Origin of the sequence: Pigmentiphaga sp. CHJ604 (assembly GCF_036972535.1) — a bacterium.
Classification (GTDB): domain Bacteria; phylum Pseudomonadota; class Gammaproteobacteria; order Burkholderiales; family Burkholderiaceae_B; genus Pigmentiphaga; species Pigmentiphaga daeguensis.
On the sequence record NZ_CP136998.1, the window covers coordinates 3,091,506 to 3,148,467 of the forward strand.

A 56,962-nucleotide genomic window follows, 5' to 3' on the forward strand; every position below is an offset into this window, starting at 1 on the left:
CGCACGATCAGCGGCATCGCGACGTTGTCCAGCGCCGAGAACTCGGCCAGCAGATGATGAAACTGGTAGACGAAGCCCAGGCTGCGGTTGCGCGCCAGGCTGCGCTGCTTTTCATTGAAGCTGGCCGCCGCCTGGCCGTCCAGCAGGACCTCGCCGGCGCTGGGCTGGTCCAGCAGCCCCAGCACGTGCAGCAGCGTGCTCTTGCCCGAGCCCGAGGCCCCCACCAGGGCCACCATCTCGCCCTGGCGCACCCGCAGGTCCACGCCGCGCAGCACGGTGACGCGTTCGCCGCCCTCGGCATAGACCTTGGATATGCCCCGCCCTTCCAGCACCACGCGGCGATCAGTCATGGCGCAGCACCTCCGCCGGTTGCAGGCGCGAGGCGCGCCAGCTGGGATACAGGGTGGCCAGGAACGACAGCACCAGCGACGTCACGCCTATGGTGACGATGTCGGACAGGCGCGGGTCGGACGGCAGCTCGGTGATCAGGTAGATGTCGCGCGGCAGGAACTGGATGCCCAGCGCATGTTCGATGGCGGGCACGATGACGTCGATGTTGTAGGCGATCAGCGTGCCGCCCGCCACGCCCAGCAGCGTACCGATGACGCCGATCAGCGCCCCCTGCACCACGAAGATGCGGGCGATCTCGGCCGGGGTGGCGCCCAGCGTGCGCAGGATGGCGATGTCCGCCTGCTTGTCGTTGACCGCCATGACCAGCGAGGACAGCAGGTTGAAGGCCGCCACGGCGATGATCAGCGCCAGGATCAGGAACATCATGCGTTTTTCGGTCTGCACCGCGGCGAACCAGGTGCGGTTGTTGCGCGACCAGTCCGCGGCGGCGATGTTCGGCGGCAGCAGTTGCGCCAGGTCGCGGGCCACCTGCGGCGCCTTCTGCATGTCGGCGATGCGCAGCCGCACCCCGCCTATGCCGCTGTCGCGGAACAGCCGCGCCGCGTCGTCCACGTTCACGAACGCCAGGCTGGAGTCGTATTCGTAGTGGCCGGCCTCGAACACGCCCACCACGGTGAACTGCCGCATGCGGGGCGTGAAACCGGCGGGCGTGACCGAGCCCTGCGGGGCCAGCATCAGGATCGGATCGCCCAGCCCCACGCCCAGGCCCTGCGCCAGCGCGCGCCCCAGCACCACGCCGTAGCTGCCGGGCTTCAAGTCGTCCAGCGAACCGGCCACCATGTTCTTGGCCACGTCGGACACGTCGCGCTCGGCCTCGGGGTCGATGCCGCGCACCTGCACGCCGCGCAGCACCTGGTCGCGGGCGATCATGGCCTGGGCCGCCACGTAGGGCGCCCCCGCCTGCACTTCGGGATTCTTCCTGGCCAGCGCCGTCAGTTCGCGCCAGTTGGCCAGCGCCGCGCCGCGCTCGCCCCCCACCGGATAGAGTTCGATGTGCGGCAGCACCGACAGCATGCGGTCGCGCACCTCCTTCTGGAAGCCGTTCATGACGGACAGCACGATGATCAGCGCCGCCACGCCCAGGCCTATGCCCGCCATGGAACTGGCGGCAATGAAGGAAATGAAGCGATCGCGTCGCCGCCCGCGGCCGGCGCGCGTATAGCGCCAGCCTATCCAGAATTCGTAGGGTATCTTGAGCACGCGCGTATTATGGCAGAAGGCGGCGGCCGGCACCGCCTCCGCCCCACCCCCTACAATACCGGCCATTCGGCCCGCCGCCCGCGGGCCCTCGTACCCGGATCCTGCCGCCGTGCCCGCCTTGCCGTCCGCCCTGACCCTGCTGCTTCCCGGCCTGCTGACCGACGCCGCCATCGCGCCCGAACTGGCGCGCCAGCTCGCGGACCAGCCCGCCGTGCGCACGCTGGTCTCGTGGCTGGGCGCGGCGCGGCCCGTCCAGCAGGGCTTCGACCCCTTCGAGGCGGGCTGCACCTCGCGCGAGTACTGGTGGCTGCATCGCGCGGGCCACCGGCCCGCGGACGGCAGGATCGGCGCGGGGCTCGCGCCCTTGCTGGTGGACGATGCCCGAGACGGCCGGCCCGTCTGGCTGGCGGACCTGGCCCACGTGCAGGTCGGCCGCGACGGCCTGGTCCTGACCGACTCCACCGAACTGGGCACGACGCAGGCCGAGAGCGACGCGCTGCTGGCCGCGGCGCAGCCCGCGCTGGAGGCGCATGGCGCGGCGGCCCGCGCCGTCGATCCGCGCCGCTGGCGCCTGGACCTGCCCCAGGGCGCGGCCCGGCACACCGGCACGCCGGATGCCGTGACGGGCGCCGCGCTGGATGCCTGGTGGCCGCGCACGCCCGAGGCCCGGCCCTGGCGCAAGCTGGTCAACGAAATCCAGATGCACTGGCACGAGTCGCCGGTCAACGTCGCCCGCGAAGCGCGGGGGCAGGTCCCGGTCAACACCCTGTGGCTGCACGGAGGCGCGGTGCCATGGCAACCGGACTGGCCCGCCGGCCGGCCCGCGCTGGTGGCCGGCAGCGCGCCCTGGCTGCGCGCGCTGGCCGAACGCGGCGGCCTGCCCTGGCAGCGCCCTGCCGATGCGGCCTCGGCGATCCGGCCCGGCGCGCTGGTGGAACTGGACGACCTGGCCCTGCCCGAGCGCACCGACGACTGGCGCAGCTGGCTGGACGCCGCCGCGCGGCTGGAGCGCGACTGGTTCGTCCCGGCCGACGCGGCGCTGCGCGCCGGCGCCCTGCGGCACCTGATACTGGTGCTGCCGGCGCGCGAACGGCTGGTCACCCTGACCCTGGAACGCCGGCCCGCCCTGCTGCGCTGGCTGCCCTCCTCCCGACACGATTGGAAACGCTGGTGGTTGCCCCAAGAATCCTGACCCGTCAGCCCGACCCGGCGGCCCGGCGCCGCCTGGAACAGGCCGGCATCCATCCCCTCCTGGCCCGCCTGTGGGCGGCGCGCGGCGTGGCCGCGCCGCAGGAAACCGCGCCCGACTGGCAGGCCATGCTGGCCCCCTCGCTGCTGACCCACGCCGGCCGCGCCGCCGCGCTGCTGGCCGATGCCATCGCCGCGCGCAAGCGGCTGCTGATCGTGGCCGACTACGACTGCGACGGCGCCACCGCCTGCGCCGTCGGCCTGCGCGGCCTGCGCGCCATGGGCGCCGTGGTGGACTTCCTGGTGCCCAACCGCTTCGAGACCGGCTACGGCCTGTCGCCCGCGGTGGTCGACCTGGCCTGCGCCCACCCGGGCGGCAAGCCCGACATCCTGATCACCGTCGACAACGGCATCGCCAGCATCGACGGCGTGGCGGCGGCCCGCGACGCCGGCATGCAGGTGTTGATCACCGACCACCACCTGCCCGGCGACGTCCTGCCCGAGGCCCTGGCCATCGTCAACCCCAACCAGCCCGGCTGCGGCTTCCCGTCCAAGCATCTGGCGGGGGTCGGCGTCATCTTCTACCTGCTGCTGGCGCTGCGCGCGGAATTGCGCCAGCGCGGCGCCTTCGGTGGCGACAGCGGCCCCAGGCTGGATGCCCTGACCGACCTCGTGGCCCTGGGCACCGTGGCCGACGTGGTCCGGCTGGACGCCAACAACCGCCTGCTGGTGGCGCAGGGCCTGAAGCGCATACGCGCCGGCCGCATGCAGCCGGGCCTGCGCGCGTTGTTCGCGGTAAGCGGCCGCCAGGCCCGCGAGGCCAGCACCTTCGACCTGGGCTTCGCCCTGGGCCCCCGCATCAATGCCGCCGGCCGCCTGGCCGACATGAGCCTGGGCATACGCTGCCTGGTCACCGACGACGAGGACGAAGCCCTGAAACTGGCGCGCGAGCTGGACGCCATGAACCGCGAGCGCCGCGAGATCGAGGCCGGCATGCGCGACCAGGCGCTGGCCTCGCTGGACGCGCTGCCCGCGGCCTCGGCCGCCAGCCTGTGCGTGTTCGATGCCTCGTGGCACCAGGGCGTGGTGGGCCTGGTGGCGTCGCGCCTGAAGGACCGTTTCTGGTGCCCGACGCTGGCCTTCGCTCCCGCGGGCGACGGCGAACTGCGCGGCTCGGGCCGGTCGGTGCCCGACGTGCACCTGCGCGACGCGCTGGATCTCGTCTCCAAGCGCTACCCCAGCCTGATCCGCAAGTTCGGCGGCCATGCCATGGCCGCCGGCCTGACCCTGCACGAGGCCGACTTCGCGGCATTCGCGCCGGCCTTCGACGCCGCCGTGCGCGAACTGACGGGCCGCAGCCGTTTCGAGCCGGCGCTGGAAACCGACGGTTCGCTGGAGGCCGACTACGCCAATGCCGAGGTCGCCACCCTGCTCGACCAGCAGGTCTGGGGCTCCGGGTTCCCGGCGCCCGTCTTCGTCGACGCCTTCATCGTCCGCAACCAGCGGGTGGTGGGCGAGAAGCACCTGAAGCTGGCGCTGGAACGCGGTGGCCAGCGCTTCGACGCGATCTGGTTCGGCCACGCCGACGCCCTGCCGCCCGCCGTGGACCTGGCCTACCGCCTGGCGCTGAACAACTGGAACGGCATGGTGTCCGTGCAACTGGTGATCGAGCACGGCCAGGACACGGCGCGCTGAACGCCGGGCGCACCCCGCCGAAGGGCGTCCGGCCTACGCTAAAATAGCGGGTTACGCGAAAAATCACCTGGAATTCAGCATGGAAGCAGAACGCCTCAACCAACTCGAAGCCCAACTGCAGGACCTGGCTGCGCGCACCCAGGATCTACGGAGGTATCTTTGACTACGATGTCAAGGATGAACGCCTGCAGGTCGTGAACGCCGAGCTGGAAAACCCCGACGTCTGGAACGACCCCAAGCACGCCCAGGACCTGGGCCGCGAGAAGAAGGCCCTGGAAACGGTCGTATTGACCATCAACGAGATCGATTCGGGCCTGCGCGACGCCACCGAGCTGTTCGAGATGGCCGCCGCCGACAACGACGACGCCACGCTGGAATCCATCATCGGCGATGCCCAGGGCCTGGAGGAAAAAGTGGGCGGGCTGGAATTCCGCCGCATGTTCGCCAACCCGGCCGATCCGCTCAACTGCTTCCTGGACATCCAGGCCGGCGCCGGCGGCACCGAGGCGCAGGACTGGGCCTCCATGCTGCTGCGGCAGTACCTGAAGTACGCCGAGCGCAAGGGCTTCAAGGCCGAGCTCATGGAAGAGTCCGAGGGTGAAGTGGCCGGCATCAAGTCCGCCACCATCAAGATCGAGGGCGAATACGCCTTCGGCTACCTGCGCACCGAAACCGGCGTGCACCGCCTGGTCCGCAAGAGCCCCTTCGATTCGTCCGGCGGCCGCCACACCTCGTTCGCCAGCGTGTTCGTCTACCCGGAAGTCGACGATTCCTTCGAGGTCGAGGTCAATCCGGCCGACATCCGCGTGGACACCTTCCGCGCCTCCGGCGCGGGTGGCCAGCACATCAACAAGACCGACTCCGCGGTGCGGATGACCCACATCCCCACGGGCATCGTCGTGCAGTGCCAGAACGATCGTTCGCAGCACCGCAACCGCGCCGAGGCGATGCAGATGCTGAAGTCCAAGCTGTTCGAACTGGAAATGCGCAAGCGCATGGCCGAGCAGCAGAAGCTGGAGGACTCCAAGACCGACGTGGGCTGGGGCCACCAGATCCGTTCGTACGTGCTGGACCAGAGCCGCATCAAGGACCTGCGCACCAACGTCGAAATCTCCAACACCCAGAAGGTGCTGGACGGCGATCTCGATCCCTTCATCGAAGCCAGCCTGAAACAGGGCGTCTGAGCGGCGCCGGAACGCGACATGAGCGATGCCATCGTGATACTGAGCGGTGCCTCGCGCGGCCTGGGGGCCGCGCTGGCCCTGGCCGCCTGCCGGCCGGGCACGCTGCTGGTCACGCTGTCGCGCGGCGCGCATCCGTTGCTGGCGCAGCAGGCGCGCCGCAGCGGATGCCAGCACCGGCACTATGCGGTGGACCTGTCCGATCCGGCACAGACGGAAACCGTGGCCCGGGGCCTGTTCGCCGACCTGCCGGCGGGCGCCGCCCGCTACCGGCTGATCAACAACGCCGGCACGGTCGAACCCATCGCCCAGGCCGCCACGCTGGACGCCGCATCGGTCGCGCATGCGCTGCATGTGAACGTGGCCGCCGCCATGCTGCTGACGGCGGCCTTCCTGGCGGCCGCGCCCGCGCAGGCGGACCGCCGCGTGCTGAACATCTCGTCCGGCGCGGGGCAGCGGCCCATGCCGGGCTGGAGCGTGTACTGCGCCACCAAGGCCGCGCTGGACATGTACACGCGCACGGTGAAGCTGGAACAGCGGGGCTCGGGACTGCGCATCGCCGCGCTGGCCCCCGGCGTGATCGACACGCCCATGCAGGCCCGCATCCGCGCCACGCTGCCCGACGCCTTCCCCGCCGTGGAAGACTTCAAGGAACTCCACCGCGGCGGCCGCCTGGCCGCCCCCGCCGACGTGGCGGCCCGCATCCTCGACTACCTGGAACGCGACGACTTCGGCCACGCCGACATCGACGACATCCGACATTACTGACCCGATAGCCATCATGACCGACAACCGGCCCACCGCCAACGAACCCGCGCAAGACGAAAACCAGATCATCGCCGAACGGCGCGCCAAGCTCGCCCGCCTGCGCGAAGCCGGGCCGGCCTTCCCCAACGACTTCGTGCCCGCCGACCGCGCCGCCGCGCTGCACGCGGCGCACGACGGCACCGAGAAGGAAGCGCTGGACGCGGCCGACATTCCCGCCAGCGTCGCCGGCCGCATGATGCTCAAGCGCGTGATGGGCAAGGCCAGCTTCGCCACCCTGCAGGACTCGACCGGCCGCATCCAGATCTACCTGAGCAAGGAACTGGTCGGCGACCAGGTCTACGACGCCTTCAAGCACTGGGACATCGGCGACATCCTGGGCGTGCGCGGCAAGGTCTTCAAGACCAACAAGGGCGAACTGTCGATCCAGGCCACCGAGGTGCGGCTGCTGACCAAGTCGCTGCGCCCCCTGCCCGACAAGTTCCACGGCATCTCCGACCAGGAGATGCGCTATCGCCAGCGCTACGTCGATCTCGTCATGACCGAGTCGACCCGCAACACCTTCGTGGCACGCAGCCGCGCCATCGCCTCCATTCGCCGCCTGATGACCGAAGCCGGTTTCCTGGAAGTGGAAACCCCCATGCTGCACGCCATCCCGGGCGGCGCCGCGGCCAAGCCCTTCACGACCCACCACAATGCGCTGGACATGCCCATGTACCTGCGCATCGCGCCCGAGCTCTACCTGAAGCGCCTGATCGTGGGCGGCTTCGAGCGCGTGTTCGAGCTGAACCGCAACTTCCGCAACGAAGGCGTCAGCCCCCGGCACAATCCCGAATTCACCATGATGGAGTTCTACGCGGCCTACGGCGACTACCGCTGGCTGATGGACTTCACCGAGCAGCTCATCCGCCAGGCCGCCATCGACGCCACGGGCAGCGCCAAGGTGACCTACCAGGGCCGCGAGGTGGACCTGTCCAGGCCCTTCGACCGGCTGACCATCACCGAGGCCATCCACAAGTACGCCGATCCCGGCTACACCGACGAGCAACTGAACGACGAAGCCTTCGTGCGCGCCGAACTCAAGCGGCTGGGTGCCCACGTGGACGGCCCGCAACTGGCGCGCGCCGGCCTGGGCGCGCTGCAACTGGCGCTGTTCGAGGAAACGGCGGAAGCCAAGCTGTGGCAGCCGACCTACATCATCGACTACCCGGTGGAAGTGTCGCCCCTGGCGCGCGGCTCGGACACGCGCCCCGGCATCACCGAACGCTTCGAGCTGTTCATGGTCGGCCGCGAGATCGCCAACGGATTCTCCGAGCTGAACGACGCCGAGGACCAGGCGGAGCGGTTCCGCAAGCAGGTCGAAGCCAAGGATGCCGGCGACGAGGAAGCCATGTACTACGACGCGGACTACATCCGCGCGCTGGAGTACGGCATGCCTCCGACCGCCGGCTGCGGCATCGGGATCGACCGCCTGGTGATGCTGCTGACCGACAGCCCCAGCATCCGCGACGTGATCCTGTTCCCGCACCTGCGGCCCGAGGACTGATCCCCCCGATCCATCGAGCAGGGATGCGCCGCAAAGCGGAAGGATCGCCGGAAGAGGCGCTTGAACGTACCGCAAGGAGTATCCATGGTCCCCGCGCAGCGTCACCTGGCCTTTCTCCTGTCGGTGTTCCTGGCCGGCGCCACATTCGCGGCTGCACCCCAGGACCCCGCCGGCTATCCCGACGCCGATGCCAGCGATCCCGCCAGACTCGGCTGGATGGTCGGCTCTCCGCCGCCACCGGACCGCATCCTGCGGTTCGACGACGGCTCGTACTTTCGCTTCCCCGCGATGCGCTGGAGCGTCTCCCACTTCCGCCAGCTGATGCCCACGGTGAACGTCTCGCGCGGTCTGGGCGCCGCCGCCCCTCTGCCGCGCGCGCTGCGCGACGACATCGACGGCCTGGTCTTCCAGCCTCTGGGGTCGGACCGGACCATGACCTGGCAGGCCTCGCTGAAGGCCAACTATACCGACGGCATCGTCGTGCTGCACAAGGGGCGCATCGTCTACGAACGCTACTTCGGCGTGCTCGACCAGCAAGGCCAGCACGGCGCGATGTCGGTGACCAAGTCCTTCATCGGCACGCTGGCCGCCATGCTGGCGGCCGAAGGCACGCTGGATCCGTCGCGCAGGGTGGCCGAGTACGTGCCGGAACTCGCATCGTCCGCCTTCGGCGATGCGACGGTGCGCCAGGTCATGGACATGACGACCGGCATCCGCTTCAGCGAAGACTATGCCGATCCCGACGCCGAGGTCTGGGCCCACGCGGCCGCCGGCAATCCGCTGCCCAAGCCCGGTGACTACACCGGGCCGCGCAGCTACTACGAATTCCTGCAAACGGTGAAGCCGGAAGGCAAGCACGGCGAGGCCTTCCATTACCGCACGGCCAACACCGACGCGCTGGGCTGGGTGCTGGCCCGTGCCAGCGGCAAGCCGGTGGCGCAACTGCTGTCCGAACGCATATGGAGCCGGCTGGGCGCCGAGCAGGATGCCTACATGACGGTCGACTCGACCGGCACGCCGTTCGCCGGCGGAGGCCTGAACACGGGCCTGCGCGACCTGGCTCGCTTCGGCGAGATGATCCGGAACGATGGCTTCTTCAACGGCCGGCAGATCCTGCCGCCCGCCGCGGTAGCCGACATCCGGCGCGGCGGCGACCCGGCGGACTTCGCCCGCGCCGGCTACGCGCTGCTGGCGGGCTGGACCTACCGCGACATGTGGTGGGTCACGCACAACGCGCACGGCGCCTTCACCGCGCGCGGCGTGCATGGCCAGGCGATATATGTCGACCCCAAGGCGGAAATGGTGATCGCGCGCTTCGCCTCGCATCCGGTGGCGAGCAACGCCGCCAACGACCCGACCTCGCTGCCCGCCTACCATGCGCTGGCGCTGCACCTGATGGGTTCGCGCTGACCGGGGCGTGGGTCCGAGGGCCCGCCGGCGCCTGGGGTCTGTTCACGCTAAAAGGAGGGGTTCAGTCCGGGATTTCCGGTTCGACCAGCTTGGCCAGCTGGAGCAGCGACTCCTGCCAGCCGAGATAGCACATCTCCGTCGGAATGACCTCGGGAATGCCGGCCTGTTCGATGTCCAGGTCGGTGCCGCAGGCCACCTGCCTGAGCACGACCGTGACCGCCATTTCGCCCGGCAGGTTGGGATCGTCGAACTTGTCGGTGTAGCGGATCTTCTGGAACGGGACCAATTCCTGGTACTCGCCGCCGAAGGAGTGCGCGTTGCCGGTCGTGAAGTTGCGGAAGGACATCTTGAAGGTCCCGCCCACCTTCGCTTCCAGGTGATGGACCTGGCAGGTGAAGCCATACGGCGGCAGCCACTTCGCCAGCGCGTCGGGCTCGACGAAGGCGCGATAGACGCGCTCGGGGGTGGCGCGCAGGACGCGGTGGAGTCGAACGGTTCCGGTAGCCATGGTGAATCTCCTTTCGTCAGGGTGGTTACATGCCTACGACGAGCGGGAAACCGGGAAATCGACAGAACGACCCATCAGTGAAAACCCTAGGCATCACACCCTGTCATTCCCAGACGTTGGCCGACCGCTCGAACCCGTCCCGGTAGGGCTTGCCCACGCAGAACCGGTGTCCGCTGGGCGCCTGCATGACCACCCAGGCCTCCTTGCGCGACACGAGGACGGCGCCGAGTCGTTCCAGGCGCGCCACCTCCGCCTCGATCGCATCGGTCTCGATGTCGAGATGGGCGCGCCTCGTGCTCGACCTTCTGGATGATGACCTGAACTTCCCCCGGCCTGGTCACGAGCTGGATGAAACGGCCATCCGGATCGATTTCCCCGGGCAAGGGATACCCCAGCGCCGCGCTCCAGAAGCGCGCTTCCGACAGCAGATCGCCGGTCTTGCAGTCGATGACGATGTTTCCCAATCGGCTCTTGTGCATCACAGCTCCCGAACGACAACGGCCACTACTTCCGCGCGTGCTCCCGCAGATAGTCCAGCACCGCGCGCTGGTCTCCCGTGAACACGATACGTGCCGCCTTCAGCTTGCGCTGGTAGACGTACATGGGATCGTAGTAGCCGGTCAGCAGTTCCTCGATCCAGGCCCGGTGCGGTTCGACACTTCCCCCTCGCGCCTGCTCGGCCAGGGCGGCGTCCATGACCGCCGCCAGGCGCTGATGGCGTTCGCCGCCCAGCCGCTTGCGGATATTGTCCAGGCTTGCACGCAGCCGCTGGCCGAAAAGCGCCCTGCCCGCTTCTTCGCCATGAAGGACGACGAACTCGGCGCACAGATCCACCACGTAGTCGCGCAGGATACGCTCCACACGGTTCTGCAGGCTGTCCTCCAGCCAGACCACAGGATATTCCTGCATGCCCTGGAAAAGGCTGAACGGCACGCTGCAACTGCCTATCGCATGGCTTTCGTCCTCCAGCACGAAACGGGCATGGCCGGCTTCCCGCTTCCTGAGCACGTCGATCGCCAAGCCGTTCTCGAAGCCAATCTGCGGCGGCTGCCCGGTGGCATGCTTGCCGAAGCTCGATCCGCGGTGATGGGCGTGCCCCTCCAGGTCCAGGGCATGGTCCAGCGCCCGCAGCACATCGGTCTTGCCCGTTCCCGTCATGCCGCCCAGCACGATGAAGCCGCACTCGGCCACGGCCCGTTCCAGCGTGTCCATCAGGAAACCGCGCATGGCCTTGTAGCCGCCCACCACGCGCGGATAGGCGATGCCCGCCTCGTCCCGCAGCCACTGCTGGACGATTTGCGAACGAAGGCCGCCGCGGAAGCAATACAGGCTGCCCTCGGGATGCACGCGGGCGAAGGCCGCCCAGGCCTCGATCCGTTCAGCCTTGGTGCGGCCCCGGACCAGTTGGTGGCCCAGCGCGATCGCGGCCTCCTGGCCCTGCTGCTTGTAGCAGGTGCCGACCTTCTGCCGCTCGATGTCGGTCATCAGCGGCAGGTTGACGGCCCCGGGAAAGGCGCCCTTGCGGAATTCGATGGGCGCGCGCGTATCCATCAGGGGCGTGCCCCGCAGGAACAGCGCGCGGTAGTCGTCGATATCGCCGCGCATCACACCACTTCGACCGCGTAGTCCCGCCGCTCGACCAGTTCCCCGATGGGCTCGAGCGCCAGTCCGGATTCGGCGGCCGCCGCCAGGAACTCCTCCTCGCCATCGGGCGCGACCGCCACCAGCAGGCCGCCGCTGGTCTGCGGATCGCACAACAGGTCGATGCGATCCTGGCCCAGCGGCGCGATGCGCTGGCCATAGCTGTCGAAATTGCGGCCCGTGCCGCCCGGTACGCAGCCTTCGGCCAGATAGTGCTCCACGCCCGGCAGGCGCGGCACCTTGGCGAACTCGACCCGGGCGCTGACGCCGCTGCCGTCGGCCATTTCCACCAGATGGCCCAGCAGCCCGAAACCGGTGACGTCGGTCATGGCCTTGACGCCGGCCAGCCGGCCGAAACGGCTGCCGGGCCGGTTCAGCGTGCACATCCAGTCCCGCGCCAGGTTCACATCTTCGGGGCGCAGCTTGGCCTTCTTCTCGGCCGTGGTCAGGATGCCGATGCCCAGCGGCTTCGTCAGGTACAGCTTGCAGCCCACCGTGGCGGTGTCGTTGCGCTTGAGCCGGGCCTTGTCCACCACGCCGGTCACGGCCAGCCCGAAGATGGGCTCGGGAGCGTCGATCGAATGCCCGCCCGCCAGCGGAATACCCGCGGCGTCGCAAGCCGCCCGGCCGCCGCGCACCACCTCGCGCGCCACTTCGGGCGGCAACAGATTGACCGGCCAGCCCAGGATGGCGATGGCCAGCAACGGATCGCCGCCCATCGCATAGATGTCGCTGATGGCGTTGGTGGCGGCGATGCGGCCGAAATCGAAGGGGTCGTCGACGATGGGCATGAAGAAATCCGTGGTCGACACCACGCCGCGCTCGTCATCCAGCGCGTAGACCGCCGCATCGTCGCGCGAGGCGTTGCCCACCCACAAACGGGGGTCGAGATTCTGCGCGCCGCTGCCGGCCAGGATCACGTCCAGGACCTTGGGCGATATCTTGCAGCCGCAGCCGGCCCCGTGGCTGTACTGCGTCAGGCGTATGGGAGTGCTCATGGATCGTTCGCAATGGCTTGATGGAAGCCATTCTAGAACACCCGTCCGGGCGGCCCTGCCGCCCGGCGCCCATTACTTCCCTTCCGGCATCGCCGACGAGTGATGGCTGGTGATCAGCCATTGCCGCCCGTCCCAGCGATAGGTATAGGTGTAGCGCGCCTTGACCGCGGCCCCCGTCCGGGCGAAGGTGAAGGTGTACAGCCCCGAGTCGACCGCGGTATTGCATCCCAGCGCGATGCGGCGCTCGTCGATCCGGCCCGCCGGGCGGTCTTCCAGGAAATGATGGAAGTAGTCTTCCTTGGCCTCTGCGCCATAGCGCGGCTGGTTGGACAGGGTGGGCAGCAGCACCGAATCCGGTGCGTAGTTCGCCACCACCCGATGCGGATCGCCGGTCTGCAGCGAGCGGTTCCACCGGTCGAACAAGCCGGCGATCTCCTGCTCGCTGACGCCCTTGCAATTTTCCAGGTGCGGCGCCAGCGCACCCCCGGACACCCTAGGATTCGTGGCACAGCCTGCCAGCGCGCCGGCCAGAATCACCATTCCCAGACGTTTCATGAACTTCCCCCTTCATTATTGTTGTGGAAGTGAATGCTCAAGCATAGCGGAGAGCGGCCTCGGTGCAGGCCTGCTTGCGGCCCCCGGCCGCCTCAAGAACCAAACCTCCACCGGTAGTCCAAATCATCACTTGCATTTTTATGTCTTATATCTTATATAAGACATAGGACCTACCCTTATAGAAAGTCATCCTCCCCTACATCGCAACGACGCAACATAAGTGGTAGATTTAACCGGTTTTCCTTCGGAGCCCATCATGCCGCACAACACGTTCAAAACCCTGAAAGAGTTCAAGATCGGCAGCAAAACCGGCCAGTACTATTCGCTCCCGGCGCTCGGCAAGGCCCTGGGCGTGGCGGTAGAACGATTGCCCGTCTCCCTGCGCATCGTGCTCGAATCCGTCCTGCGCAACTGCGACGGCAAGAAAGTCACCGAAGAACACATCAAGCAACTGGCCCACTGGAAACCCAACGCCAAGCGCGAAGAGGAAATTCCCTTCGTCGTCGCCCGCGTCGTGCTCCAGGACTTCACCGGCGTCCCCCTGCTGGCCGACCTGGCCGCCATGCGCAACGTCGCCGCCAAGCTCGACAAGAATCCCAAGGCCATCGAACCCCTGGTTCCGGTGGACCTCGTCGTCGACCACTCCGTCATGATCGACGCCTACGGCACCAAGAACGCCCTGGACATCAACATGAAGCTGGAATTCAAGCGCAACCACGAGCGCTACCAGTTCATGAAATGGGGCATGCAGGCCTTCGACACCTTCGGCGTGGTGCCCCCGGGCTTCGGCATCGTCCACCAGGTGAACCTGGAATACCTGGCGCGCGGCGTGCACAAGCGCGACAAGGTCTACTACCCTGACTCGCTGGTGGGCACCGACAGCCACACCACCATGATCAACGGCATCGGCGTGGTCGGCTGGGGCGTGGGCGGCATCGAGGCCGAGGCCGCCATGCTGGGCCAGCCCGTCTACATCCTGACCCCCGACGTCGTCGGCGTCGAACTCAAGGGCAAGCTGCGCGAAGGCGTCACCGCCACCGACCTGGTCCTGACCATCACCGAGATGCTGCGCCGCGAGAAGGTCGTGGGCAAGTTCGTCGAGTTCTGTGGCCCCGGCACCGCCAGCCTGACCGTGTCCGAGCGCGCCACCATCGGCAACATGGCGCCCGAATACGGCGCCACCATGGGCTTCTTCCCGGTGGACGAGCGCACCATCGACTTCTTCAAGGGCACCGGCCGCACCAAGGAAGAAATCGAAGCCTTCGAGGCCTATTACCGCGCCCAGAAGATGTTCGGCGTCCCCAACGCCAAGGACATCGACTACACCAAGCTGCTCACGCTGGACCTGTCCACGGTCGCGCCCTCGCTGGCCGGCCCCAAGCGTCCGCAGGACCGCATCGAGATCGGCGACGTCAAGACCACCTTCAGCGACCTGTTCAGCAAGCCGGTGGCCGAGAACGGCTTCTCGCAGCCCGCGGAAAAACTCGACCAGGTCTTCACGACCGACAACGGCATCCCTATCCAGAACGGCGACATCCTGATCGCCGCCATCACCTCCTGCACCAACACGTCCAACCCCAGCGTGCTGCTGGCAGCGGGCCTGCTGGCCAAGAAGGCGGTGAAGGCCGGGCTCAAGGTCAAGCCGCACATCAAGACCTCGCTCGCCCCGGGATCGCGCGTCGTCACCGAATACCTCCAGAAGACCGACCTGCTGCCCTACTTGGAACAGCTGGGCTTCGACGTGGCGGCCTACGGCTGCACCACCTGCATCGGCAACGCCGGCGACCTCGCCCCCGAACTGAACGACCTCATCACCAAGAACGACCTGGTGTGCGCGGCCGTCCTGTCGGGCAACCGCAACTTCGAGGCCCGCATCCACCCGAACATCAAGGCCAACTTCCTGGCCTCGCCGCCCCTGGTCGTGGCCTATGCCATCGCCGGCACCATGAAGCGGGACCTGATGACCGAGCCCGTGGGCCGCGGCACCAAGGGCGACGTCTACCTGGGCGACATCTGGCCGACCCAGGCCGAGGTCGAGAAGCTGATGAAGTACGCCCTGGACCCCAAGGCGTTCAAGAACAACTACGCCCAGGTCAAGACCAATCCCGGCAAGCTGTGGCAGGACATCCAGGGCGTATCCGGACAGATCTACGACTGGCCCAAGTCGACCTACATCGCCGAACCCCCGTTCTTCGAGGATTTCACGATGGAACCCGGCGCGGCCAACGCCGTGGTCAAGGGAGCCCGGGCGCTGGGCCTGTTCGGCGACTCCATCACCACCGACCACATCTCGCCGGCCGGCTCGATCAAGGAAAGCTCGCCCGCGGGCAAGTACCTGCAGGCCAACGGCGTGATGAAGGCCGACTTCAACAGCTACGGCTCGCGCCGGGGCAATCACGAGGTCATGATGCGCGGCACCTTCGCCAACGTGCGCATCAAGAACCTGATGATCCCGCCCAATGCCGACGGCACGCGCGTGGAAGGCGGCATCACGCTGCACCAGCCCAGCGGCGAACAGCTGTCGATCTACGACGCAGCCATGAAGTACATCGCCGAGGGCACGCCCACGGTGATCTTCGGCGGCGAGGAATACGGCACGGGTTCGTCGCGCGACTGGGCCGCCAAGGGCACGCAACTCCTGGGCGTGAAGGCAGTCATCGCGCGCAGCTTCGAGCGCATCCACCGCAGCAACCTGGTGGGCATGGGCGTGCTGCCCCTGCAGTTCAAGGCTGGCGACAGCATCCAGTCCCTGGACATCACGGGCCGCGAGACCTATGACATCACCGGGCTGGAGAACGGCATCAAGCCTCAGCAGGACGTGACGCTGACCATCCACTACGAGAACGGCACCAGCAAGCAGGTTCCGCTGCTGCTGCGCATCGACACGCCCATCGAGGTGGACTACTACAACCACGGCGGCATCCTGCCCTTCGTGCTGCGCCAGTTGCTGGCGGCCTGAAGCCGGCCGGCCCCGGCGGCCGCCTCCAAGGCCTGCGCTTGCGGTGCCCCCGGCATCTGGCGCAGGCCTTGCCACATCCGCGGAGCCCACGCTTGATCAACCTTTCGCGCTTCGACCTGGTGACGCTGTCGCTATTCGTGGCCGTCGCCCGCCACGGCAGCATCTCGGCCGGCGCCCGCCAGGCCCGGCTGGCCGTGGGCGCGGCCAGCCGGCGCATCGCCGACCTGGAAGACGCGGTCCGCACGCCCTTGCTGTACCGGCGGGCCTCGGGCGTCGAACTGACCGAGGCCGGACGGGCCTGCCTGCGGCATGCGCTGCGCATCCTGCAGGACGTGGAGCAACTGGCCGGCCGTATGTCCGACTACGCCAGCGGCGCCGTGGGCCAGGTCCGCATCGCCGCCAACACCTCGTCCATCACGCAGTTCCTGCCGGAAGACCTGTCGGCATTCATGGCCGGCCATCCCGGCATCCGCATCGAGCTGGAGGAGCAGAACAGCGCGGACATCGTGGCCGCGGTGAACGAGAACCGCGCCGACATCGGCGTGTTCGCCGACCGCACGCCCGCCCAGGGCCTGACGACCTACCGCTACCGCGAGGACGAGCTGGTGCTGATCGCGCCGCGCGCGCACGCCCTGGCGTCCCGGCGCGCGGTGGCCTTTCGCGACACGCTGGACTGCGACTACGTCAGCCTGCCGGATGCGACCTCGCTCGCCAGCCGGATAAGGGAGGAAAGCAGCCGGCTGGACCGCCCCATCCGGCTGCGCATCCAGGTGCGCAGCTTCGATGCCATCTGCAGGATGGTCTCGACCGGCATGGGCGTGGGGATACTGCCGCGCCTCGCGGCGGCTCCGCACGCGAAATCCATGCACCTGAAGCTGGTCGCGCTGGAAGACGACTGGGCCAGGCGCAGCCTGCTGCTGGGCGTGCGCGCGCCCGATGCGCTGGCGGCGCCGGCGCGGCTGCTGGTGTCGCACCTGCGGGCCGCCGCCACGCCGGCCTGACGCCACCGGCCGGCTTTCGCGTTCCGGCAAACCCCGCTTGCCCGATCGCCCATTTCCTCCGTTGCGGGTTTCGGGTCACACTGTCGCCAAGATATTTCCCCGCGAGACTCCCATGCCACGGCAAATCCTCGAAGGCATCCGCATCCTGGAACTGGGCCAGCTGATCGCCGGCCCGTTCGCCGCCAAGACCCTGGCCGATTTCGGCGCCGAAATCATCAAGATCGAACCGCCCGGCCAGGGCGATCCGCTGCGCAAGTGGCGCATGCTCCACGAGGGCACCTCGGTCTGGTGGGAAGCCCAGTCGCGCAACAAGCAATCAGTATGCGTGGACCTGCGCCAGCCCGACGGGCAGGAACTGGTGCGCAAGCTGGCCGCGCAAGCCGACGTGCTGATCGAGAACTTCCGCCCCGGCGCCATGGAAAAATGGGGCCTGTCCTGGGAAGCCCTGCACGCCTTGAATCCCCGCCTGATCATGCTGCGCGTCTCGGGCTACGGGCAGACCGGCACCAAGCGCGACGAACCGGGTTTCGCCGCGATAGGCGAAGCCATGGCGGGCCTGCGCTACCTGACCGGCGAGCCTGGCCGCCCGCCGGTACGCGCGGGCCTGTCGCTGGGCGACACCATCGCAGGCCTGCACGGCGCGATGGGCGTGCTGCTGGCGCTGTACGACCGCGACGCGCGCGGCGGCCAGGGACAGATGATCGACACCGCGTTGTACGAAAGCGTGTTCAACCTGAGCGAAAGCCTGCTGCCCGAGTATTCGGTGTTCGGTGCCGTGCGCCAGCCGGCCGGCGGCGCCCTGCCCGGCATCGCGCCCTCGAACGCCTATCCGTGCGCCGACGGCGAATACGTGCTGATCGCCGGCAACGGCGACGGTATTTTCGTGCGCCTGATGCGGCGCATGGGACGCGACGACCTGGCCGACGATCCCGGCCTCGCCCGCAACGACGGCCGCGCGCAGCGCGCGGAGGAACTGGACGAAGCCATCGGCGCCTGGACCCGCACGCTGGACAGCGGCGCCGTGCTGGCGGCCCTGCGCGAGGCCGACGTGCCCGCCGGGCGCATCTACAACGCTCGCGACATCGCCCAGGACCCTCACTACCGCGCCCGCGACATGATCCACGAGGTCACCTCGGCCAACGGCCTGAAGGTCGAGATGCCCGGCATCGTGCCCAAGCTGTCCACGAATCCGGGCGCCATCCGCCACCGCGCGCCGACCCTGGGCGAACACACCGACGCGGTGCTGCGCGGCGTGGGCCTGGACGACGAGACGCTGCGGACGCTGCGCGGCAAGGGAGTGATCGCATGATCGAGATCAACGAGGTCGGGCCGCGCGACGGGCTGCAGATCGAACCGGCCTTCGTCGCCACCGACGACAAGGTGGCGCTGGTCGATGCGCTGTCGGACTGTGGCTTCGCCCGCATCGAAGTCACCAGCTTCACCTCGGCCCGTGCCATTCCGGCGCTGGCCGACGCCGAGGCGGTCATGCAGCGCATCCGCCGCCGGCCCGGGGTGGTCTACACCTGCCTGGTGCCCAACCTGCGCGGCATGGAGCGCGCGCTGGACAGCGGCGCCGACGAGCTGAACCTGGTGATGTCGGTCAGCGAGACCCACAACCAGGCCAACCTGCGCATGACGCGCGAGCAATCCACGGCCCAGCTCCTGGCCATGCTCGAGCGCGCGGGCCAGGCCGGCGTGCCCTGCAACGTCTCGCTGTCCACCACCTTCGGCTGTCCGTTCGAAGGCGACATCGCGCCATCCGAGGTCGAGCGGCTGGCACGGCTTTTCGCCGGGGCCGGCGCCGCCGGCATCACGCTGTGCGACACCACCGGCATGGCCTACCCCACGCAGGTGGCCGACCTGTCCGCATCACTGGCCGCCGCCCTGCCCACCTCGGCCCCGTTGACCCTGCACCTGCACAACACCCGCGGCATGGCCCTGGCCAACGCGCTGGCGGCCTGGCAGGCGGGCATGCGGCGCTTCGACGCCGCCGTGGGCGGCCTGGGCGGCTGCCCCTACGCGCCCGGCGCCAGCGGCAACGTCAGTACCGAGGAACTCGTCCACATGTTCGATTGCATGGGCGTGGACACCGGCGTCTCGCTGGCACCCCTGATGGACATCGTGGCCACCCTGCCCCGCCTGGTGGCGCGCGAGGTACCCAGCCAATTGCTGGCCGCGGGACCGCGTCTGCGTACCCACCCGGCGCCAGGGAGATAAACTAGCGGACTCGAACAATCATTCCGTCAGCCGCGACCCCTCCATGCCCCGTTCCCGCAGCACCTCCTCGTCCCGCCTCAATCGCGATGCCGAAAAACTCGTTTCGCTGTCCCTGTCGCTCAACGGCTCGGGCAGCCGGGTCGAGGACCGCTACTGGGAAGGAGAACTGGGCGCGCTGTTGGAAAAGCTCATGCATGGCGGCCAGGACGCGACCATCGAGGCCGCGCTCGAGGTCCTGTACCAGCGCAACGCCGGCGCCTACGAGATCCTGGTCGAGCAGGCCGAGACCCTGTCGGAATCGCTGACGCTGCAGAAGGAAGGCGTGGACCACGACGTGCTGCTGGTGGTCGCGCCGGTGGTGGCCTGGACCCGTTTCAGCATCCCCTACGGGCCGATACGCATCGGCCTGCTGGACGCGCTGAAAGCCCAGCTGCATGGCCACATCCTGGCGGCCGACGCGCGCCTGGCGCTGGCCCCGGAGCTCTACAGCGTGGACCAGATGCCGCGTTCGTTCAGCGCCACCCGGCTGTGGCTGAGCCGCCTGGGCGCCCAGGCGCTGGGGCTGACGCTGCCGCGCATGCCCGCCACCGACACCGAAGTCGCGAACCTGCTGGCCGACACGCGCTACGTGGTCGCGGCCGTAGCCGTGCCGCGCGGCGCGCCGGTATTCCGCTGGCAGGAGAACCCCGGCAAGCCCGAGCACACGCGCGAAAGCTGCCTGGCGCAATGGGAGGCGCAGGCCGCGCCGCTGTTCGCCGACCTGCTGCCCGGGTGCGGTTTCGAATGCCTGCTGCCCGACGCCTATTACGTCAACAACCGCGAGGCCGACCGCCGGGTGCGGCCGCTGTCGCTGCGCGCCTCGGTCGCCTGGCTGGAGGCCACGCTGGGCGTCGCGCCCGACCAGTTGCGCGCGGTCATCGCCGCCTGCGGCGAGACCGAGGTCGAGGAATACCGGATCGGCTTCACCCAGCGCCAGAGCAACGACGTCATCTATGGCTCGGCCTGGCCCCTGTTCGGACGCGAGGACGACAATCCCGACATGCCGGCCATGGACGTGATCGCCGACCAGTTGCGGGAACTGGGCGTGACCGACCTGCGCAAGCTGCAGGGGCTGCTGCCCATGGAATTCTGCGACGACTGCGGCGCACCCTACTTCCCCAATCCCCTGGGTGAAATGGTGCACGCCGAGCCGCCCGACGACGCCGACGCCGGCCCCGCCCATTTCCACTGAGCGGGACGCCGCCGGCGCTCAGGCCGCGCGCGGGCTGGCTTCGGGCGCTTCCTCGGGACGGTTGGCGTAGCGGCGCGCCAGCACCGCGCACACCATCAGCTGCATCTGATGGAAGATCATCAGCGGCAGCACGATGGCGCCCGCCGCGCTGCTGGACAGCAGCACCTTGGCCATGGGAATGCCCGTCGCCAGGCTTTTCTTGGAACCGCAGAAGACGATGGTGATCTCGTCCTCTTTCGAGAAGCCCAGCGCCCGGCTGATGTAGGTCGTGGCCAGCAGCGCCGCGGCCAGGATCACCGCGCACGCCACCAGCACGCCGGCCAGCGTCGCGGTGGAGGTCTGGTGCCAGAGGCCGCCCACCACGGCCTCGCTGAAGGCCGAGTAGACCACCAGCAGGATCGAGCCCTGGTCGACGTACTTGAGCACGGCGCGATGGCGCGTGACCCAGCCGCCTATCCAGCGGCGCATCACCTGCCCCACCACGAAGGGCAGCAGCAGTTGCACCAGGATCTTGCCCACCGCGTCGAACGAGAACGCCGCCTCGCCGGCCGTGCTCATCATCAGCTTGACCAGCACGGGCGTCAGGAAGATGCCCAGCAGGCTGGAGGCGGAGGCGCTGCAGATGGCCGCCGGGATGTTGCCGCGCGCGATGGACGTGAGCGCGATGGCCGACTGCACCGTGGCCGGCAGCGCGCAGAGGAACAGGATGCCCAGGTAAAGGTCGGGGGTGACCAGCGGCGCCAGGAGCGGCTTGAACGCCATCCCCAGGATGGGGAACATGACGAAGGTGAAGGCGAAGATCAGCAGATGCAGCCGCCAGTGGGTGGCGCCCGCGACGATGGCCTCGCGCGACAGCTTGGCGCCGTGCAGGAAGAACAGCAGGCCGATGGCGATATTGGTGACCCAGTCGAATACCACGGCCGTCTGCCCGGAACATGGCAGGAAGCTGGCAAGGGTGACGACGACGATCAGGCTGAGTGTGAAATTGTCGGGCAGGAAACGCGGACGAGTCATGGAATGGGCCGAAAGACAAAGGAAAACTGCGCCTGGCACCGGGCGCGAGGCCACGCGGCGCCTCCGGACGAACCGGTCGCTGGTCCCGCCGCAGCGGACGTTGCGCGCTGGCGGCCAGCGGCCGGAAGGCGGATCCGGCCAAGGGTAAACACGGATTATCTTCCTTTGTCGGCCCCCTGCCCAGCCCGCATTCGTTGCATCTGCTGTGCTCCCAGGTCAAAGATCGCCGCCCGTATCCCTGCCGCAAGGGAGGCCTATCGGCCACGAGCGATGGTCTTTGTCGCATAATCGCATCGAACTCGACCTCTTTCCGGAGTCCCGCATGACCGACAAGATCGCCAAGCCGGCCCAGCAGCCCATCCAGGTCTATTCCTGGCCGACGCCCAATGGCCACAAAGTGCACATCATGCTCGAGGAGTGCAAGCTTCCGTACGAGGTGACGGGCATCAACATCGGGGCTGGCGACCAGTTCAAGGAAGAGTTCCTGGCCATCAGCCCCAACAACAAGATTCCCGCCATCGTCGATCCCGAGGGGCCCGACGGCAAGCCGATCTCGCTGTTCGAGTCGGGCGCCATCCTGGTCTACCTGGCCGGCAAGACCGGCAAGTTCCTGGGCAAGACCGACCGCGAGCGCTACAACACGCTGCAATGGCTGATGTTCCAGATGGGCGGCGTCGGCCCGATGTTCGGCCAGGCCCACCATTTCCGCCTGTACGCGCCCGAACGCATCGAATACGCCACCAACCGCTACACCAACGAAGCCCGGCGGCTTTACGGCGTCATGGACAAGCAGTTGTCCCGCCAGGCCTTCCTGGCGGGCCGCGCCTACACCATCGCCGACATGGCCACCTGGCCCTGGACGCGCTCGCATGCCAACCAGGGCGTGGACCTGGCGGACTTCCCCAACGTCAAGCGCTGGTTCGACGAGATCCACGCGCGTCCGGCCGTGCAGCGCGGCATCCAGGTCCTGGCCGACCAGCGCAAGCCGCAGGACGCCACCGCGAAGGAAAACCTGTTCGGCGCCACCCAGTACCAGCGGCGCTGACACCCGGGCGGCGGCGCCTTGCCGGCGCGCCGCGGTCCTCAGGCCAGCCAGGCCCCCAGCACCGGCGCCAGCAGCACCATCGACAGGCCGCTGAATATCATCAGCAGGCTCGCCATGACACCCGCCTCCTCCCCCAATTCCCGCGCCTTGGCCGTGCCCAGCGCGTGGGCCGCCGCGCCGTAGGACGCACCGCTGGCCAGCCCGGAGCGGCGCGGCATCAAGGCCAGGATCAGTTCCCCGGTCAGCATGCCGGCCAGTCCGGTGAAGACCACGAACATCGCGGCCAGGTCGGCGTTGCCGCCGAAGCGGTCGGCCGTGGCCATGGCGAATGGCGTGGACACCGAGCGCACCAGCAGGCTGCGCGCGACCTCGGGCGCCAGGTGGAAGGCCCGCGCCAGCCACCACGAGCTGGCCACCGCCGCCGTCACGCCCGCCACCGTGCCTACGGCCAGCGCCGGCCACAACTCCCGTATCAGGCGCCGGTACTGGTAGATCGGCACCGCGAACGCGACCGTGGCCGGGCCCAGGAACCACAGCAGCACGCGCGTGTCGGCCGTGTATTCGTCCAGCGAGATGCCGGTGGCCAGCAGCAGTGCCAGCAGCGCCAGCGGGGTCAGCAGGATGGGATGCGTCCACAGCCGCGGATGGCAGGCATAGAGCAGCTTGTTCAGGTAATACAGGGCGACCGTGGCCACCACGCACAGGGCGATGATCATGATGCCGCCTTCGCCGGCACGCGGGCGCGGCGTCGCCGGGCGATCCATTCCACGGTCATGGCGGTGGTCAGCATCACGCAGGCGTTGCCGAGCACGATGACGGCCGCCAGCTTCAATCCCTCGCTCCTGAGCAGGTCCTGGTAGCGCACCATCGCGACCACCGCGGGAATGAAGAACACCAGCATGTCCGCCAGCAGCCATTGCGCGCCCTGGTCAATGCGATGAAGCGGCAGGCGGCCGCTCAGCAGCAGCGCGAGCACGGCGAACAGCCCCACCACCCCGCCGGGTATGGGCAGGCCGGTCCAGCGCACGGCGGTATCGGCGGCCCACCAGACGGCGACCAGGGCCAGGACTTGCAGGATGCGGGCGGCGAAGGAAGGAACGGGACGATGCTGCATGATGGCGAACCAAGGGTATACCCGTAATTTTAGGCAACTTCCATACATTTATAAAATGAATAAAATCCATATTTGGAATTCCATATTGGAATGAAATGGATTTGCGCGCCCTGCGGTACTTCGTCGAAGTCGTCCAGCGCCAGAGCTATACCGCGGCGGCGCGGGCGCTGTTCGTCACCCAGCCCACGGTCAGCAAGATGATCCGGCAACTGGAGGACGAACTGGGCACGCCGGTGCTGCGCAAGTTCGGCCGGCGCATCGAACCGACCGACACCGGCCGCATCGTGCTGGAACGCGGCCGGCAACTGCTGGCCCTGCACGCCCAGTTGCAGGCCGAACTGTCCGACGTGCGCCAGGCCGCCCGGGGCGAGCTGGTCGTCGGCACGCCGCCGCTGGCGCACCACCTGCTGGCCCCGTTGCTCGCGCGCTTCCACCAGGACTACCCGGGTATAGAGCTGCGGCTGTTCGAGCGGGGCTCGCGCTCGGTCGAGGACGAACTGAAATCGGGCACCCTCGAGATCGGTGCCATGCTGCTGCCGACGGACGAGAACGAATACGAGACCCTGCCCATCTGCAATTTCCCGCTGCGCCTGATTGCGCCCGCCTCGTCCGGCTGGGCAGGGCGGGAACGGGTCCGGCTGGACGAGCTGGCCGCCGAATCCTTCATCTTCTACGGCGAAGGCTTCGTGCTGAACGAGGTGGTCCACGCCGCCTGCGTCCAGGCCGGCTTTACGCCGAAGATCGCCGGCCGCAGCAGCCAATGGGACTTCATGGCCTCCATGGTGGCCGCCGGCGTGGGGCTCGCCCTGCTGCCCGAGCTGTTCAGCCGCCAACTGGACCGCTCCCGGCTGGCCGTGGTCCCGCTCGACGATCCGCAGCTGTGGTGGCACATGGCCTTCGCCTGGCGCCGCGGCCGCTATCTGTCGTTCGCCGCCCGCGCCTGGCTGGACCTGGCCCGGCGCACATTGCCCGGGGATGGCCGGGCCGCGGGCGATAATGGCGTCCTTTGGGAAGAGGGAAACCGCTGATGCGCGCCGACATATTCTGCCGGGTGATCGACAACTACGGCGACATCGGCGTGTGCTGGCGCCTGGCCCGCCAGTTGGCCCGGGAACACGGCTGGCGGGTGCGCCTGTGGGTGGACGACCTGTCCGTGATGACGCGCCTCGCGCCGCAGGTGGATCCCAAGGCGGCCTCGCAGCGGGCGGATGGCGTGGACATCGTCCATTGGACACGCCCGGCGCCGCCGCTGGCCCCGGGCGACGTGGTCATCGAAGCATTCGCGTGCGATCCTCCCGTCGAATTCGTCCAGCGCATGCGGGACCAGGTCCGCCCGCCCGTCTGGGTCAACCTGGAATACCTGAGCGCCGAGCCCTGGGTCGAGACCTGCCATGCCCTGCCCTCGCCCCAGCCTGGCGGCCTGCGCAAGTACTTCTTCTTTCCCGGGTTCACGGCCGCGACGGGCGGGCTGCTGCGCGAGCGCGGCCTGCTGGCCGAACGCGATGCCCTGCAGGGCGACCCCGCTGCCCGGGCCGCCTTCCTGCGCGGCGCCGGCCTGCCCGAGCCGCTGGCCGGCGAACGCCTCGTCACCCTGTTCTGCTATCCCGACGCCCCCGCGTCCGCGCTGGCCGACGTGCTGGCGGGCGGCGACACGCCCACGCTGCTGGCCATCCCGCCCGGTGTCGCGCCCTACCTGGCCGCCGGTACGCGGGGCCGCCTGCGCATCGCCCGGGCGCCCTTCCTGCCCCAGGCCGACTACGACCGCCTGCTGTGGAGCGCCGACCTGAATTTCGTCCGGGGCGAGGACTCCTTCGTCCGCGCCCAGTGGGCCGCCCGCCCCATGGTCTGGCACATCTACCCCCAGGCCGAGGCCGCCCATGTCGACAAGCTGGAGGCCTGGCTGCGGCGCTATCCCGCCCCCGCGCCCGCTTCCGCGCTGCAGACCGCCTGGAACGGCGACGCCGGCGCCGCCCGTTTTCCGGGGCTGCTGGCCGAGGCCTTGTCGCCGGCGGTATTCGGACCTTGGCGGGAAGCCGCCCGCGCCTGGAGCGGCAGCCTGGCCGCACAGCCCGACCTGGCCACCCAATTGACCGGTTTCTGCCGGGCACGACAGGAAAACCACGCCTGATGCCGGCACTAGCCGGAGTGCCCCGTCCCAGGCTATACTGATTGGCTGCACAGGCCGTATGGCCGTCTTTTGGGCATCGCGGTTGCTTACGCGCCGGCTGTCCAGCGTTCCCTCCCCTAAGGTTGCTCCAGCATGAAAATCGCTCAGGAACTGCGCGTCGGCAACGTCGTCATGGTCGGCAAGGATCCCCTGGTCGTCCAGAAGGCCGAATACAACAAGTCCGGCCGCAACGCCGCCGTCGTCAAGATGAAGTTCAAGAACCTGCTGACCGGTTCGGGCACGGAATCCGTCTACAAGGCCGACGAGAAGTTCGAAGTCCTGGTGCTCGAGCGCCGCGAGTGCACCTACTCGTACTTCGCCGATCCCATGTACGTCTTCATGGACGCCGAGTACAACCAGTACGAAGTCGAAGCCGAGAGCATGGGCGACGCCCTGCACTACCTCGAAGAAGGCATGCCCGTCGAGGTGGTCTTCTACGAAGGCCGCGCGATCTCGGTGGAAATGCCCACCATCGTCGTGCGCGAGATCATCTACACCGAACCCGCCGTGCGTGGCGACACCTCGGGCAAGGTCATGAAGCCCGCCAAGATCAACACCGGCTACGAACTGCCGGTGCCGCTGTTCTGCGAAATCGGCGACAAGATCGAAATCGACACCCGCACGGGCGAATACCGTAGCAGGGTGAAATAACCCCCCCCCCCTACGCGCTTACGCGCGCCCAGCAGGTGAGCCCCCAGCCGCTACGCGGCAGCCCCCCGAGGGGGCCGGGGCCCGCCTTGGGGCGGCCCGGCGCCGGGCCCCGTGGGGCGTCGAAGTGGACCGGCGAAGCCGGATCCACTTCGCCTCGTCTTTCTTGGGGGCCTTTGGCCCCCTTTCCCCCATAGTTTCGTCTATTGGTTGGCTTGCGCTTTTTTGACGCAGGGCAGGCGCAGGTTCGCCCCGCTTTGCGGGACGAACAAACGTCCTTATTGCAGGCGGTCGTCGTCCAGCAGGGCGGGGATGGGGGCTACGGCTATGCCTTCTTCGGCCAGGGATTGACGTTCTTCCTGGGTGGCCACGCCGCGGATGGGACGCTCGGGGGCGTCGCCGTGGTGGATGCGGCGGGCTTCGGTGGCGAAGCGTTCACCGACGTTTTCGGTCCTGCGCAGGAGTTCGCGCAGTTGCTGCAGCATGGCGGCCTGCATGTCGGGAGACATGGGCGCGCTGCCGGACTCGCGGGCAGCGGGAACGGCGGGCGCCTTGCTGCCGGATACGTTCAACATGGGCGCCGACAGTTTCTTGTCGATGGACTTGCTGTCGCACAGCGGGCAGCTGATCAGGCCGCGTTCGCGTTGCGTGTCGAAATCGGAGTGCGAGCTGAACCAGCCTTCGAATACGTGGCCGTGCTCGCATTGCAGATCGAAAACCTTGAATGCCATGGATGATGCGCCTGTCGCCCCGGGGGACGCCTGGCGCGGTCTGTACTTGTAGATAACCCTATCGTACCCCAAGCCAGGGGCTTGCAGCCGCCCGGGTGTCGGCGTTCATACCGAACGCGACATCGACCCCTGCTGCGGCTCGTACACGCAAGTGCGGTTGCGCCCCTGCCGCTTGGCGGCGTAGAGCGCGGCGTCGGCCTGGCGCACCAGCAGCGCCGCCGTCGTGCCGTGGCCCGGCACCATGGCATCGACGCCTATGCTGACCGTCATCACGCCCTGCTCGCTCTTCAGGTGGGGAATCCGCGCGTCCAGCGTGGCCTTGCGGATGTTCTCGGCGATCAGGTAGGCGCCGTCGATGTCCGTCTTGGGCAGCAGCACCGCGAATTCCTCGCCGCCGTAGCGCGCCGCCATGTCGGCCGGACGCCGGATGTTGGCCTGGATCACCTGGGCGATGGTGCGCAGATACTGGTCGCCATGCTGATGGCCGTAATGGTCGTTCAGGGCCTTGAAATGGTCGGCGTCGATCAGCAATAGCGCCAGCGAGCTTTCCTCGCGCGCGGCCCGCCGCCATTCGCGCTCCAGCGCCTCGTCGAAGCGACGGCGATTCGACAGGTTGGTCAGGCCGTCGGTGGCCGCCATGGCCAGCAGTTGGGCGTTCTCGGCCTCCAGCGCCTCTTCCGCCTTCTTGCGGCGCGACACGTCGCGGATGTTCAGGATGCAGCGTTCGTCGCCCATCTCGGGCGGCAGCCGCTTGACGCTGGCCTCCAGCCAGCTCCACGAGGAATCCCGATGCCGCGCCGGGAAGGTCAGCATGCGCGGCCAGGACTGCTCGTCGCCGGAAAAGAGCGGCACATAGTCCGCGCGCACGAAATCGTCGATGTTGCGCCCCTCGATGTCTCCCGGCACCCATCCCAGCACGTCCTTGATCGCCGGCGAGATATAGGTGACGGTGCCGTCGGCCCGGCACAGCGCGATGATGTCGGCGGAGTTCTCGGCCAGCACCCGGTAGCGCGCCTCGCTGCGCAGCGCGCTGCGCTCGGCCGCCAGGCGCAGCGCGAATTCCCGGCGCAGCATCCAGACCAGCACCATGGTGCCCATGCACAGCAGCAGCGTAAGGATGGCGATGATCCCGGCCTTGTTGCGCCAGGCCGCGTAGATGTCGCTGTCGGCCATGCCCACGAGCACGATCAGCGGCAGAGGAGGCTCGACAGCCGTGAAGGAATAAAGCCGGGTCACTCCGTCCGTGGCCGACACGGCCTCGTACGAGCCGCTATCGGACGCCGGGTAGCGCTTGAACAGTTCGAGGTCGGTCAATTGCTTGCCCAGCAAGCCCTGCACCGCCGGAAAACGCGCCATGACCGAACCGTCGGCGCGCAGCAGCATGATGGAACCGTTCTGGCGCAGGTCCAGCTGGCGGAACTGGTTTTCCAGGTGGGAGATGCGCAGCGTGCTGACCACCACGCCGCCGAAACTGCCATCGGACCGGGTGACCCGGCGGCTGATGGCGATGGACCACATATTGGTCAGCCGGGAGAAGAAAGGCCGGCTCACGAAAAGGCCGACGTCGGAAGCCTCCTTGTGCACGCGGAAATAGTCGCGCTGCGAAAACTCGACCCCGCGCGGCTGTACCGACTTGGAGTCGGTCAGCATCCGGCCCTCGGTATCCAGCACCACCATGGTTCCCACCCCGCGCATCTGCGGCAGGCTGCCGAACAACAGTTGGTGGCGGCGATAGGGGTCCAGGCCCTCGGCTTCGGCAAGCCGCAGGCCATTCAGCATGGATTGCAGAGAAAGGTCGACCAGCTCGATGTCGCGGCCGATGCCGTCGGCGACCACCCGGCCCAGGTTCACCGTGGCTTCCCTGGCCGCTCGCTTGGCATCCTGGCGGGTGTCGTATAGCGCGGCCGCGCATACCAGGCCGAAACACGCGACCACCAAGGTGGCCCATAACGTTAGCCAGCGCATGGACCGAACGATATAGGTTACAAAAATTAACCGGGACTATACATCCATTGGGTGGCCGGCGGTACGCGTCTTAACGGTGATTTGCATTCTCCGGGCCGGAAGCGGGCCCCGTCCGGCCGCGCGCCGCCCTCTCCGCCATCGCGTGGTAGCGTTCGCTCAGCCGGCGCAGATGCTCTTCATCCATGGTCTCGATGGCGACCAGCTTGCTGTTGGCGCCTTCCAGCGCCCCGAGCAACTCGTCCAGCTTCAGGTGCAGCGCCTCGCTGTCCTTGTTCTGGCTGCGCTGGATCACGAACACCATCAGGAAGGTCACGATGGTGGTCCCGGTATTGACCACCAGTTGCCAGGTTTCGGAAAAATGGAATATCGGCCCGAGCACGGCCCAGAGCAGGATGGCCGCGCATGCCACGCTGAACGCCGGCGGCGATCCCGTGCTGCGGGTGACCGCCGTCGCGAAACGGTCGAACAGTCGCCCCCGGCCGTTTCTCCGCGTGCTGGCTTGGTTCATCGTCGTCTCCCGTGGATGAGGACGACATGGCCCAGCAAGCGGCGTACCCGCGATTCGGAGGAAGGAGAAATGGTGCGCCCGGCCGGAATCGAACCGGCACGCCTTGCGGCGGCGGATTTTCTTACCCGCTACTGCTCGCGCAGCCGGATTGCACGGGGCAACGCCGTTTGGGGTCTGGACTCTGCCTTGACCATCGCGTCGCGCGGCGGAATCGCCGCGCCCAGCCTTAGGTCCCCGCCGTCGAGTCTCTACACACGCCCGGCGGCCTACATCGGCCGCCTGCTTGGCTCGGCGTTCCCGTGCCAGGGGTTCGCCGAATTTGACGGGTTCTACTCCCGGACTTTCGTCCAGGGCACTCCACTCTTACGGAAGTCCGCTACGTCTACCAGTTTCGTCACGGGCGCACGGGCGGTATTGTAGCCGATGCGCCCCGCCCTCCTGCCCCGCCGCCCGCCGAATCAGGAATAAGCCTGGCGCAGCACGTTCTTCTGGACCTTGCCCATGGTGTTGCGGGGCAGCTCGGGCACCACGTGGACGCGCTTGGGCACCTTGAAGTTGGCGATCCTGGCCTTGAGCTCGGCGATCATGGCCGCCTCGTCCAGGCTGGCGCCCGGCTTGGGCACGACCACGGCCACCACGGCCTCGCCGAAATCGGGGTGCGGCACGCCGATGACGGCGCTTTCCTCCACCCCCGGCATGTCGTCCAGGAAGCTCTCGATTTCCTTGGGGTAGACGTTGAATCCGCCCGAGATGATGAGGTCCTTGCTGCGTCCGACGATGGACAGATAGTCGTCCGGCACCCTGGCGCCGCCCGATTCGCCGCCCCAGCGCCCGACGTCGCCGGTCTTGAACCAGCCGTCCTGGGTGAATTCCTCCCTGGTCTTCTCGGGCATGCGCCAATAGCCCTTGAACACGTTGGGTCCCTTGACCTGGATGTTGCCGATCTCGCCCGGGGGGCACGGCACGCCGGCATCGTCCACCACCCGCGCCGATACGCCCGGCAGCGGCTTGCCGACGGTACCGCCCAGGCGCTCGCCCTGGGCCGGGTCGTAGGGATTGGAAACCAGCATGACGGTCTCGCTCATGCCATAGCGCTCGAGAATGGTGTGGCCCGTGCGTTCGCGGAAGGCGTTGAAGGTTTCCATCAGCAGCGGCGCCGATCCCGACACGAAGAGCCGCATGTTGCGGCATGTGTCGCGCCCGAACGCCGGTTCGGCCAGCAGCCGCACATAATAGGTCGGCACGCCCATCATGACGGTGCAGCGCGGCAGCAGGCGCAGCGCGGCGGGCACGTCCAGCTTGGGCAGCCAGATCATCTTCGCGCCGGCCAGCAGCGCGCCGTGCGCGGCCACGAACAGCCCGTGCACGTGGAAGATGGGCAGCATGTGGAGCAGCACGTCGTCGGCGCGCCAGCCCCAGTATTCATGCAGCACGCGGGCGTTCGAGGCCAGGTTGCCGTGGGTCAGCATGGCCCCCTTGCTGCGCCCCGTCGTGCCCGAGGTGTACAGGATGGCCGCCAGGTCGTCGGCGGCGCGCACGGCCACCGCATGCTCGGGCGCAGCCTGCGCAGCGGCGTCCAGCAGCGTGCCGGTACGATCGTCGTCCAGCGTGTACACGTGGCGCGTTCCGGCACGCTGCGCGCAGCGGTCCACCCATTCCCGGTTCTTGCTGGCGCAGACCACGACCGACGGCTCGGCATCGCCCAGGAAATAGTCGATCTCGGCTTCCTGGTAGGCGGTGTTCAGCGGCAGGTAGACATAGCCCGCGCGCAGGGTGGCCAGGTACAGCAGCAAGGCCTCCGGCGACTTCTCGACATGGACGGCCACGCGGGCGCCTTCGGGCAGGTCCAGCGAACGCAGCAGATTCGCCATGCGCGCCGTCTGCGTCTCGACCTCACGCCAGGTGTAGTCGCCGGCTCCGGGCGCCTCGATGCACACCGTGTCGCGATCGGCGGGGGAGCCCGAGGCCAGCAGGGAATAGAGATTCTCGTCTTTCATCTATCTTCTTCGGTCTGGAAAGGTGAAGCGTCGCCGCCGAACACCGGGGGGCGTCCTTCTAGGAACGCCGCCACGCCTTCGCGATGATCGCGGGTATCGCTGTAGGAAAAAAATGCCGCCAGTTCGGACTCGTCCAGCGGCTCGGGCCGCTGCAGTCGCCGTACCATGCGCTTGTTCAGGGTGGCCGCCAGCGGCGCGCCGGCGGCCAGGCGGGACAGGGTGCGCGCCAGCTCGGCCTCGAGTTCGGCATCCTCGACCACACGGGTCAGGAGGCCCTTGGCATGGGCCTCGGCGGCATCCAGGATGCGGCCTTCCAGCAGCAGCTCCAGTGCCACCGCGCGGCCGGCCACGGCCAGCAGGCCGGCCAGCTCGGCCGGCGCCATGGGAAACCCCAGCCGCGCGATGGGCGCGCCCACGCGGGTGCTGCGACCGGCGATGCGCAGGTCGCAGCAGCAGGCGATCTCCAGGCCGCCCCCCACGCAGGCACCCTGCACCAGCGCCACCGTGGGCCAAGGGCAGTCGTCGATCGCGTGCAGCGCCGGCGCGATGACCTGCTCGTGATAGCGGCGCACCGCCGCGAGACCGCCCCGCTCCACCGGAAACTCGCCGATGTCGGCGCCGGCCGCGAAATGCCCGCCCGCGCCCCGGATGACGACGGCACGCAGATCCGGCCGGCCGGCCGCGTCGCGCATGGCCGTGGCCAGCGCGCGCCACATCGCGGCGGTCAGCGCATTGAGCTTGCCCGCGTGCGAGAGAGTCAGCGTCAGCGCGCCGCCCTCGGTCGACGCTTCGATCCGGCCCGGCGCGGACGCCGTCTCCATGGCTGGGTCCCCGTCCATCAGTCGGCCTTGATGCCCGCGTCCTTGGCGACCTTGGCCCAGCGCTGCACTTCATCATGCAGGTATTTGCCGAACTCGGCGCTGGTATAGCGCGGGACCTCGGAACCATTGCTCAGCCACACCTTCTTGATCTCGGGCGTGCCCAGCGCCTTCTGGACCTCGGCGTACATGCGCTCGACGATGGGCTGGGGCGTGCCCTTGGGCGCCCACATGGCATACCAGGTCGACACCTCGTAGCCCGGCAGGCCGGCCTCGGCCGCGGTGGGCACGTCCGGGAAGGCGGACGAGCGCTGCGCCGCCGCCACGGCCAGCGGCTTGATCTTGCCGGCGCGGATGTGCTGGGCCGACGACCCCAGTCCGTCGAAGGCCAGGTCGACCTGGCTGCCCATCAGCGCGAGCAGCATGGGGCCGGCGCCGGTGTACGGCACGTGCGCGATGTCCACACCCGCCTGGAGCTTGAACAGCTCGCCGGCCAGGTGATGGGAGGTGCCGTTGCCCGCGGAACCGAAGTTCAGCTTGCCCGGCTGGCTGCGTGCCGCGGCGATCAGCCCCTTCAGGTCGCTGAACGGTTCGGTGGGCGCCGCGACGACGATCTGCGGCGGCTGCGCGATCAGCGTGACGGGGATGAAATCCTTCTCGATGTCATAGGTCAGGCCCTTGTAGAACGACGGCGCGATGGCGTGGTGCGCCCCGCCCACGAAAAAGGTGTAGCCGTCCGGCTGCGCGCGCGCCGCGATGGCCGCTCCCACCGTGCCGCCCGCTCCCCCGCGGTTGTCCACCACGACGCTGTGTCCAAGCTGGGCGCCCAGTTGCTGCGCCAGCGGCCGGACGAAGGCGTCGGTGCCGCCCCCCGCCGGGAACGGCACGATGATGGTGACGGCCTTGGACGGCCAGGCCTCCGCTCCCACTGCATGGCCACCCGCGGCCGCGCCCACGATGCAGGCGATCAAGGCAATGCTGCGTTTCATCTCCCGTCTCCTTTCTTTTGGTATGAAGGTACTACACGCTGGCTCTTGCCAGTTCTGATGGATTCCTTCGGAGCGCGCGTACGCGGATCAAAGCAGCCGGGCCACTCCCCTGCTGGTCTCGGGCTTCCCTTCGCCCAGCCTCGCCAGGTTCTCGTCCAGCGCATCCAGTTCGTACACGTAATTGACCATCATGCCGCAGGACTGGGCCCGGCCCTTGCGCGACGTGTCCGCCTTCCAGTTCAGCCGTTCGATGCGGGCGCCGTTGCCCAGGTGGAAGCGCGCCACCGAATCGAGCGGCAGCGAGCCCTTGCGTTCGACCAGGTAGCGGGCCGCCAGCCTCATGGCCACGGCCTGCACGGCCGGCGGCGCGGCCTCGTCGTCCACCGCCTGCTGGATGGCGGCCAGCACCTGCGCGCCGGTAGCGCCTTCCAGGCCGGCCTTCTCCTTGCGAACGACGGCGGCGAGATCCTCGGCGCCGCGTTTCCTGACCCAGTCGCAAAAACCCGGTATGGGCGAGAGCGTGGCGAAACGCTTGATCTTGGGCAGTTCGCCGTTCAATTCCTCGATCACGCGCTTGAGCAGGAAGTTGCCGAAGCTGACGCCGCGCAAGCCCTGTTGCGTGTTGGAGATCGAATAGAAGATGGCCCAGCGCGCCTTGTCCAGGTTCTCCATGGGCGCGCCTTCGTCCAGCAGGCTCTGCACGTTGCCGGCCATGTCGGCGCAGAACGCGACCTCGACGAAGATCAGCGGCTCGTTCGGCATGCGCGGATGGAAGAACGCGTAGCAGCGGCGATCGGAATCCAGGCGGTTGCGCAGGTCGGTCCACGAGGCGATCTCGTGCACCGCCTCGTAGATGATGAGCTTCTCGAGCAGCGAAGCCGGCGAATCCCAGGTGATGCGCCGCATCTCCAGCAGGCCCACGTCGAACCAGTTCGACAGCAGGCCCTCCAGATCCGCGTCCAGCCCCTGCAAGGCCGGGATCTTCGAGCGCCAGGCCAGCATGTCGGTGCGCAGTTCCAGCAGGAAAGGCAGGCCGTCGGGCAAGGCGTTCAGGCGCTTGAAGAAGCGGACGCGGGCATGCGAGAGCGCGCGCGACAAGTCCGAAGGCGTCTCCTTGCCGCCCGCCTCGGACGGCCCCGCCGCCGACGCCCCCACCTCGCCCAGCAGCCCCAGCATGGCGCCGCGGCGCTGGGCGTCGGCGGCGCGATAGGTCTCCTGCCAGGCCGACGCGGCGCGATTGGCCGCGACATCGGTCAGGCGCGCCTGGAAGCACGGCAGCAGCATCGCCCGCTGGCGATTGGCCTCGCGCGTGGACAGGGCGACGCCGTCGGCCTCGCGGCCCGGCTCGGCAACGGCCTGGGGCCGCCCTCCCAGCCATTTGCTCCAGCGGGCCAGCAGCGACTGGGTCGGCTGCGGATCGGGGGCCGGCGCGGCGGGCCGCGCATCGGCGGCATCGTGACGATCGCTGTTCAACATGTCGTTCATGTCCCTTCTGAAAGACTCAACCCGATTGCCTGGACAGCGAGGCCATCAGGTCGGCGAAACGCTGCCCCTGCACCACCACGTGGTCGCGCGCGCGCTCGGCGGCCAGGCCGGCATCGCCGGCCAGCAGGGCCTCGACGATGCCCTCGTGCTCGTCGTAGGACGTGGCGATGCGGTCGCGCACGCGCAATTGCAGCCTGCGATACGGCCCCAGCCGGCGATGCAGCTTGATGGCTTCCTCGTTCAGGAAGCCGTTGCAGCCCAGGCCGTAGATGGTGCGATGGAAAATTTCGTTCAGGTAGTAGTAGGCATTGGCGTCGCCGGCATCGCGCGAGGCCTGGCAGGCCCGGTGGGCCTCGAGCAGGCGGCGGTGGTCATCGGCCGTCATGCGCCGCGCGGCCAACCGCGCGCACATGGCCTCGATCTCGCCCATCACGTCGAACATCTCGATCAGGCGCTGGGGCCCGATCTGCGCCACCAGTGCGCCCTTGCGCGGCCGCATTTCCACCAGGCCGGCGGAAGCCAGCTGGATCAGGGCCTCGCGTATGGGCGTGCGCGAAACGCCGAAGCGGTTGGCCAGCACGGTCTCGTCCAGCGGATCGCCCGGCGACAGTTCGCCGACGGCGATCAGCTCTTCGATGGTCTCGCGCAGCGTCTCGGAGCGCTTCTTCTCGTTGCCGGGAGATGGGGGGCGGGATGACATGGCGCCATCTTGCCCCATCCCGTCCTTGTATACAAGAGATTTTTATAAATACACAAGAATAGGGGTCTGCTTACACACTACGCGCCTGCCGCCGCTCCAGCCACAGGGTGGCCAGCAGCATCACCGTCGTGGTCAAAGCCACCGTGACCAGGCTCATCGCCATGCCTTGCCCCACCGAACCCTGCTCGAACTGCCTCCAGATGAACAGCGATACCGTCTGCACCCCCGTGGGCGCGAGCAGCAGCGAGGCCACCAGCTCGCGCGAGGCCACCGCGAACACCAGCAGCATGGCGGCGGCCAGGCTGGGCGCCAGCAGCGGCAGCAGGATGCGCGCCAGCGCCGTGACCGTACCGGCGCCATGCACCCGGGCCGCGGCCTCCAGGTTGTCGCCGATCTGCATGAGCGCGGCGTGGGAATAGCGCACCGGATAAGGCAACAGCAGGCAGCAATAGGCCAGCAGCAGGATGCCCCAGGTGTTGTAGGGCGTGGCGGGCCAGAAGGCCTGGTTCCAGGCCAGGATCAGGCCTACCCCGACCACCACGCCCGGCATGGTGTTGGGCAGCACGGCCAGGGCGTCGAGCACCGCGCGGCCGCGCGTGCGGGTCTTGACCACGCAGTAGGCCACCAGCACGCCCGTCAGTCCGGTCACGATGGCCGCGCCGGCGCCCAGCATGAGGCTCGTCGCCAGCGCGCCCGAGGCTTCGCTGCCGCCCGCGGCGATGGCCTGGAAATGCGTCAGCGACAGGTTGCCGACGGCCAGGCCGCCCGACAGCGTGCGGCTGAATGCCGTCGCGGCGATGGCGAACAACGGCGCGAAGGTGGCCACCGCCACGATCACGGCGAACAGCGCGGCGGCGGGCCAGCGCCAGGCTCCCAACGGCAGGTTCTCGCCCCGCGCGGGCTTGCCCGTGGTGGTCTCGTATCCCCTGCCCGTCAACATCCGCCGCTGCCAGACGAAGGCCAGCATGGCCAGCGCCACCAGGATCAGCGACAGCACCGAGGCGCCGGGCAGGTCGATCGGCCATTCGGAAAACCGCCGCTCGATGCCCGTCACCAGCACGAAGAAGCCGGCGTTGGCCGCCAGCGCCGCCGGCGTGCCGTACTCCTCGATCGCCATCGCGAACACCAGCAGCAGGCTCGCGGCGATGCCCGGCAGGGCCAGCGGCAGCGTGATGCGCCAGAAGCAGCGCCAGGCCCCCGCGCCGCACACCCGCCCCACCAGCGCCAGGCGGGAACCCGACGCGGCCATGGTGCGGGACACGGCGAAATAGACCACCGGCACCACGTTCAACGTCATCACGAACACCACGCCGCCGAACGAGAACAGCGCCGGCCCGGCATGGACGCCCAGCAGCTGTTGCAGGTATCCGCGCGGCTGCAGCAGCATGATCCAGCCCAGCGCGCTGATGTAGGGAGGGATCATGAAGGGCACCAGCATCAGGACGTCCCAGAGCCTGGCGCCGGGCAGGTCGAACAGGCCGCGCAGCGTGCCCAGCGGAATCCCGATGGCCGCCGCGGCCAGCACCACGCAGGCGCCCAGCTTCAGCGTGTTGATCGTCAGCTCGACCAGCTTGGGATCGGCCAGGACACCCGCCAGGTGGGCCAGCGGCCGCGCCAGCGAGCCCTGGGCCAGTTCGGGGAAGATGGCCTGCAGCAGGACGAAACCCAGCGGCATGGCCACCAGGATGCCCAGGGCGGACACCGCGGCACCCACCAACAACGTGTTCGCGCGCATGGAGCCCGCCTCTTGCTAGATATGTGAAGTCATGCATGGCCGGCGCCGCGACGGGCGCCGGCCGGGTCGGTCACTTGCGGCCGAACAACGTCGTGAAGCGCTCCAGCAGGGCCTGGCGGCCGGCACGCTGGGCTTCGTTTTCCATCGGCAGCGCCTTGATGTCCTTGATCACCGGACGCTTGGCCTGCACGTCCTGGCGGGCCGGGATCAGGTAGGTCGCGGCCACTCGCGCCTGGCCCGCGTCGGACAGCACGAAGTCGATGAAGCGCTTGGCGTCCTGCTGCTGGCGGCTGGACTTCAGGATCATCATCGGCCGGCCGGCGATCACCGTGCCGCTGGCGGGGAAGATGACCTCGATGCTCTCGCCCTTGGCCTGGTTCTCCAGCGCGACGTAGTCGACCGCGCCGAAGACCGCCGCCTTGGCACCCTGCAGGACGGGGTTCATCGCCTGCGCGTTGGCGCCGGCGATGGCCATGTCATTGCGCTTCAGGTCGGCGAACAGGCGCCACGCATCGGCGCCGCGCGCCGACTGCAGGCCGGACAGCAGTTCCAGCGCGGTCCCCGACTGGGCCGGATCGGGCATGTTGACCAGCCCCTTGAACTCGGGCTTGGCCAGGTCCGCCCAGTCCGCCGGGCGGGGCGTGCCGCTCTTGGTGTTCCAGGCGATGGCCAGCGCCGACAGGCCCTGCGCCACGTAGCTCGGCCCCTTGTACTCGGCCGGCACCTTGGCGGCATTGGGGCTGGCGTAGGCCAGCAGCCAGCCGCGCTTGTGCAGGTCCAGCGCGCTGTCCCACGAGGCCGAGATCACCACGTCGGCCTTCGGGTTCGAGGCTTCCGCTTCCAGCCGCGCCATCACCTTGCCGGTATCGGCCTGGAACACGTCGACCGACACGCCGGTCTGCTTCTTGAAGTCGTCGGCCAGTTGCTTGATCAGTCCGGCCGGGCCGGCGGTATAGACCGTCAGGGCCTGGGCCTGGCCGGCGGCCAGCAACGCGCCGAACGCCAGCGCGCCGATCAGAGGCTTGATTTTCATCATCGAGATTCCTGAGTCGAGAAACGGCATATCGCCGGGGGAAGGGTCACGCCGCCTGCGGGAACCAGCGCAGCCGGCTCCAGTCGAGATCCAGCCCTACCGGATGCAGGACAGGCATGCGTTGATCGGTCAGCCACGCCAGCTCGAAGGCATGGTGGTCGCTGCCCACGCGCACCGTGGTCGCGTAGTGCCCGCCGCGGAACCGCTGGGCGACCACGTGGCCCCGCAGGGCATGGCGTTCGCCCGCCTTCAGCGCGGCATGGGGAATGAAGAGATGGCCCGGTCCCGCCGGCCCGCCGGCCAGGGGTTCGGGGCAGACCAGCTCGAGGCCGCCGGCCAGTTGCCAGCCGCGCTCGGTGCGCACGCCGCTGCGCAGGGCCCCCAGCTTCAGGAACTCCACCACGTCGGGACTGGCGGGCTCGTTCACCAGCAGTTCGGGGGCCGCGATCTGGCACACCTTGCCGGCCCGCATGACCGCCACCGTATCGGCCAGCGCGAAGGCCTCCTCGTGGTCATGGGTCACGTAGACCGCCGTGGTGCCCAACTCACGCAGCAGCAGCCCGATCTCGCCGCACAGGGTCTCGCGCAGGTCCCGGTCGAGATTCGACAGTGGCTCGTCGAACAGCAGCACCCGGGGCCGCGCCACCACCGCCCGCGCCAGTGCGACGCGCTGCTGCTGGCCGCCCGACAGGCTGCCCGGCGAGCGGGCTTCGTAGCCCGCCAGCCCCACCATGTCGAGCGCGCCCGCCACCCGCCCCGCCCGTTCGCTCCTGGGCACCCCGCGCACCTCCAGCGGGAAGGCCACGTTGGCCCCCACGGTCATGTGCGGCCACAGCGCATAGTCCTGGAACACCATGCCCAGGCCGCGCCGCTCGGGCGGAACGAAAGTCCGGTCGTCCACGACCGTGGCGCCGCCGATGGAGATGCGCCCCGCCACCGGACGGCTCAGGCCGGCCAGCAGCTTGAGCAGCGTGGTCTTGCCGCAGCCGGACGGCCCCAGCAAGGCCAGCACCCTGCCCGGTTCGAGCCGGATGTCGATGCCGTCCAGGATGGTATTGCCGGACAGGCGCTGCACCAGGCCCTCGATGTCGATGGCGGCGCCGGAGGAAGAAGATGCGGAATGGGAAGCGAAGTCGGACACGGGCGAACACGAACAGGAAACGCCGCCGTTCGCCGGCTCGCAAGAGCCCGGCCACGGCGCCGTAGGATCGTGTAAATACTATGTCCGCCCGATGACCGGATCATGACAGCCGGCCACCCCGCGCGTGGCGCCGGATCAGAAAATGGACGTGATGGCGAAATGCTCCAGCACCGTGGGACACAAGGTGCCCAGCTTCGCGACCAGCCACATGAAGACGCACGAGAAACCGGCCAGCAGGGCCAGATCGCGCAAGCGCTTGAGAAATACCGTCAGGGGCCGATACTCCACGCCGTGGTATTCCATGGTTGCAGAACCTCTCATGATTGCGAAAATCCGCGACGAGAGTCTATTCGTCCCCGCCGCGAATCACCATATCCGGAAGGTCGTACTCCAAAGACGTGAAAAACGGCCGCGCCCGTCACAGGCCGGCCGGACGCACGTAGCCCGGGAAGTCCTTGTCCAGCACGTTCTTGAAGAACGGCGACTTGAACGCGGCGGCCAGGTCCTTGGCCCAGGGCTTGCCCTGGTCGGCGCTGCGGATCGCCACGACCTGCTGGAATTGCACGGGCGGCGTCTCCAGCGCCACCGCGCTGGTCAGCTTCAGGCCCGAGGCAATCGCGAAATTGCCCGGCACCACGGCGAACTCCACGTCGCCCACGGTACGCGGCAGTTGCGCGGCCTCGACCGGCTGCAGCTTGACCTTCCTGGGATTGGTGGCCAGGTCCTTTTCCGTGACGCGCAGCGGGTCCACGTCGGCCTTCACCGTGATCACCCGGTTCTGCTGCAGCAGCAACAGGGCGCGTGCCAGGTTGCTCGGATCGTTGGGCAGCGTGAAACGGTCGCCCTCCTTCACGTCGGCCAGGCTCTTGCGCGACTTCGAATAGATGCCCATGGGCGCGGTCGTGCTTTGCACCAGGTCGACCAGGTCCAGCTTCTGGTCCGCCTTGAAGCGGTTCAGGTAGGCGATGTGCTGGAACAGGTTGGCGTCCAGCGAACCTTGCGCCAGGGCCAGGTTGGGCTGCACGTAGTCGTTGAACTCGACCAGCTTGACCTTGTAGCCCTGCTTCTCGAGCTGGGGCACGATGCCCAGCTTGAGCACGTCATAGTTGTAGCCGGCGGTCGCGCCGAACACGAGGTCCTTCTTGGCGGGATCGGCGGCATGGGCGGCGGCGCCCAGCGCCAGGACGGCGGCGGCGGTGCCGAGGATGAAAGTGCGACGTAGGGTCATGATGGAATTCCCGGAAATGAATGCGGCACGGCCAGCCGTGCCTTCGACGGAAAGAAAGGATCAGCGTTTGTCCAGCCGGTGGGCCAGCGCGTTGCCGCCGAACTGGATGATCTGCACCAATACGATCAGCAGCGCGACGGTCAGCAGCATGACGTCGGTCTGGAAGCGGTAGTAGCCGTAGCGGATGGCCAGGTCGCCGATGCCGCCTCCGCCCACCACGCCGGCGATGGCCGAATACGACAGGAAGCTGACCGCCAGCACGGTCAGCGCCAGGATCAGGCCGGAGCGGGCTTCGCGTACCAGCACGCGCCAGACGATCTGCAGTTCGGAAGCGCCCATGGCGTGCGCGGCCTCGATCACGCCGCGCGGCACTTCGCGGATACTCTGCTCCACCAGCCGCGCGAAGTACGGGATGGCGGCCACCGACAACGGTACCGACGCGGCCAGCGGGCCGATGGACGTGCCCACCACCACGCGCGTAACCGGCACCAGCGCGACCAGCAGGATGATGAAAGGAAAGGACCGCACGGTGTTGACGATCCAGCTCAGCACCAGGTAGGCGGGCCGGTTTTCCAGCGACTGCCCGGGTCCCAGCAGGAACAGCAGCACGCCCAGCGGGCCCCCGATCAGGATCGCGGCGGCCAGGCCGATGCCCAGCATCATGAAGGTCTGGCCGATGGCGACCCAGAGTTCGGGAAGAATGGCGAGGATATTGTCGGACATGGTCATGCGGCCCGGGTAGTCGGTTCCGCCGCCTGGGCGATGCGGGCGGCGTGTTCCTTGAGGATGTCTTCACGCACCTGCTCCTGGGCCAGTTCGCGGCCCAGCGCGCTCAGGCGCGGCGTGGCCTGGTCGCCCACGTCGAAGCGTTCGACCAGTTGCCCGTTCTCGAGCACCGCGACGTGGTCGCACAAGGCATGGACCACGTGCAGTTCGTGCGTGACGATGATGATGGTCACGCCCAGCCGCTGGTTGATCTCGCGCAGCGTGTCCAGCACCGAACGCGTGGTCTCGGTATCCAGCGCCGACGTCGGCTCGTCGCACAGCAGCACCTTGGGATGCGGCGCCAAGGCGCGCGCGATCGCCACGCGCTGCTTCTGCCCGCCGGACAACTGCGCGGGATGGTTGTGCAGCTTGTCGGTCAGGCCCACCACGGCCAGGCACTCCTGGACGCGGGCCTCGATCTCGGCCCGGCTGCGGTTGCCATGCAGCTTCAGCGGAAAAGCCACGTTCTCGTAGACGCTGGCGTTCTGCAGCAGGTTGAACTGCTGGAAGATCATGCCTATGCCCTGCCGGGTCTCGCGCAGCTCGCGCTTGGAGAGCCGCGTCAGGTCGCGGCCGTCCACCAGCACGCGGCCGGTGTCCGGGCGCTCCAGCAGGTTGATCATGCGCAGCAGCGTCGACTTGCCGGCGCCGCTCTTGCCGATCAGGCCGAAGATGCGCCCTTCGGCCATGTCCAGCGACACGGACTTCACGGCCTCGAACACCCGCCCGTCGGGCAGCTTGAACGTCTTGCTGACCGCTTCGAGCCGGATCAGCGGCGGTGCGGAAGGAGAGGAAGAATTCGGATTCATAGAAAAAGACGAGGCGGCTGGCCCCCGCCCGGCATGGGGCGGAAGCACCTTGGCCGCCACTGTAACATCGCAGTATGGGGCAAACGCCCGGCGCCGGGAACGACGCATTTTTCCTATGTATATTCTATTTCCTTATTAATCATTGCGTTCGTTCGACAAAAAACGCATAAGCGGCCGGTTCAGAATTTCAGCGTCATCCCCAGGGCCAGCGCGCGCGGATAACCCGGCTTCACATAGTCCGCGTACTGGAATTCCCAATAGCGCTTGTCGGCCAGGTTGGTGATGGCCGCGCGGAAGATCGTGTCATAGCCGCCCAGGCGGGTTTCGTAGCTGGCGCCGACATTGACGATGGTATAGCCCGAGACCTTCACGTCGTTGGCCGGACGCAGCATCGTGCTGCCGGTGTACTTCAGATCGGCCCGCAGCTTGAGCCCCTGCACCTGCGGCACGCTGTAGACCACCTGCCCCGCCGCGACGAAGCGCGGCGCGCCGGCGACGCGCTTGCCGTTGTAGTCCGAGCCCTTGCGATATTCCGAATCCAGCAGCATCAGGTTGCCGCCCACGGTCCACGCCCCCGCCCGCTTCGAGGCCCCCAGTTCCAGGCCCTGGTAGACCGACAGGCCATCCTGCACCAGCACGTTGCCGGCGTTCGCATATTCGGCGCCGCGCTCGATGCGGAACAAGGCGGCGGTGGCGGCCCAGCCGCTGCGCTCGGTCTTGATGCCCACCTCGTACTGCTTGCTGGTAAGCGGCCCCAGCGTCTGGCCGCGGTTGGCGTAGGCATTGCCCACCGTCGCGCCCTGCTCCAGCGACTCGACATAGCTGGCATAGGCCATGGTCTGCGCATCGGGCCTGAACATCACCGCCACCGTGGGCGTCACGCTGCTCTTGTCATACAGCGCCGACGTGGCGCCGTCCGGCGTGTAGCCTTCCTGCCTGAACCTGGTGTAGCGCACGCCCGCCAGCACCGACCAGCGATCCGACAGCTTGACGGTATCACTGGCGAACAGCGCCTTCTGCGTGATCTCGCCGGCCCGGTACAAGTCGAGCCCGCCCTGCGGATGGTAGGCAATGACGTTCCGCGACCCCAGCGACCCCGTGCCCATCTGCTGATACACGCTGTTCAGGCTGTAGTCGTTCTTCTGCTGCTGCCAGGACGCGCCCAGCACCACCTGGTGTTCCAGCGCGCCCGTCGCGAAACCACCCTGCACCATGGCTTGCCACTGGTCGTAGGCATAACGCTCCGCGTAGTCCGACCGGTAGTCCTGGTAGTTGCCGCCGCTGTCCGTCAGGAACAGCACCGACTCGCTGCGGCGGGTCCCCAAGTTTGACGATGGGCCGGTCGTCCAGGTCGCTGCGCGTGACCACGGTGGTCGAGAACGGCGTCTCGAGCTGCGTCAGGTTGCCCAGCGCACCGGCATGGACCGGCGCTTCCAGGTCATGGAGCGTGGCCGATTCGCCCGTCGCGGTGACGGAGATGGTGGGAAGCTGCTGGGCGGTTTCCGGCGTCTTGTCCTGGTCCCTGGCGGAGGTATCGGCGGCAGCGGCCTGGGCCGCGAAAGCCAGGGACAGCGCCAGGACGAGGGCGGAACGACGCAGGCATGCGAGGCGGGCGTGATCGGCGTGGCGATCCTGATGAGAAGGAGTGTGCAAAATCGCTCTCGGGTAGAAATGGTGGGTCACAGAATTTACGAATCATAATGATAAATGTTTTCATTTAAAAACAGGAATCCCCGGGAGCCGCGTCTCTCGATCGATCGCCCCGTGAACACGGGAACGCACAAAAGAAAATCGCCGCCCCTTGCGGGAACGGCGATTGTCGGTGAACCTGGAGGCGCGTGGCGGAGTCGAACCGCCCTCAACGGATTTGCAATCCGGTGCATAACCGCTTTGCTAACGCGCCATGGCGAACAAGGTTCGCATTCATCTTTCCTTTTCCGCCCCATGGTTCTTGCATGATTTCGCATGCAAGGGGCTTGTGCTGGAAAGAGCCCGCTATTCTACACGAAGCTGCGCTTGTGTGCGAGGCGCTTGCCCGCCCCGCCCTTGCGGGCTTGCGCTAGTTCTTCCGGCGGGCGCGCATCACCTCGATATTCGCCCGTTGCTCGGGTGTGAAAGAGGCTTGACCCTGCGGGCCGGCGGCCCGTTCGGTGGCCAGGTACATGCCGGCGTGCAGCGCCGCCAGCATCGCGGTGGCGTATTCCTTGCCGGTCAGCCGCTGGCGGGCCAGGGCGGCGCGCACGCGCGGCTGGGCCTCGAGCTTGCGCGCGATGTCCTCGACCGACTCGGCGTCGTCGTCATCGTCGTCGGCGGCTTTCACGTTCTTCAGTTCGGCGGCCACCGCGTCCATGCGGTCGAGCAAGGCGGGAGTCAGGCGGAAACGCGCCGGGTCCGTGCCGTCGGCGGCCTGCGCGGGGTCCGCGGCGAGCAAGGCGCTCAGGACGATGACGGCCGAGGCGGCCGCCAGGGAAAGGAAACGGGTGCTTGGCGACATGGCGATACATACCTTGGGAAAAACCCCGGCAGCCTAACCAAACCCGTCCCCCTCTACCCCACCCCGCCCGGGTAGGGTGTCGTGACCGACGCACGGGGATGCCGGGATGCCGCGGCTCGGGTACGATCAGGAATCCCCATTGTCGCCACCCGCCATGTCATCGCCTCGCCCGACCGGCCAAGCCCTCGCTCGCCTGCACCAGCTGGCCTGCCTGGACGTGGGCGGCCCGCAGTTGATCCAGCCCTTGCTGGAGGCCATGCACCCGCTCATCGGATTCGAGTCGGGCGGCTATTTCTACCCGGACGGCAATGGCGAGCTGGAAGCACATATGGAGGATGCCGACGTGCAGGCCTCGGTGCCTGAACATTTCGATCCGCGCATCCTGCGCAGCGAGAACGAGATGTTCCACAACAGCCTGCGCGCGGCCCGCGACATCGTGCTCCACGGCCACGGCCCGCGCACCATGGGCCAGATGCTCCGGGCGTCCCATGTGGACCTGCGGCGCAGCGACTATTACAACGTCGTGATGCGCCCCGCGCGGGTGGCCGACTGGCTGTGCCTGGCGCTGCGCGCGCCGCAAGGCCAGGGCATAGGCATGCTTTTCCTTTTCCGTCCGCCCGGCGCGCCCCCCTTCCGGCCGGAAGAAATCGCAACGCTGGCCCGGCTGGAACCCCATCTGGCGCATGCCTTGCAGCCGGGCGAGCTCGACGCCCAGGACAGCGAAATCCATCGCCAGGGCCTGCTGGTCGCCACCCCGCAAGGCCGGCCCTTGTGGATTTCCCCCGACGCCGAAGCCCTCATGCCGCTTGCGTTCGGCTGGCGCTGGCGGCGAGGCGCCGCGCTGCCTCCTGCCCTGCAATCGCTGGTGCAGCGGCTGGCGCCACGGGCAGGCGCGGACTGCGCCCCGCCGCGACACGAACTGCACAATGCCCACGGCTGGTTTTCGCTGCGGGCCACGCACCTGGCGGCGGCCTCGGGCGATGGGGAAGCCATCGGCATCCATATCACGCAGCGCGTGCCGCGCGGCCTGCGGCTATGGTCGGCCTTGGGGGCGCTGCGGCTGCCGCCGCGCCAGCACGAGCTGGCATACTGGCTGGCGCGCGGCGTGCCCGAGTCGCAGATCGCCAGGCGCCTGGGCATCAGCGCCAACACCGTGGTCTATCACCGCCGCCAGCTCTACAACCGCCTGGGCGCCGGCAACCGGGCCGAACTGCTGGCTCGGCTGGAGCCCGGCGGCCATCGTCGATAACCGACCATCCATCTGGAGCAAGCCATGGCCGACAAGCCCGTCAAGATTCCCGGCCCGGACCATCCGATCACGATCACGCCGAACCCGGCGCGCATCGTCGTCACGGCCGGCGGCCGCACGGTGGCCGATACGCGCCGTGCGCTGACGCTGCGCGAAGCCGCCTATCCGCCGGTGCACTACGTACCGCGCCAGGACGCCGACATGACGCTGCTCGAGCGCACCGCGCACACCACCTACTGCCCCTACAAGGGGGACTGCACGTACTACAGCATCCCTGCCGGTGGCGAGCGCGCCACGGATGCCGTGTGGAGCTACGAGTCGCCGCACCCCGCCGTGGCGCAGATCGCCGGGTATCTGGCGTTCTATCCGGACCGTGTCGACGAGATCCGGGAAATGCGCTAGCGCCCGCCGATCAACCGCAGTGCACGAATGCTTCGTCCGGGATCGCCCAGGCCAGCAGGTTGCGCATATGAACCTGCCTTGCTGCGCCGGAACCCGCCACATCCTTCCATTCGCCGTCGCCGATGTTCGCTAGCGCCGCCATCATCTGCGGCCTGCAGGCGCGCAGCACCGCAATGAGCCCACCGGGGTCTCGCCGGGCCAGGGCATGGCGGCACAGCGCGAACAGGTACGCCGTGTCTTCCTGCCCGTCCTCATCCGGGCCGTGATCGATGGGCAGCCTGGACCGCACCCGCCTGAGCAGGCGATGCAGGTGCTGGCGGGAAGCCTCCTCGCTGCGCCCGGCCAGCGAACCGAGCTCGGCATGGCTGAACCCGAATATCTCGTACAACAGGACAGCCGCCGCATCGCCGGGGGCCAGCGTCCGGCAGAGGTGAAGCAAGGCCGCCTCCACGCGCTGGGCCTGATCGGCCAGCCGCTGCGGCCAGTCTCCATCCGGCTCCCCCGGCGCCGCTTCGGCCGCCTGCGCGAGGACGGCCTGGTACCGCCCCTGGCGGCGCAGGAGGTCGATGCACAGATGATGCAGCACCGTCACCAGCCACGCCTCCCGGCCTGCCTGGGTCGGCGGCAAGGCGCCGCCGGCGGTGCGCAGATAGGCGTCCTGCACCAGGTCTTCCGCTTCGCCGCCGTGCGCCAGCCAGCGTCGGGCCAGTGCGATCAATCGCTTGCGCAGCGCCTCGTCGTCTGCCAGGGGATGGGAGGAGATCAGGGATGTCACGTTATGGGCGGCTCGTTCGTTTACCAGCAGAACCTAACACGAAAAGGAGCCTCCGATGTTTGCCAACGATCCCGATCACGCTTCCGGAACCGCGCCCGGACAGAACAGCGCCTTCCTGGAAGAAAAGGCGTTCCGGACACGGACGGTGCTGGTGTTCGGCACCATCACCGACACCACGGCGTCCGAGACGGTGCGGCGCCTGCTGGCGCTGGACTCGGAATCCGACGCGCCCATCAACATGATCGTCTCGTCTCCCGGCGGCCACCTGGAGTCGGGCGACGCGATACACGACGTGGTGCGCTTCATCGACGCGCCGGTCAACATGATAGGCACCGGCTGGGTGGGCAGCGCCGCCACCCATCTCTACCTCGGCGCGCCCCGCGCGCGGCGTTTCTGCCTGCCCCAGACCCGCTTCCTGATCCACCAGCCCAGCGGCGGCATGGGCGGCACGGCCAGCGACGTCGCCATCCACGCGCGCGAGATCGTCAAGGCGCGCGAACGCATCGCCCGCGTCATCGCGCGCGAAAGCGGGCAGGCCCTGGAGCGGGTGCTGGCGGACATCGAACGCGACCACTGGATGCCGGCGGCAGAAGCCGTGGCCTATGGGCTGGTCTCCCGCATCATCGAGAAACGTGGAGACCTGGCCTAGGCCCTTCCCCTTGGAAGAAGCCCCACGCAGGTCCTAGAACGCGGCCTGCAGCGCGATCTCGCCGCGCGTGCCGGCCATGCCCGGAAACAGCCGCCGGGCCGCCGCGTCGGTTCCATGCAGGGTCAGCCGCAACTCGAAGGGAGGCTTGAACGCCCACACCGCGCCCACCGAGGCGTGGGTGTAGCTGTCGGCATACGCATCATCCAGGAAATAGCGGGCCAGCGCGGTTTCGACACGCCACGCATGGCCCAGGGGATGACGCGCCCCCAGCAGCGCATACGTGCCGGCCGTGCGGCTGGCCATGGCATTGTTCGAATGCCCCAGGGCCAGCCAGTAGCGATCGCGCCACGTCACGGCGAAATTGACTTCGTTCCAGTTCGGATGCCCCTGCGTCGACGGATACTGGTAACGGAGGAAATAGGCATCGAGCGCCCAGTCTGGCGCGAGCCTTCCTGCCCAGCCGGCGGCGAGGTCGAACTCGGCGTAGGCGCCGTTGTCGGGCTTGAATTTCACCGTGGACCCCCACGCCGAGGCATACAGCCCCGATTCGTGGGCGTATCGGACGCCGGCCTGCACGGCGGGGCGCTCCCGCGTTTGCGACGACCCCCGCCACACATAGTCGGAGGTCAGGGCCGCGCTGCCCGTCCACTGCGCACGGGCATCGCCCGGCAAGACGGCCAGCAAGGCCGCGGAACCCAGGACGGCAAGGCTGCCGCGGGAAAAAACAAGGATGAGCCGCATGTTTTCCACTTGAAAAGGGTGATAGACATGACCGGCCACCAGTATTCCGAAAAGCGTATAAATTCCTCGTTCAAAAACCGGGGAGCGCCGTATATTTTCCGTAAACGTGCCCGCCCGCGGCGGCGGGCTCAGCCACCGCGGTAATACCGCTGCGGGACGAACGGCATGCGGACCACCTCGATCGGCACGGCCTTGCCGCGCACCATCGCTTGCAGGACGGTTCCCGGCTGTGCCAGGCCGGTGTTCACATAGCCCATCGCGCAGGGTGCGTTGAGCGTCGGGCCGAAGCCGCCGCTGGTCACCGAACCGGCCGGATGGCCATGTTCGTCAAGCAGTACGGCGCCTTCACGCACCGGCGTGCGCTCGCGCGGCAGCAGCCCGACGCGCTTGCGATCCACGCCCTGTTCGATCTGCGCCTGGATCGCCTCGTCCCCCGGGTAGCCGCCCGCCCGGGCGCCCGCGGCCCGGCGCGCCTTCGAGATCGCCCAGAGCAGGCTGCTCTCGACGGGGGTGGTCGCGGCGTCGAGATCATGGCCATAAAGGCACAGGCCGGCCTCGAGCCGCAGCGAATCCCGGGCTCCCAGGCCCACCGGCCTGACTTCCTCGTGCCCGAGCAGTTCCCGGGCCAATGGCTCGGCGGCATCGGCGGGAACCGAAATTTCGTAGCCATCCTCGCCGGTATAGCCGGAGCGGCTGACCAGGCACTCGACGCCCAGCAATTCCACGGTGGCGACCGACATGAAGAGCAGCGAGGCGAGCTCGGGCGCCAGGCGGGCCATCACCTGCGCGGCCGCCGGTCCCTGGATCGCCAGCAAGGCGCGATCGGACAGCACCTCGACGCCGCAGCGCTCGCCGATGCGGTGGCGCAGGTGTTCGATGTCCTGCTCCTTGCAGGCCGCGTTGACGACGAGGACCAGCGAATCGCCGGCGTTGGCCACCATCAGGTCGTCCATCACTCCGCCGCGCTCGTTGGTGAACATGGCGTAGCGCTGCTGGCCTGCGGGCAGATCGACGATGTCGACGGGCACGAGGGTCTCGAGCGCCGCGGCCGCCTGCGGCCCGGACAGGCGGATCTGGCCCATGTGCGATACGTCGAACAAACCCGCCCTGGCCCGCGTATGAAGATGTTCCTTCAGGATCCCGTCGCGGTACTGGAGCGGCATCGCGTACCCCGCGAAGGGGACCATGCGTGCCCCGAGCTCGAGGTGCAGGTCATGCAGGGGCGTCTGCGCCAGGGGCGCAAGAGCGGATTCAGTCATTCATCGGTTCCCAATCAGCACTCGATCACGTTGACGGCCAGCCCGCCGCGGGCCGTCTCCTTGTACTTGACCTTCATGTCGGCGCCGGTCTCGCGCATGGTCTTGATGACCCTGTCCAGCGACACGCAGTGGCTGCCATCGCCCTGGAGCGCGATACGCGCGGCATTGATGGCCTTGACCGCCCCCATCGCGTTGCGCTCGATGCAAGGCACCTGGACCAGTCCCCCGACCGGATCGCAGGTCAGGCCAAGGTTGTGCTCCATGCCGATTTCCGCCGCATTCTCGACCTGCCGCGGCGTGGCTCCCAGCACTTCCGCCAGCCCGCCGGCGGCCATCGAGCATGCGACGCCCACCTCGCCCTGGCAGCCCACCTCCGCGCCCGATATCGAGGCGTTCTGCTTGTACAGCATGCCGATGGCCGCGGCAGTGAGCAGGAAGCGGACGACGCCGTCGGACGTGGCGCCCGGAACAAAGCGCATGTAGTAGTGCAGCACCGCGGGCACGATACCGGCCGCGCCGTTCGTTGGCGCCGTCACGACTCGTCCGCCGCTGGCGTTCTCTTCGTTCACGGCCAAGGCATAAAGATTGACCCAGTCGATCACGGACAGAGGATCGCGCAGGCCGGCTTCCGGCTGGCTCGTCAGTTTCCGGTACATCTCGGCGGCGCGACGCTTGACGCGCAAGCCGCCGGGCATCACCCCTTCCTTGCGACAACCGCGCCGCACGCACTCCTCCATCGTGCTCCAGATCCGCAGCAGGGCCGCGCGTGTTTCTTCCTCGGGCCGCCAGGCTTCCTCGTTCTTCATCATCAACGCGCTGATCGGCAGTCCGGTCTGCCGGCAGTGCGCCAGCAGCGCGTCGGCGGTATCGAACGGGTATGCCAGCGGCCGGTCGTCCACCACGATCGGCGAACCCTCGGCCACCGACTCGTCGAGCACGAAACCGCCCCCCACCGAGTAGTACACGCGCGACCGCAACACTTCGCCCGCCTCGTCGAACGCCGTGAACCGCATGCCGTTCGGATGGAACGGCAGGCTTTCCCGCCGATGCAGGACGAGATCGGTCTTCTCGTCGAACCGGATCTGGTGCACGCCCAGCACGTTCACGCGCCTGTGCTCGCGGATGGCGGCCAGCCGGTCCGGGATGCTTTCCGTATCGACCCGCTCGGGCTCCTCGCCTTCGATGCCGAGCAGGACCGCCACGTCCGAGGCGTGTCCCCTGCCCGTGGCCCCCAGCGACCCGTACAGCTCGGCCCGGATACGGCACACCCGCTCGAGCAGGCCCAAGCTTCGCAGGCCGTCCGCGAACTTCAGGCCAGCCTTCATCGGCCCCACCGTATGGGAACTCGACGGCCCGATTCCGATCTTGAAGATGTCGAGGGCGCTCACCGACATGGAACTCTCCCGGTCGCGCTAACCGCGGTCGGCAAGCGATTGCCTGGCCGGGGCGCCTGCCTGGCCGCCTTCGTAGTCGGACATCGGGGGGCACGAGCAGACCAGGTTGCGGTCTCCGTAGACGTTGTCTACCCTGCCCACCGGCGGCCAGTACTTGGACTGCCGCAGCGACGGCACGGGGTACGCGGCCTGCTCGCGCGAGTAGGGCCTGGTCCACTCGCTCGCAACGACGTCCAGGGCCGTGTGCGGCGCGTTCTTCAGCGGATTGTCATCGCGGCCGAAGGCCCCGCGCTCCACCGCGTCGATTTCCTCGCGGATGCATATCATGGCATCGCAGAAACGATCCAGTTCGGCCTTGGGTTCGCTTTCGGTCGGCTCGATCATCAAGGTGCCCGGCACCGGGAACGACATGGTCGGCGCATGGAACCCGAAGTCGATGAGCCGCTTGGCGACGTCTTCCGCCGACACGCCGGTCCTGTCCTTGATCGGACGCAGATCGATGATGCACTCGTGGGCGACCATGCCGTGCACGCCCGTATACAGGATCGGATAATGCGGCGCCAGCCGCCGGGCGATGTAGTTGGCGCTGAGGATGGCGACCTCGGTGGCGCGCTTCAAGCCGTCCGCGCCCATCAGCGCAATATAGGCCCAGGTGATCGGCAGGACGCTCGCGCTGCCCCACGGAGCAGCGCTGACGGCGCCTTCCGTGCGCCGCTCGAACCGGCGGTGTCCCGGCAGGAAGGGCGCCAGGTGGGCCTTGACGCCTATCGGCCCGACGCCGGGCCCGCCGCCGCCGTGCGGAATGCAGAAGGTCTTGTGCAGGTTGAGATGGGACACGTCGCCGCCATAGGCCCCCGGCAGCGCCAGGCCGACCTGGGCATTCAGGTTGGCGCCGTCGATATAGACCTGGCCGCCATGCTCGTGGACGATGGCGCAGACCTCGGCCACCTCCTCTTCGAACACGCCATGTGTCGACGGATACGTGATCATGATGGCCGCGAGGTCGGCCGCATGCTGCGACGCTTTTTTCCGCAGGTCTTCGAGGTCGACGTTGCCGTTCTCGTCGCACGCGACGACCACCACCTTCATGCCGACCATCTGCGCCGATGCCGGATTCGTTCCGTGCGCCGACGAGGGGATCAGGCACACGTTGCGGTGCCCTTCCCCACGGCTCGCGTGCCAGCCGCGTATCGCCAGCAGGCCGGCGTACTCGCCTTGCGCACCGGAGTTCGGCTGCAGGCTGAAGGCGTCGTACCCGGTGCACGCGCACAACATCTGCTCCAGTTCGGTCACCAGTTGCAGATAGCCCCGGGCCTGCTCGATGGGAGCGAAGGGATGCAGGCCGCCGAACTCTTTCCACGTCACCGGAATCATTTCGGTGGTGGCGTTCAGCTTCATCGTGCATGATCCCAGCGGGATCATCGTACGGTCCAGGGCGAGGTCCTTGTCGGCGAGGCTGCGCAGGTAGCGCAGCAGATCCGTCTCGCTGTGATAGGTGTTGAAGACGGGATGGGTCAGGAAGGCCGACGTGCGTTGCAACGCTTCCGGGAACCGGTCGTCGGTGCCGGCCTCGATCGCCTCGAACCCCGGCGCCCGCAGTCCGGCGGGAGCGAACGCCGCCCACAGGGCTTCCACTTCCGGCACGCCGCTGGTCTCATCCAGCGAAATGCCCACGTGGGCGTCGTCGATCTCGCGCAGGTTGATCCCGCGCGCCCGCGCGGCCTGGTGGATCTCGTCCGTGCGGCGGCCCGTCCTTACCGTGATCGTGTCAAAGAACACGTGCGTCGGCACCTCCAGGTCCAGCTCGCGCAAGCCCCGGGCCAGCGTGGCCGCAAGTCGGTGGACGCGCCGCGCGATCGTCGCCAGGCCGCTCGGCCCATGATACGAGGCGTACATCGCGGCCATCATGGCCAGCAAGGCCTGCGCCGTGCAGATGTTGCTCGACGCCTTCTCGCGCCGGATGTGCTGCTCGCGCGTCTGCAAGGCGAGCCTGTACGCCTTGCGTCCCTGCGCGTCCACCGACACGCCGATGAGGCGGCCGGGCATCTCGCGCTTGTACGCTTCGCGCGTGGCGAAGTACGCCGCGTGCGGGCCGCCGAAGCCCAGCGGCACGCCGAACCGCTGCGCCGATCCGACCACGACGTCGGCCCCGCACTCCCCGGGCGGGCGCAGCAGCGTCAAGGCAAGCAGATCCGCGGCCACCGCAAGCAGCGCGCCCTTCGCATGCGCCTGATCGGCGATGCTGGCCAGGTCTCCGACCTCGCCGCTGGTTCCGGGGTATTGAAGCAGGACGCCGAAACAGTCCACGGCCGCGAGGTCCGTGCGCTCGTCGCCCACGATCACCTCGATACCCAGCGGCTCGGCGCGCGTGCGGACGACGTCCAGCGTCTGGGGATGGCAATCGCCGGATACGAAGAAACGGTTGGCCTTGTTCTTGGCCAGGCGCCGGCAGAAGGTCATCGCCTCCGCCGCCGCCGTCGCCTCGTCCAGCAGCGAAGCGTTGGCGATGTCCATCCCCGTGAGGTCGCTCACCATCGTCTGGAAATTCAGCAGGACTTCGAGCCTGCCCTGCGAGATCTCGGGCTGGTAGGGCGTATAGGCCGTGTACCACGACGGATTCTCGAGCAGATTGCGCAGGATGACCGTCGGCGTGTGGCAGTCGTAGTAGCCTTGGCCGATGCAGGACTTCATCACCCGGTTCCCGGCCGCGATGCGCTTGAGGTCTTCCAGCACCCGGGGTTCGCTGCGCGGCTGGCCGAGCGCCAGCGGCGACCGCGCAAGGATCGAAGCGGGGACCACCTTCTCTATCAGCTCGCCCATCGATGCGAGTCCGAGCGAGCCCAGCATCTCGGCCTGGTCGGCTGCGGAAGGTCCGATATGGCGGCCGATGAAATCGTCCGCCTGGGTCAGCGCGGCATAGGGGATACGGCGTGCGGTGTCGGTTGCGTGCTTGGTCATGAAGCTTCCTCTGTTCGTGCCGGTCCGTCCTCAGCCCTCGATGAGCCGGGCATAGGCTTGCGCGGTCAGCAGCCCGTCCAGCCTCGGCGCTTCGTCTGGCGCGAGCTTCACGAACCAGCCGCTGCCCAGCGGGTCGCTGTTGACTTTGCCGGGATCCTGCACGATTGCCTCGTTGACCGCGACGACGGTGCCGGACAGCGGCGCCTTGATGTCGCCGGCCGCCTTGACCGATTCGATCACCGCAAGCTCGTCGCCGGCATCGTAGTGCGAGCCGACGGCTGGAAGCTGGACGAACACCAGGTCACCGAGCGCCGATTGCGCGTGATCCGTGATACCGACGACGACGCCGCCGTCCGCATCCGGCCGGAGCCATTCGTGGTCCTCCGTGAAGCGGACTGCATCGGTCTGGATGGACATGCGAACCTCCGGGGCGGATAAAGCAAATCATTCTGCTAACCGGTACCCGGGTGGTCAAACGATCTATACTGGGGCATCCATTAGTCCGAGTGCGTGCAAGGAACCAAGAGTGCGGCGGAGACACCTCAACAGCTCCGTAATGGCCTGGCTGCGCTGCTTCGAGGCGGCCGCCCGCGCCGGCAGCTTCACGCAGGCGGCTTCCGAACTGTCCCTTACCCAGGGCGCGATCAGCCAGCAGGTTCGCGAGCTGGAAGACCGGCTGGGCGTCGTGCTTTTCCGCCGCCTGCCGCGCCAACTGGTGCTTACCAGCGAAGGCGAGAAACTCCGCGAAACCGTCACGACCGCCCTGGACCAGCTCGAACTGGCCCTGTCGCGGCTGCAGGACCGGCGCACCGACGGCTCGCTGGTGCTGAGCTGCTATTCGTCCTTCGCGCTGCTCTGGCTCATGCCGCGCATCGGCGCGTTCTACCGCGAGTACCCCGAGATCGACCTGCGCGTATCCGCCGAATTCCATGTGCTGGAGATGGCGACGGTGCTCAGGGAGGAGATCGATGCCGCGATCCGCTACGACCTGGGCGAATATCGCGACCTGGAATCCGTCCATCTGCTGGACGAATATCTGCTTCCCGTCGCCAGTCCGGATTTCGTGGAAGCGCATCCGGCGCTGCGCACCCCCTCCGACCTGGACGGTTCCATGCTGCTGCACGACGCGGTGGCCTGGCCAGGCGCCTCGGCCGATGCGGAATGGCGGTACTGGCTGGACACGGTCGGTGCCGACAGGGTGTCCATCACCCAGGGCAGGCGCTTCAACATGGCGCAGTTGGCCGTGGAAGCCGCCCTGAACGGCCAGGGCATCGCCATCGGACGCCTGGCCCTGGTCATCGATCACTTGCGGGAAGGTCGTCTGGTGCCGCTGTTCGGGCGCGCGGTACGCTCGCCGGCCGCGTACCGCCTGGTACACGTCGCCCAGCCGCCGCCGCGCGTGGATGCGCTGGCGCATTGGTTGAAGCAGGAAACCAGCCGCTTCCGCCAAGGCCGCGACGACTACCTCGCCCCGCTGTCGCCGGCCAGCCGATAAGGCCCCCAGGGCCTGCTCCGGATGGACAGGGAGGGTGCCGAAACGAAAAAAGGAGCCGCAAGGCTCCTTTTTTACACTCCATGGAAGGGCTTTCCATGGATCTCGAATTGGAGCGGGAAACGAGTCATGCACTAGAGCGCTAAGTCTCTGTTTCCCAATCACTTTCTCCACTGTGGTGATCAGCGAAGAACTCAATTATAGCCTTGTTTTTCGCCCTCGGCAACAAAGTTCATCCAACCACTTCCACCAGCGTCCAAGGATGATCCATCCACCCGTCGTTACGCCTGATGCGTCCAGCTGCTGAGCGGGTTCGCTATCGAACTCCAACTTGCGACGATCATGACTTGCGCTCGCTCCGCAGGCAGCGCGGGGTGGTGTCGCGTGGACTGCCTGGCACCTGGACGGCTGTAGGACACAACCGCCGGCATCGGAACACCGCAAGTACTCATCTTTACATCGCTGCGGCTAACTTCGCCGGAGCGCAACGCGGCGCCAGTGTAGTGGCAGCCAGCCTCAACGAAGGCGTGCAGCAATCCGGTTCATCTGCTCGATCTCCGCGCGCTGGCCATCGGAAATCGCTTGGCATAGGTTGACGAGTTCCGGATCTGAGAGCTGCGCCTCGCGGCACATGAGGATCGCTCCCGAATGGTGCGGGACCATAGACGCGATGAACTGTCGATCGCCGATTCCGGTTTGAGCACGGGTCGCGGCAAAAGAACCGAGTGTGAGAACGGCAAACAAGCCGTACAGCACGAGATTGAGCCGCCGGTTTGGAAACATGCCGGGCATTGTCGCTAGCATGAAGATGCCCATTGGCGCCCACATAGTGACCGCCATGTAGAGCATGTTGAGATTGTTTCTGAAGTCCCTGGCGCCGTCGATCATGCTGAACATTACGAAGTACATGACGACGAGGCCCAACACCATGTTCACCCAGAACTTGGCGTATGGTCGGCCGTGCTTACCCATCTGACCGGATGTGTGATGTTGATGTTCATGGGAATGTTCAGCCATCTCCGTCTCCTATGTGCTGGGGCAACCTGGCAGGGTCACTGGTACTGCGGCAGATACTTTGTCGATATATCAGCATGTGGAGCGATGCATCACTAACCGCTGATTTCCAGTCACCAACTGGACGTAGGGGCGTC

General features: G+C 67.9%; 52 protein-coding genes, 1 tRNA gene and 1 pseudogene (1 of these 54 running past the window's edge). 19 read left to right on the forward strand and 35 right to left on the reverse strand.

From position 1 onward, the window contains the following. Both R4823_RS14870 and R4823_RS14875 read right to left on the reverse strand, forming a co-directional pair. Positions 1-350 carry the 5' portion of an ATP-binding cassette domain-containing protein gene (locus tag R4823_RS14870; RefSeq protein ID WP_087837426.1) on the reverse strand. 346 nt of this gene lie to the left of the window's left edge, so 350 of the gene's 696 nt are visible here — the first part of the coding sequence; its start codon is at positions 348-350; the stop codon falls past the left edge of the window. Continuing rightward, a complete protein-coding gene (locus R4823_RS14875) occupies positions 343-1,611 on the reverse strand; it encodes a lipoprotein-releasing ABC transporter permease subunit (protein WP_165962978.1) in 1,269 nt (422 codons plus the stop codon). Before R4823_RS14875 ends, R4823_RS14870 begins: the two co-directional genes overlap by 8 nt. A gap of 109 nt (positions 1,612-1,720) precedes the next feature. Here R4823_RS14875 and R4823_RS14880 point away from each other — a divergent pair, with 109 nt between their 5' ends. The 6 genes from R4823_RS14880 (at position 1,721) to R4823_RS14905 (ending at position 9,396) form a co-directional block, all read left to right on the forward strand. Next, entirely contained in the window at positions 1,721-2,803 is a 1,083-nt protein-coding gene (locus R4823_RS14880) for a hypothetical protein (protein WP_338615272.1), read from the forward strand. After that, positions 2,782-4,494, forward strand: coding sequence for a single-stranded-DNA-specific exonuclease RecJ (recJ, locus tag R4823_RS14885; RefSeq protein WP_338615273.1), 1,713 nt, complete (start codon positions 2,782-2,784; stop codon positions 4,492-4,494). Before R4823_RS14880 ends, recJ begins: the two co-directional genes overlap by 22 nt. Before the next feature lie 79 nt (positions 4,495-4,573). Continuing rightward, positions 4,574-5,678 (forward strand): peptide chain release factor 2 gene (gene prfB / locus R4823_RS14890; RefSeq protein ID WP_132978777.1). Its coding sequence is split into 2 segments (ribosomal slippage): positions 4,574-4,654 and positions 4,656-5,678, totalling 1,104 coding nucleotides; the frame shifts between segments, so codons are not numbered across the junction. Positions 5,679-5,696: 18 nt separating this feature from the next. Then, positions 5,697-6,443, forward strand: coding sequence for an SDR family oxidoreductase (locus tag R4823_RS14895; protein WP_338615274.1), 747 nt, complete (start codon positions 5,697-5,699; stop codon positions 6,441-6,443). Positions 6,444-6,456: 13 nt separating this feature from the next. Further along, entirely contained in the window at positions 6,457-7,986 is a 1,530-nt protein-coding gene (gene lysS / locus R4823_RS14900) for a lysine--tRNA ligase (protein ID WP_087836980.1), read from the forward strand. Between the two features lie 216 nt (positions 7,987-8,202). Beyond that, entirely contained in the window at positions 8,203-9,396 is a 1,194-nt protein-coding gene (locus tag R4823_RS14905; protein WP_243724359.1) for a serine hydrolase, read from the forward strand. A gap of 61 nt (positions 9,397-9,457) precedes the next feature. Here the strand turns inward: R4823_RS14905 and R4823_RS14910 are convergent, their stop codons facing one another. The 5 genes and pseudogenes from R4823_RS14910 to R4823_RS14930 form a co-directional block, all read right to left on the reverse strand. Then, positions 9,458-9,904, reverse strand: a complete 447-nt coding sequence (locus R4823_RS14910; RefSeq protein ID WP_279816454.1) for an SRPBCC family protein — start codon at positions 9,902-9,904, stop codon at positions 9,458-9,460. 103 nt (positions 9,905-10,007) lie between these two features. Beyond that, positions 10,008-10,199: pseudogene (locus R4823_RS14915) on the reverse strand (VOC family protein); the annotation flags it as partial. Between the two features lie 209 nt (positions 10,200-10,408). Continuing rightward, positions 10,409-11,509: a tRNA 2-selenouridine(34) synthase MnmH gene (gene mnmH, locus R4823_RS14920; protein ID WP_338615275.1), complete on the reverse strand. Its 1,101-nt coding sequence runs from the start codon at positions 11,507-11,509 to the stop codon at positions 10,409-10,411. Next, positions 11,509-12,543, reverse strand: coding sequence for a selenide, water dikinase SelD (gene selD / locus R4823_RS14925; RefSeq protein WP_338615277.1), 1,035 nt, complete (start codon positions 12,541-12,543; stop codon positions 11,509-11,511). The genes mnmH and selD overlap by 1 nt, the downstream gene beginning before the upstream one ends. A 72-nt stretch (positions 12,544-12,615) precedes the next feature. Next, entirely contained in the window at positions 12,616-13,098 is a 483-nt protein-coding gene (locus tag R4823_RS14930) for an SgcJ/EcaC family oxidoreductase (RefSeq protein ID WP_338615278.1), read from the reverse strand. Between the two features lie 256 nt (positions 13,099-13,354). Between R4823_RS14930 and acnA the strand changes: the two genes are divergently transcribed. The 5 genes from acnA to R4823_RS14955 all read left to right on the forward strand — a co-directional run bounded on the left by acnA (position 13,355) and on the right by R4823_RS14955 (position 20,506). Further along, on the forward strand, positions 13,355-16,057 hold the full coding sequence (gene acnA / locus R4823_RS14935; RefSeq protein WP_338615279.1) for an aconitate hydratase AcnA: 2,703 nt from the start codon (positions 13,355-13,357) through the stop codon (positions 16,055-16,057). A gap of 95 nt (positions 16,058-16,152) precedes the next feature. Then, on the forward strand, positions 16,153-17,058 hold the full coding sequence (locus R4823_RS14940) for a LysR substrate-binding domain-containing protein (RefSeq protein ID WP_087836987.1): 906 nt from the start codon (positions 16,153-16,155) through the stop codon (positions 17,056-17,058). Between the two features lie 112 nt (positions 17,059-17,170). Beyond that, the gene (locus R4823_RS14945; RefSeq protein WP_338615280.1) at positions 17,171-18,367 is read left to right on the forward strand and encodes a CoA transferase; all 1,197 of its coding nucleotides are present in this window, start codon (positions 17,171-17,173) and stop codon (positions 18,365-18,367) included. Then, positions 18,364-19,275, forward strand: a complete 912-nt coding sequence (locus R4823_RS14950) for a hydroxymethylglutaryl-CoA lyase (protein ID WP_338615281.1) — start codon at positions 18,364-18,366, stop codon at positions 19,273-19,275. The genes R4823_RS14945 and R4823_RS14950 overlap by 4 nt, the downstream gene beginning before the upstream one ends. A gap of 43 nt (positions 19,276-19,318) precedes the next feature. Then, the gene (locus R4823_RS14955) at positions 19,319-20,506 is read left to right on the forward strand and encodes a DUF2863 family protein (RefSeq protein ID WP_132978775.1); all 1,188 of its coding nucleotides are present in this window, start codon (positions 19,319-19,321) and stop codon (positions 20,504-20,506) included. An 18-nt stretch (positions 20,507-20,524) separates the two neighbouring features. Here the strand turns inward: R4823_RS14955 and R4823_RS14960 are convergent, their stop codons facing one another. Then, positions 20,525-21,520: a bile acid:sodium symporter family protein gene (locus R4823_RS14960; RefSeq protein WP_087836969.1), complete on the reverse strand. Its 996-nt coding sequence runs from the start codon at positions 21,518-21,520 to the stop codon at positions 20,525-20,527. Between the two features lie 322 nt (positions 21,521-21,842). Between R4823_RS14960 and R4823_RS14965 the strand changes: the two genes are divergently transcribed. After that, the gene (locus R4823_RS14965; RefSeq protein WP_087836968.1) at positions 21,843-22,565 is read left to right on the forward strand and encodes a glutathione binding-like protein; all 723 of its coding nucleotides are present in this window, start codon (positions 21,843-21,845) and stop codon (positions 22,563-22,565) included. Positions 22,566-22,603: 38 nt separating this feature from the next. Here the strand turns inward: R4823_RS14965 and R4823_RS14970 are convergent, their stop codons facing one another. Together R4823_RS14970 and R4823_RS14975 are read right to left on the reverse strand one after the other, a co-directional pair. After that, the gene (locus R4823_RS14970; protein WP_338615283.1) at positions 22,604-23,281 is read right to left on the reverse strand and encodes an LrgB family protein; all 678 of its coding nucleotides are present in this window, start codon (positions 23,279-23,281) and stop codon (positions 22,604-22,606) included. Continuing rightward, positions 23,278-23,679 (reverse strand): CidA/LrgA family protein, encoded by a 402-nt coding sequence (locus tag R4823_RS14975; protein ID WP_087836966.1) that lies wholly within the window; start codon positions 23,677-23,679, stop codon positions 23,278-23,280. The genes R4823_RS14970 and R4823_RS14975 overlap by 4 nt, the downstream gene beginning before the upstream one ends. Positions 23,680-23,774: 95 nt before the next feature. Between R4823_RS14975 and R4823_RS14980 the strand changes: the two genes are divergently transcribed. The 3 genes from R4823_RS14980 to efp all read left to right on the forward strand — a co-directional run bounded on the left by R4823_RS14980 (position 23,775) and on the right by efp (position 26,497). Next, positions 23,775-24,707 (forward strand): LysR family transcriptional regulator, encoded by a 933-nt coding sequence (locus R4823_RS14980; protein ID WP_132978772.1) that lies wholly within the window; start codon positions 23,775-23,777, stop codon positions 24,705-24,707. Next, positions 24,707-25,807: an elongation factor P maturation arginine rhamnosyltransferase EarP gene (gene earP / locus R4823_RS14985; protein ID WP_338615285.1), complete on the forward strand. Its 1,101-nt coding sequence runs from the start codon at positions 24,707-24,709 to the stop codon at positions 25,805-25,807. Before R4823_RS14980 ends, earP begins: the two co-directional genes overlap by 1 nt. Positions 25,808-25,939: 132 nt before the next feature. Then, on the forward strand, positions 25,940-26,497 hold the full coding sequence (gene efp, locus R4823_RS14990) for an elongation factor P (RefSeq protein ID WP_087836963.1): 558 nt from the start codon (positions 25,940-25,942) through the stop codon (positions 26,495-26,497). Between the two features lie 275 nt (positions 26,498-26,772). On the opposite strand, the gene R4823_RS14995 is transcribed toward efp, so the two are convergent. The 18 genes from R4823_RS14995 to R4823_RS15080 all read right to left on the reverse strand — a co-directional run bounded on the left by R4823_RS14995 (position 26,773) and on the right by R4823_RS15080 (position 44,892). Further along, the gene (locus R4823_RS14995; RefSeq protein WP_338615287.1) at positions 26,773-27,225 is read right to left on the reverse strand and encodes a DUF1178 family protein; all 453 of its coding nucleotides are present in this window, start codon (positions 27,223-27,225) and stop codon (positions 26,773-26,775) included. Positions 27,226-27,330: 105 nt separating this feature from the next. Further along, complete coding sequence (locus tag R4823_RS15000; protein WP_132978769.1) at positions 27,331-29,190, reverse strand: diguanylate cyclase; 1,860 nt, start codon at positions 29,188-29,190, stop codon at positions 27,331-27,333. A 70-nt stretch (positions 29,191-29,260) separates the two neighbouring features. Beyond that, positions 29,261-29,698, reverse strand: coding sequence for a low affinity iron permease family protein (locus R4823_RS15005; protein ID WP_087836960.1), 438 nt, complete (start codon positions 29,696-29,698; stop codon positions 29,261-29,263). A 458-nt stretch (positions 29,699-30,156) separates the two neighbouring features. Next, positions 30,157-31,695 carry a malonyl-CoA synthase gene (locus tag R4823_RS15010; protein ID WP_338615289.1) on the reverse strand — a complete coding sequence of 513 codons (1,539 nt, stop codon included), beginning with the start codon at positions 31,693-31,695 and terminating at the stop codon, positions 30,157-30,159. Beyond that, positions 31,692-32,516, reverse strand: coding sequence for an enoyl-CoA hydratase-related protein (locus R4823_RS15015; protein WP_338615290.1), 825 nt, complete (start codon positions 32,514-32,516; stop codon positions 31,692-31,694). The genes R4823_RS15010 and R4823_RS15015 overlap by 4 nt, the downstream gene beginning before the upstream one ends. A gap of 17 nt (positions 32,517-32,533) precedes the next feature. Continuing rightward, a complete protein-coding gene (locus tag R4823_RS15020) occupies positions 32,534-33,502 on the reverse strand; it encodes a tripartite tricarboxylate transporter substrate binding protein (protein ID WP_338615291.1) in 969 nt (322 codons plus the stop codon). Between the two features lie 87 nt (positions 33,503-33,589). Next, positions 33,590-34,978 (reverse strand): malonyl-CoA decarboxylase family protein, encoded by a 1,389-nt coding sequence (locus R4823_RS15025; RefSeq protein WP_338619186.1) that lies wholly within the window; start codon positions 34,976-34,978, stop codon positions 33,590-33,592. 25 nt (positions 34,979-35,003) lie between these two features. Next, entirely contained in the window at positions 35,004-35,687 is a 684-nt protein-coding gene (locus tag R4823_RS15030) for a GntR family transcriptional regulator (RefSeq protein WP_087836985.1), read from the reverse strand. A 70-nt stretch (positions 35,688-35,757) separates the two neighbouring features. Beyond that, on the reverse strand, positions 35,758-37,422 hold the full coding sequence (locus tag R4823_RS15035) for an iron ABC transporter permease (RefSeq protein WP_132978765.1): 1,665 nt from the start codon (positions 37,420-37,422) through the stop codon (positions 35,758-35,760). A gap of 70 nt (positions 37,423-37,492) precedes the next feature. Then, positions 37,493-38,455 carry an ABC transporter substrate-binding protein gene (locus R4823_RS15040; protein WP_243724329.1) on the reverse strand — a complete coding sequence of 321 codons (963 nt, stop codon included), beginning with the start codon at positions 38,453-38,455 and terminating at the stop codon, positions 37,493-37,495. A gap of 46 nt (positions 38,456-38,501) precedes the next feature. Next, the gene (locus R4823_RS15045) at positions 38,502-39,596 is read right to left on the reverse strand and encodes an ABC transporter ATP-binding protein (protein ID WP_338615292.1); all 1,095 of its coding nucleotides are present in this window, start codon (positions 39,594-39,596) and stop codon (positions 38,502-38,504) included. A gap of 135 nt (positions 39,597-39,731) precedes the next feature. Then, the gene (locus R4823_RS15050; RefSeq protein WP_132978763.1) at positions 39,732-39,917 is read right to left on the reverse strand and encodes a hypothetical protein; all 186 of its coding nucleotides are present in this window, start codon (positions 39,915-39,917) and stop codon (positions 39,732-39,734) included. 97 nt (positions 39,918-40,014) lie between these two features. Next, the gene (locus R4823_RS15055) at positions 40,015-40,824 is read right to left on the reverse strand and encodes a MetQ/NlpA family ABC transporter substrate-binding protein (protein WP_338615293.1); all 810 of its coding nucleotides are present in this window, start codon (positions 40,822-40,824) and stop codon (positions 40,015-40,017) included. 60 nt (positions 40,825-40,884) lie between these two features. Next, on the reverse strand, positions 40,885-41,547 hold the full coding sequence (locus R4823_RS15060) for a methionine ABC transporter permease (protein WP_087836984.1): 663 nt from the start codon (positions 41,545-41,547) through the stop codon (positions 40,885-40,887). A gap of 2 nt (positions 41,548-41,549) precedes the next feature. Continuing rightward, the gene (locus R4823_RS15065; protein WP_087836951.1) at positions 41,550-42,398 is read right to left on the reverse strand and encodes an ATP-binding cassette domain-containing protein; all 849 of its coding nucleotides are present in this window, start codon (positions 42,396-42,398) and stop codon (positions 41,550-41,552) included. Between the two features lie 179 nt (positions 42,399-42,577). Beyond that, positions 42,578-43,723, reverse strand: coding sequence for a TonB-dependent receptor (locus R4823_RS15070; RefSeq protein ID WP_338615294.1), 1,146 nt, complete (start codon positions 43,721-43,723; stop codon positions 42,578-42,580). A gap of 504 nt (positions 43,724-44,227) precedes the next feature. Beyond that, a tRNA-Cys gene (locus R4823_RS15075) sits at positions 44,228-44,301 on the reverse strand. Between the two features lie 156 nt (positions 44,302-44,457). Further along, entirely contained in the window at positions 44,458-44,892 is a 435-nt protein-coding gene (locus R4823_RS15080; protein ID WP_087836950.1) for a hypothetical protein, read from the reverse strand. A 154-nt stretch (positions 44,893-45,046) separates the two neighbouring features. Between R4823_RS15080 and R4823_RS15085 the strand changes: the two genes are divergently transcribed. Then, positions 45,047-46,141, forward strand: coding sequence for a helix-turn-helix transcriptional regulator (locus R4823_RS15085; RefSeq protein ID WP_087836949.1), 1,095 nt, complete (start codon positions 45,047-45,049; stop codon positions 46,139-46,141). A 24-nt stretch (positions 46,142-46,165) separates the two neighbouring features. Continuing rightward, positions 46,166-46,543, forward strand: coding sequence for a DUF427 domain-containing protein (locus R4823_RS15090; RefSeq protein WP_338615296.1), 378 nt, complete (start codon positions 46,166-46,168; stop codon positions 46,541-46,543). A gap of 10 nt (positions 46,544-46,553) precedes the next feature. Here R4823_RS15090 and R4823_RS15095 read toward each other — a convergent pair whose 3' ends face one another. Continuing rightward, on the reverse strand, positions 46,554-47,318 hold the full coding sequence (locus R4823_RS15095) for an RNA polymerase sigma factor (protein ID WP_338615297.1): 765 nt from the start codon (positions 47,316-47,318) through the stop codon (positions 46,554-46,556). A gap of 55 nt (positions 47,319-47,373) precedes the next feature. Between R4823_RS15095 and R4823_RS15100 the strand changes: the two genes are divergently transcribed. Continuing rightward, positions 47,374-47,967 (forward strand): ATP-dependent Clp protease proteolytic subunit, encoded by a 594-nt coding sequence (locus tag R4823_RS15100; protein WP_338615298.1) that lies wholly within the window; start codon positions 47,374-47,376, stop codon positions 47,965-47,967. A 33-nt stretch (positions 47,968-48,000) separates the two neighbouring features. Here R4823_RS15100 and R4823_RS15105 read toward each other — a convergent pair whose 3' ends face one another. The 5 genes from R4823_RS15105 to gcvH form a co-directional block, all read right to left on the reverse strand. Further along, positions 48,001-48,708 (reverse strand): TorF family putative porin, encoded by a 708-nt coding sequence (locus R4823_RS15105; protein ID WP_338615300.1) that lies wholly within the window; start codon positions 48,706-48,708, stop codon positions 48,001-48,003. A gap of 128 nt (positions 48,709-48,836) precedes the next feature. Beyond that, entirely contained in the window at positions 48,837-49,967 is a 1,131-nt protein-coding gene (gene gcvT, locus R4823_RS15110) for a glycine cleavage system aminomethyltransferase GcvT (protein ID WP_338615302.1), read from the reverse strand. 14 nt (positions 49,968-49,981) lie between these two features. After that, positions 49,982-51,361 (reverse strand): L-serine ammonia-lyase, encoded by a 1,380-nt coding sequence (locus R4823_RS15115; protein ID WP_338615304.1) that lies wholly within the window; start codon positions 51,359-51,361, stop codon positions 49,982-49,984. Positions 51,362-51,379: 18 nt separating this feature from the next. Continuing rightward, entirely contained in the window at positions 51,380-54,319 is a 2,940-nt protein-coding gene (gene gcvP / locus R4823_RS15120) for an aminomethyl-transferring glycine dehydrogenase (protein WP_338615306.1), read from the reverse strand. A gap of 30 nt (positions 54,320-54,349) precedes the next feature. After that, a complete protein-coding gene (gene gcvH, locus R4823_RS15125) occupies positions 54,350-54,736 on the reverse strand; it encodes a glycine cleavage system protein GcvH (protein ID WP_087836941.1) in 387 nt (128 codons plus the stop codon). A gap of 139 nt (positions 54,737-54,875) precedes the next feature. On the opposite strand from gcvH, the gene R4823_RS15130 reads away from it, so the two are divergent. Further along, a complete protein-coding gene (locus tag R4823_RS15130) occupies positions 54,876-55,814 on the forward strand; it encodes a LysR substrate-binding domain-containing protein (protein WP_165962977.1) in 939 nt (312 codons plus the stop codon). 513 nt (positions 55,815-56,327) lie between these two features. Here the strand turns inward: R4823_RS15130 and R4823_RS15135 are convergent. Next, positions 56,328-56,828 (reverse strand): DUF305 domain-containing protein, encoded by a 501-nt coding sequence (locus tag R4823_RS15135; RefSeq protein ID WP_003098996.1) that lies wholly within the window; start codon positions 56,826-56,828, stop codon positions 56,328-56,330. Positions 56,829-56,962 lie beyond the last annotated feature (134 nt).

Excerpts from the sequence above, each read along its gene's own strand:
- R4823_RS14895 (WP_338615274.1), top strand. The coding sequence starts at position 5,697 with ATGAGCGATGCCATCGTGATACTGAGCGGTGCCTCGCGCGGCCTGGGG.
- lysS (WP_087836980.1), top strand. The coding sequence starts at position 6,457 with ATGACCGACAACCGGCCCACCGCCAACGAACCCGCGCAAGACGAAAAC.
- R4823_RS14905 (WP_243724359.1), top strand. The coding sequence starts at position 8,203 with ATGGTCGGCTCTCCGCCGCCACCGGACCGCATCCTGCGGTTCGACGAC.
- R4823_RS14910 (WP_279816454.1), bottom strand. The coding sequence starts at position 9,904 with ATGGCTACCGGAACCGTTCGACTCCACCGCGTCCTGCGCGCCACCCCC.
- mnmH (WP_338615275.1), bottom strand. The coding sequence starts at position 11,509 with ATGCGCGGCGATATCGACGACTACCGCGCGCTGTTCCTGCGGGGCACG.
- selD (WP_338615277.1), bottom strand. The coding sequence starts at position 12,543 with ATGAGCACTCCCATACGCCTGACGCAGTACAGCCACGGGGCCGGCTGC.
- R4823_RS14930 (WP_338615278.1), bottom strand. The coding sequence starts at position 13,098 with ATGAAACGTCTGGGAATGGTGATTCTGGCCGGCGCGCTGGCAGGCTGT.
- acnA (WP_338615279.1), top strand. The coding sequence starts at position 13,355 with ATGCCGCACAACACGTTCAAAACCCTGAAAGAGTTCAAGATCGGCAGC.
- R4823_RS14945 (WP_338615280.1), top strand. The coding sequence starts at position 17,171 with ATGCCACGGCAAATCCTCGAAGGCATCCGCATCCTGGAACTGGGCCAG.
- R4823_RS14950 (WP_338615281.1), top strand. The coding sequence starts at position 18,364 with ATGATCGAGATCAACGAGGTCGGGCCGCGCGACGGGCTGCAGATCGAA.
- R4823_RS14955 (WP_132978775.1), top strand. The coding sequence starts at position 19,319 with ATGCCCCGTTCCCGCAGCACCTCCTCGTCCCGCCTCAATCGCGATGCC.
- R4823_RS14960 (WP_087836969.1), bottom strand. The coding sequence starts at position 21,520 with ATGACTCGTCCGCGTTTCCTGCCCGACAATTTCACACTCAGCCTGATC.
- R4823_RS14965 (WP_087836968.1), top strand. The coding sequence starts at position 21,843 with ATGACCGACAAGATCGCCAAGCCGGCCCAGCAGCCCATCCAGGTCTAT.
- R4823_RS14970 (WP_338615283.1), bottom strand. The coding sequence starts at position 23,281 with ATGATCATCGCCCTGTGCGTGGTGGCCACGGTCGCCCTGTATTACCTG.
- R4823_RS14975 (WP_087836966.1), bottom strand. The coding sequence starts at position 23,679 with ATGCAGCATCGTCCCGTTCCTTCCTTCGCCGCCCGCATCCTGCAAGTC.
- R4823_RS14980 (WP_132978772.1), top strand. The coding sequence starts at position 23,775 with ATGGATTTGCGCGCCCTGCGGTACTTCGTCGAAGTCGTCCAGCGCCAG.
- earP (WP_338615285.1), top strand. The coding sequence starts at position 24,707 with ATGCGCGCCGACATATTCTGCCGGGTGATCGACAACTACGGCGACATC.
- efp (WP_087836963.1), top strand. The coding sequence starts at position 25,940 with ATGAAAATCGCTCAGGAACTGCGCGTCGGCAACGTCGTCATGGTCGGC.
- R4823_RS14995 (WP_338615287.1), bottom strand. The coding sequence starts at position 27,225 with ATGGCATTCAAGGTTTTCGATCTGCAATGCGAGCACGGCCACGTATTC.
- R4823_RS15000 (WP_132978769.1), bottom strand. The coding sequence starts at position 29,190 with ATGCGCTGGCTAACGTTATGGGCCACCTTGGTGGTCGCGTGTTTCGGC.
- R4823_RS15005 (WP_087836960.1), bottom strand. The coding sequence starts at position 29,698 with ATGAACCAAGCCAGCACGCGGAGAAACGGCCGGGGGCGACTGTTCGAC.
- R4823_RS15010 (WP_338615289.1), bottom strand. The coding sequence starts at position 31,695 with ATGAAAGACGAGAATCTCTATTCCCTGCTGGCCTCGGGCTCCCCCGCC.
- R4823_RS15015 (WP_338615290.1), bottom strand. The coding sequence starts at position 32,516 with ATGGAGACGGCGTCCGCGCCGGGCCGGATCGAAGCGTCGACCGAGGGC.
- R4823_RS15020 (WP_338615291.1), bottom strand. The coding sequence starts at position 33,502 with ATGAAACGCAGCATTGCCTTGATCGCCTGCATCGTGGGCGCGGCCGCG.
- R4823_RS15025 (WP_338619186.1), bottom strand. The coding sequence starts at position 34,978 with ATGTTGAACAGCGATCGTCACGATGCCGCCGATGCGCGGCCCGCCGCG.
- R4823_RS15030 (WP_087836985.1), bottom strand. The coding sequence starts at position 35,687 with ATGTCATCCCGCCCCCCATCTCCCGGCAACGAGAAGAAGCGCTCCGAG.
- R4823_RS15035 (WP_132978765.1), bottom strand. The coding sequence starts at position 37,422 with ATGCGCGCGAACACGTTGTTGGTGGGTGCCGCGGTGTCCGCCCTGGGC.
- R4823_RS15040 (WP_243724329.1), bottom strand. The coding sequence starts at position 38,455 with ATGAAAATCAAGCCTCTGATCGGCGCGCTGGCGTTCGGCGCGTTGCTG.
- R4823_RS15050 (WP_132978763.1), bottom strand. The coding sequence starts at position 39,917 with ATGAGAGGTTCTGCAACCATGGAATACCACGGCGTGGAGTATCGGCCC.
- R4823_RS15055 (WP_338615293.1), bottom strand. The coding sequence starts at position 40,824 with ATGACCCTACGTCGCACTTTCATCCTCGGCACCGCCGCCGCCGTCCTG.
- R4823_RS15060 (WP_087836984.1), bottom strand. The coding sequence starts at position 41,547 with ATGTCCGACAATATCCTCGCCATTCTTCCCGAACTCTGGGTCGCCATC.
- R4823_RS15065 (WP_087836951.1), bottom strand. The coding sequence starts at position 42,398 with ATGAATCCGAATTCTTCCTCTCCTTCCGCACCGCCGCTGATCCGGCTC.
- R4823_RS15080 (WP_087836950.1), bottom strand. The coding sequence starts at position 44,892 with ATGTCGCCAAGCACCCGTTTCCTTTCCCTGGCGGCCGCCTCGGCCGTC.
- R4823_RS15085 (WP_087836949.1), top strand. The coding sequence starts at position 45,047 with ATGTCATCGCCTCGCCCGACCGGCCAAGCCCTCGCTCGCCTGCACCAG.
- R4823_RS15090 (WP_338615296.1), top strand. The coding sequence starts at position 46,166 with ATGGCCGACAAGCCCGTCAAGATTCCCGGCCCGGACCATCCGATCACG.
- R4823_RS15100 (WP_338615298.1), top strand. The coding sequence starts at position 47,374 with ATGTTTGCCAACGATCCCGATCACGCTTCCGGAACCGCGCCCGGACAG.
- R4823_RS15105 (WP_338615300.1), bottom strand. The coding sequence starts at position 48,708 with ATGCGGCTCATCCTTGTTTTTTCCCGCGGCAGCCTTGCCGTCCTGGGT.
- gcvT (WP_338615302.1), bottom strand. The coding sequence starts at position 49,967 with ATGACTGAATCCGCTCTTGCGCCCCTGGCGCAGACGCCCCTGCATGAC.
- R4823_RS15115 (WP_338615304.1), bottom strand. The coding sequence starts at position 51,361 with ATGTCGGTGAGCGCCCTCGACATCTTCAAGATCGGAATCGGGCCGTCG.
- gcvP (WP_338615306.1), bottom strand. The coding sequence starts at position 54,319 with ATGACCAAGCACGCAACCGACACCGCACGCCGTATCCCCTATGCCGCG.
- gcvH (WP_087836941.1), bottom strand. The coding sequence starts at position 54,736 with ATGTCCATCCAGACCGATGCAGTCCGCTTCACGGAGGACCACGAATGG.
- R4823_RS15130 (WP_165962977.1), top strand. The coding sequence starts at position 54,876 with ATGGCCTGGCTGCGCTGCTTCGAGGCGGCCGCCCGCGCCGGCAGCTTC.
- R4823_RS15135 (WP_003098996.1), bottom strand. The coding sequence starts at position 56,828 with ATGGCTGAACATTCCCATGAACATCAACATCACACATCCGGTCAGATG.